The organism is Hallella bergensis DSM 17361, assembly GCF_000160535.1.
In the GTDB taxonomy this organism is placed as follows: Bacteria; Bacteroidota; Bacteroidia; order Bacteroidales; family Bacteroidaceae; genus Prevotella; species Prevotella bergensis.
In genome coordinates this window covers 943,925-987,209 of the sequence record NZ_GG704781.1, presented here as the reverse complement: position 1 = coordinate 987,209, position 43,285 = coordinate 943,925, and the positions used below count along the sequence as shown (strand labels likewise).

Annotated in this window: 29 protein-coding genes and 1 tRNA gene (1 of these 30 only partly in view); 17 read left to right on the top strand and 13 right to left on the bottom strand. The window is 45.2% G+C overall.

From position 1 onward, the window contains the following. Window positions 1-736 precede the first annotated feature (736 nt). The 7 genes from HMPREF0645_RS07910 to HMPREF0645_RS07880 all read left to right on the top strand — a co-directional run bounded on the left by HMPREF0645_RS07910 (window position 737) and on the right by HMPREF0645_RS07880 (window position 18,952). Complete coding sequence (locus HMPREF0645_RS07910) at window positions 737-1,594, top strand: glycine zipper domain-containing protein (protein WP_007174428.1); 858 nt, start codon at window positions 737-739, stop codon at window positions 1,592-1,594. 333 nt (window positions 1,595-1,927) lie between these two features. Continuing rightward, on the top strand, window positions 1,928-5,113 hold the full coding sequence (locus tag HMPREF0645_RS07905; protein ID WP_007174427.1) for a SusC/RagA family TonB-linked outer membrane protein: 3,186 nt from the start codon (window positions 1,928-1,930) through the stop codon (window positions 5,111-5,113). 42 nt (window positions 5,114-5,155) lie between these two features. After that, entirely contained in the window at window positions 5,156-7,330 is a 2,175-nt protein-coding gene (locus HMPREF0645_RS07900; RefSeq protein ID WP_044123472.1) for a RagB/SusD family nutrient uptake outer membrane protein, read from the top strand. A gap of 25 nt (window positions 7,331-7,355) precedes the next feature. Beyond that, window positions 7,356-10,220 carry a SusC/RagA family TonB-linked outer membrane protein gene (locus tag HMPREF0645_RS07895; protein ID WP_007174425.1) on the top strand — a complete coding sequence of 955 codons (2,865 nt, stop codon included), beginning with the start codon at window positions 7,356-7,358 and terminating at the stop codon, window positions 10,218-10,220. Between the two features lie 21 nt (window positions 10,221-10,241). Further along, complete coding sequence (locus HMPREF0645_RS07890; protein WP_007174424.1) at window positions 10,242-12,011, top strand: RagB/SusD family nutrient uptake outer membrane protein; 1,770 nt, start codon at window positions 10,242-10,244, stop codon at window positions 12,009-12,011. Window positions 12,012-12,085: 74 nt separating this feature from the next. Continuing rightward, a complete protein-coding gene (locus HMPREF0645_RS07885) occupies window positions 12,086-14,110 on the top strand; it encodes a hypothetical protein (RefSeq protein ID WP_007174423.1) in 2,025 nt (674 codons plus the stop codon). A 270-nt stretch (window positions 14,111-14,380) separates the two neighbouring features. Beyond that, on the top strand, window positions 14,381-18,952 hold the full coding sequence (locus HMPREF0645_RS07880) for a rhamnogalacturonan lyase family protein (RefSeq protein WP_007174422.1): 4,572 nt from the start codon (window positions 14,381-14,383) through the stop codon (window positions 18,950-18,952). A gap of 151 nt (window positions 18,953-19,103) precedes the next feature. Here HMPREF0645_RS07880 and HMPREF0645_RS07875 read toward each other — a convergent pair whose 3' ends face one another. Both HMPREF0645_RS07875 and HMPREF0645_RS07870 read right to left on the bottom strand, forming a co-directional pair. Then, window positions 19,104-20,159 carry a mannose-1-phosphate guanylyltransferase gene (locus HMPREF0645_RS07875; RefSeq protein WP_007174421.1) on the bottom strand — a complete coding sequence of 352 codons (1,056 nt, stop codon included), beginning with the start codon at window positions 20,157-20,159 and terminating at the stop codon, window positions 19,104-19,106. A 17-nt stretch (window positions 20,160-20,176) separates the two neighbouring features. Further along, complete coding sequence (locus tag HMPREF0645_RS07870) at window positions 20,177-21,316, bottom strand: dTDP-glucose 4,6-dehydratase (RefSeq protein WP_007174420.1); 1,140 nt, start codon at window positions 21,314-21,316, stop codon at window positions 20,177-20,179. Window positions 21,317-21,603: 287 nt separating this feature from the next. Here HMPREF0645_RS07870 and bcp point away from each other — a divergent pair, with 287 nt between their 5' ends. The 4 genes from bcp to HMPREF0645_RS07850 all read left to right on the top strand — a co-directional run bounded on the left by bcp (window position 21,604) and on the right by HMPREF0645_RS07850 (window position 24,030). Beyond that, window positions 21,604-22,056, top strand: a complete 453-nt coding sequence (gene bcp, locus HMPREF0645_RS07865; protein ID WP_007174419.1) for a thioredoxin-dependent thiol peroxidase — start codon at window positions 21,604-21,606, stop codon at window positions 22,054-22,056. Between the two features lie 212 nt (window positions 22,057-22,268). After that, window positions 22,269-22,763: a thioredoxin gene (trxA, locus tag HMPREF0645_RS07860; RefSeq protein WP_007174417.1), complete on the top strand. Its 495-nt coding sequence runs from the start codon at window positions 22,269-22,271 to the stop codon at window positions 22,761-22,763. Between the two features lie 7 nt (window positions 22,764-22,770). Next, window positions 22,771-23,133, top strand: coding sequence for a MarR family winged helix-turn-helix transcriptional regulator (locus HMPREF0645_RS07855; protein WP_007174416.1), 363 nt, complete (start codon window positions 22,771-22,773; stop codon window positions 23,131-23,133). Window positions 23,134-23,244: 111 nt separating this feature from the next. Further along, a complete protein-coding gene (locus HMPREF0645_RS07850; protein ID WP_007174415.1) occupies window positions 23,245-24,030 on the top strand; it encodes a TIGR02757 family protein in 786 nt (261 codons plus the stop codon). A 56-nt stretch (window positions 24,031-24,086) separates the two neighbouring features. On the opposite strand, the gene HMPREF0645_RS07845 is transcribed toward HMPREF0645_RS07850, so the two are convergent. The 4 genes from HMPREF0645_RS07845 to HMPREF0645_RS07830 form a co-directional block, all read right to left on the bottom strand. Beyond that, window positions 24,087-24,731 carry a lactate utilization protein gene (locus tag HMPREF0645_RS07845; protein ID WP_044123471.1) on the bottom strand — a complete coding sequence of 215 codons (645 nt, stop codon included), beginning with the start codon at window positions 24,729-24,731 and terminating at the stop codon, window positions 24,087-24,089. 91 nt (window positions 24,732-24,822) lie between these two features. Next, complete coding sequence (locus tag HMPREF0645_RS07840) at window positions 24,823-25,917, bottom strand: nucleotidyltransferase domain-containing protein (RefSeq protein WP_007174413.1); 1,095 nt, start codon at window positions 25,915-25,917, stop codon at window positions 24,823-24,825. After that, the gene (locus HMPREF0645_RS07835) at window positions 25,914-27,863 is read right to left on the bottom strand and encodes a polysaccharide biosynthesis protein (protein WP_007174412.1); all 1,950 of its coding nucleotides are present in this window, start codon (window positions 27,861-27,863) and stop codon (window positions 25,914-25,916) included. Before HMPREF0645_RS07835 ends, HMPREF0645_RS07840 begins: the two co-directional genes overlap by 4 nt. An 807-nt stretch (window positions 27,864-28,670) precedes the next feature. Continuing rightward, window positions 28,671-29,024, bottom strand: a complete 354-nt coding sequence (locus HMPREF0645_RS07830; protein ID WP_007174411.1) for a transposase — start codon at window positions 29,022-29,024, stop codon at window positions 28,671-28,673. Window positions 29,025-29,250: 226 nt separating this feature from the next. On the opposite strand from HMPREF0645_RS07830, the gene HMPREF0645_RS07825 reads away from it, so the two are divergent. Further along, a complete protein-coding gene (locus tag HMPREF0645_RS07825) occupies window positions 29,251-29,742 on the top strand; it encodes an RNA polymerase sigma-70 factor (protein WP_007174410.1) in 492 nt (163 codons plus the stop codon). A gap of 351 nt (window positions 29,743-30,093) precedes the next feature. On the opposite strand, the gene HMPREF0645_RS07820 is transcribed toward HMPREF0645_RS07825, so the two are convergent. The 6 genes from HMPREF0645_RS07820 to rsmG form a co-directional block, all read right to left on the bottom strand. Further along, window positions 30,094-30,645, bottom strand: coding sequence for a DUF3332 domain-containing protein (locus HMPREF0645_RS07820; protein WP_044123470.1), 552 nt, complete (start codon window positions 30,643-30,645; stop codon window positions 30,094-30,096). Window positions 30,646-30,795: 150 nt separating this feature from the next. After that, window positions 30,796-31,278, bottom strand: a complete 483-nt coding sequence (locus tag HMPREF0645_RS07815; RefSeq protein WP_007174408.1) for a hypothetical protein — start codon at window positions 31,276-31,278, stop codon at window positions 30,796-30,798. A gap of 23 nt (window positions 31,279-31,301) precedes the next feature. Beyond that, a complete protein-coding gene (locus HMPREF0645_RS07810; protein ID WP_044123383.1) occupies window positions 31,302-32,861 on the bottom strand; it encodes an ATP-binding cassette domain-containing protein in 1,560 nt (519 codons plus the stop codon). 13 nt (window positions 32,862-32,874) lie between these two features. Next, a complete protein-coding gene (ruvC, locus tag HMPREF0645_RS07805; RefSeq protein WP_007174406.1) occupies window positions 32,875-33,471 on the bottom strand; it encodes a crossover junction endodeoxyribonuclease RuvC in 597 nt (198 codons plus the stop codon). A gap of 32 nt (window positions 33,472-33,503) precedes the next feature. Further along, window positions 33,504-34,151, bottom strand: a complete 648-nt coding sequence (locus HMPREF0645_RS07800; protein ID WP_044123382.1) for an MBL fold metallo-hydrolase — start codon at window positions 34,149-34,151, stop codon at window positions 33,504-33,506. A 70-nt stretch (window positions 34,152-34,221) separates the two neighbouring features. Next, on the bottom strand, window positions 34,222-34,860 hold the full coding sequence (gene rsmG / locus HMPREF0645_RS07795) for a 16S rRNA (guanine(527)-N(7))-methyltransferase RsmG (protein ID WP_007174404.1): 639 nt from the start codon (window positions 34,858-34,860) through the stop codon (window positions 34,222-34,224). A 57-nt stretch (window positions 34,861-34,917) separates the two neighbouring features. Between rsmG and HMPREF0645_RS07790 the strand changes: the two genes are divergently transcribed. Further along, entirely contained in the window at window positions 34,918-35,547 is a 630-nt protein-coding gene (locus HMPREF0645_RS07790; RefSeq protein ID WP_007174403.1) for an HAD family hydrolase, read from the top strand. Between the two features lie 62 nt (window positions 35,548-35,609). Then, window positions 35,610-36,590, top strand: a complete 981-nt coding sequence (locus HMPREF0645_RS07785) for a glycoside hydrolase family 43 protein (RefSeq protein WP_007174402.1) — start codon at window positions 35,610-35,612, stop codon at window positions 36,588-36,590. Window positions 36,591-36,654: 64 nt separating this feature from the next. On the opposite strand, the gene HMPREF0645_RS07780 is transcribed toward HMPREF0645_RS07785, so the two are convergent. After that, window positions 36,655-36,729 (bottom strand) — tRNA-Val (locus HMPREF0645_RS07780). Between the two features lie 888 nt (window positions 36,730-37,617). Here HMPREF0645_RS07780 and HMPREF0645_RS07770 point away from each other — a divergent pair. The 3 genes from HMPREF0645_RS07770 to HMPREF0645_RS07760 form a co-directional block, all read left to right on the top strand. Continuing rightward, on the top strand, window positions 37,618-38,100 hold the full coding sequence (locus HMPREF0645_RS07770) for a helix-turn-helix domain-containing protein (protein WP_007174400.1): 483 nt from the start codon (window positions 37,618-37,620) through the stop codon (window positions 38,098-38,100). Between the two features lie 397 nt (window positions 38,101-38,497). Beyond that, entirely contained in the window at window positions 38,498-42,472 is a 3,975-nt protein-coding gene (locus HMPREF0645_RS07765) for a hybrid sensor histidine kinase/response regulator transcription factor (protein WP_007174398.1), read from the top strand. Between the two features lie 157 nt (window positions 42,473-42,629). After that, a protein-coding gene (locus tag HMPREF0645_RS07760; protein WP_007174397.1) for a sulfatase family protein crosses the window boundary here: on the top strand, window positions 42,630-43,285 show its beginning. The gene runs 889 nt beyond the window's last position; 656 of the gene's 1,545 nt are visible here — the first part of the coding sequence; the start codon lies at window positions 42,630-42,632; its stop codon lies beyond the right edge, outside the window.

The window sequence follows — 43,285 nt, the reverse complement described above, 5'->3', positions numbered from 1 at the left end:
GCCGCAATTCATTCTAATTGTGGTATAGCGACTTACTTTTTGTGTTGTGGTGTGTCTATTTCTGACCCCTCTTAGTTTCAAAAATTTTGCAAAGTTGAATGGGGTCGCAGCAGAGACGATGTAAAAATATTTTATCTAACTCAGACCTTTCTCATTGTGACCAATTAGAAAGAAATGCGCCATGTTTTAAAACTCGTTTTCTGCCCGTGTGGGCTGAAAATAATCATCGTGTTATGATTGCTGTCTATTTGCAGTGCGATTAGAACCTAACGGGAGTGCGTCGAAGCCTTATCCAGCTGCCGGTTCGGGCTCCACCGCATGGCCATTCGATATTCAATCGCAAGGCATAAAACAAGGGAGTCTGGCGCCACTTTACGGAATGGGCTGACTACCAACAAACTAAAAGTCTATGTGAATTTCCTGAATTTCAGGCAATAACCAAATGTTTTTAAAATACGTGAAATATGGAGAGGAGTTTGTAAAAAAGAATGCTCAAGTTTAGTTGGCTGATTTCGAGTCGAGTAAAAGTTGAGAGATTATAACTTAACCATTTTTTAGAGACAACTATACGACGGACGGTGATGAGCAAACTGGACATTCTTCAGTTGCTTAGTTCGGAGAAAGCTGATCTGATGTATAAGTCGAATTAGGGAAATCCCTACGTTAAAGAGGGGAAATATCAAGGGGATATCATTTATTTCCCATATCTTTGTACGTAGTTCCAAAAATACGGTTTATGAAGAAAGGTTTGTTCATGCTCGTGCTGGCATCTGTAATTTTCAATGGATGTGGAAGTTACGCGGGCAGTGGTGCGTATGGTGGCAGCTCCTTGGGTGCCATTCTGGGGTCTGCGATAGGAGGAATAGCAGATGGTCCTCGCGGTTCTGACATTGGGACGATTGTTGGCATGGCCGGCGGCGCGGTTGTAGGTGGCGCCATAGGAAATGCTCAGGACAAACAGCGACGGCGCGATATCGAGGAATATCAGCACGACAAGGCAGAGCGGAGTGCTGCGCGTGCCAGGCGCAACCGGATGAAGCAAGAGCAAGGTGCGTCTCAGGCCAACACAGATCAGTCCTACGACAGCGGCTTCGACGAAACAAACAGCGGCGATGATCGCCTTTACGATTTCAACTCAACCGACTACACTGGAGATTACAGTGCCCGACAGCCAGAAGCGACTCTTCCCATGCAGTCAAGTGTAGAAAGTCTGGCTGAGGGGTTGACATACACACCGGCTATAGAGATACGCAACGCACGATTTATAGATGATAATCAAAACGGTAAAATAGAACGTGGAGAGTTGTGCAAAATTATTTTTGAAGTGATGAACAGGAGCAGCCAACCTCTCTATGATGTTCAGCCCATCGTTGTTGAGGCTACCAAAAACAAGCACATCCTGATTTCACCGAACATGCACGTCGAAAGCATCATGCCCGGCAGGGGCATCCGTTATACCGCACTTGTGAAGGCAGACAACCGCCTGAAAAACGGAATGGCAAAATTTTGTGTGAGTGTTATTCAGGGTTCGCAAGCGATTTCAAAGGTAATTGAATTTAATATTCCTACCCACAAAAAGAAACAGCGCAACTAAACAGCACCTTATATACATAGCTGCGGGAAGGCTCTTCATGGATAGCCTTCCCGCAGCTTTTGGTTATTATTCAATTGATATAGACAGTTATCCGGAACACAGGCCGATCCAAACTAATTTACTTGATAGTTTAAATGAATCAAAAAAACATGCTTTAAAATCAAAATTTCAGGTATTCTCTTGACAATTATTAATAATTTTGCACCGTAATTAAACCGAAAATTAAAGCTTAGACAAATCCAATTTGAAGTTTTGCTCATTCGTACTTCCTCCTACCGATATGGGAGGAGGAAATTGCAGAGCTATCTGTTTGATAATATAAACCTAAAACAAATGAATAAAAACAAGCTGTTTTCAAGAACTTCCATCTGTGTGGTGTTCTGTTCTGCTTTGACATTCAGTCCGTTTGGCGTAAGACCACTATATGCTGACACACAAGTTGTGCAGCGGAAACAGTCTGTTCACGGCACGGTTGTGGATGACATGGGCGAGCCTATTATCGGAGCAAGTGTTCTTATCGTTGGAGCAAAAGCCACTCAGGGAACGGTCACAGACTTGGACGGAAACTTTACGCTGAATGTTCGCCCCGGTACTAAAATCAAAATTACTTATCTGGGCATGGTAGATGTGGAAACTTCTGCCAAGGAGGGCATGAAGATACAAATGAAATCTGCTGGAGCCGTGGAACTTGGTGGAGTAGAGGTTGTGGCTTACGGTGTGCAAAAGAAGGTCACCGTTACCGGCGCTCTTTCATCCGTCAAGGGTGAGGATTTGGTTCGCACACCGGTTTCTTCGGTCAACAACGTGTTGGCAGGGCAGCTCTCTGGCGTGACCACGGTGCAGTATTCCGGTGAGCCTGGTTCAGATGCGGCAACCGTGTTTGTGCGTGGTAAGGCTACGTGGGGAGATTCTTCCCCACTCATTCAGGTGGATGGTGTTGAACGTTCAATGACAGACATTGACCCTAATGAAATAGAAAGCATCACGGTGTTAAAGGATGCGTCGGCCACAGCCGTATTTGGTGTTCGTGGTGCCAATGGTGTCGTGCTGATTACAACCAAACGAGGCAAAGAGGGTAAGGCAAAGATCTCTTTTTCGACCAATTGGTCAGCATTAACGCCCACAAAAATGGTAGAGCAAGCAACCTCTTATGACTATGGTGTTTTTTATAATCGGATGCGTGCCAATGATGGACAAGCTCCGATGTTTAGTGAGGAAGTGTTGCAAAAATTTAAGGATGGTTCTGACCCTATACGGTTTCCCAACACCCAATGGACCAACTATATCATGAAGGATGTAACCTTGCAGACCCAGCACAATATGAACATTTCGGGAGGTACTGATCGTGTCAGATACTTCATCTCTGCTGGTATGTACACACAAGGTGGACTGTTCAAGGAATTTGAAATGCCATATGATTATGGTTACCAATATCAACGCTTCAACTATCGCGCTAACCTTGATCTCAAGGCAACGAAAACCACGACATTGTCTTTCAATGTGGCAGGTAACGTGAACAATGCTGATAAACCATACACCGGCCAAGGGTCTTCAGGAATGATCAAGAACATCTATTACGCTACTCCGTTCTCAAGTCCGGGTATTGTAGACGGTAAAATGGTGTATACGACGACCGATTACACCGATGGACTTCAGCTTCCGTTTACAGGAGGCACGGGCATGGCCTATTATGGTAATGGGTTTATGCAAACGAATAACAATAAGCTTCAGATGGATCTTGTGCTCGAGCAGAAACTGGACATGCTGACCAAAGGTCTTGTTTTCAAGGCTAAGGGCTCTTATAATTCCGCATACGGTATCTATAAGGAAGGCAAATCTTCGGTTGCAGCCTATTATCCTATGATACAGCCAGATGGCTCGATTCTTTTTCGTAAGGATGGCGAGACTACCGTGCCAACCTACGGCTCTCGCCAAAGCAAAGGAAGGGATTGGTATTTTGAGGGTAGTTTTAACTACAACAGGGTGTTTGGCTCCCATACCGTATCTGGTCTTTTGCTGTATAACCAGAGCAAACAGTATTATTACTCCTCTGCTTACTCTGACACTCCCAGAAGTTATGTGGGAGTTGTTGGGCGAGCTACCTATGACTATAAGAACAGATATATGGCCGAATTCAACATCGGCTATAATGGCTCTGAGAACTTTGCTCCCGGCAAGCGCTTTGGTGTATTCCCTGCTGGTTCAGTAGGCTGGGTGATGAGCGATGAGAACTTCTTCCACCCCGTTAAGAAGCTTGTAAGCTTTTTGAAACTCCGTGCTTCCTGGGGGTTGGTCGGCAATGACAAGACAACGACTGGTCGTCGTTTCATGTATCTTTCTGATCCTTATTACATAGGCTCCGACGCATTGGCAAGCAATGCGTATGTCAGTGGGGACAACTATCATGGTTATGCATTTGGTATCTGGGCACCACAAATTAACCCGACTGCTACGAAAGGTGCCTATGAGCAATCAAAGAATAATCCCGATGTGGGTTGGGAGAAAGCTTTTAAGCAGGATTATGGTGTTGATATTAATTTCTTTAATGACCGTCTACGTACAACCTTTGATTATTATTTCGAGCACCGTACAGATATTCTGCTTATTGACGGAACCGTTCCAAGTCTGATTGGATTCACTGTTCCCTATGCAAACTTAGGTGAAGTGAATAGCCATGGATGGGAAATTTCGTTGAACTGGAATGATAAGATAGGAAACGATTTCCGTTATTGGGCTAAGGTAAATTTATCACACAACTGGAATGAAGTGTTAGAGATGAAGGAAGCCCCTAAAAACAACACCTATCAATATGCCAAGGGGCATCGTATTGGCGCTCGTTCGCAATATCAATTCTGGAAGTTCTATGAAGGTGAGCAGACCAAGGCTGAATATGAACAGAATTTCGGTATGCCATGGCCAGAACAAATGACCAGCGACCTTCAACCTGGAGACTGTGTCTTGGTGGATCTTGATGGAAATGGGAAAATTGATGAGAACGATATGTCGAGAGACTATGGCTATACAGATGATCCACATTATGTAGGCGGACTTACCTTGGGTTTCGAATGGAAGCGCCTCGCATTTAACGCACAATTTACAGGTGCATGGAATGTAAGTCGAATGTTGAGTGATGTTTTCCGGCGTCCGTTCTTCCGCTCGGCTGACAACATCTATGGAGGCTTGTTGCAATATCACGTGGATAACACGTGGTCTCCGGAAAATCATAACGCCGACTATCCCCGGGCTTCGTGGGCAAGCGAGAGCAATAACTATGCGGAGAGCACTCTTTATGAGAAGGATGCCAAATACTTGCGACTGAAAACACTCTCACTGGGCTATGACTTCAATAATCGTGCACTCAAAACCATTGGTATCACAAAATGCGAAGTGATGCTCAGTGGTTATAACCTCCTGACATTTACGCCATATAAGTGGGGAGATCCGGAGACACGTGCCTCCAATGCACCGTCATATCCATTGCAGCGTACCTATACCATAGGTTTGAACTTATCATTCTAAGCAAGCAGATTTGTCATAATGAACATAAAATTCTATAGAAACATGATTTTGAAGAATATATATAAAGCTACTATATCGCTCTTGTTGACAGGTTTTGCTTTTACAGCATGTACAGACAATATCTCGTTTGGCGATGCCGCATTGGATAAGCCCTCGGGAGCGGAAGCCACCAAAGACACGGTATTCAGCAATGCCGAATACACACGCCAGTTTTTGGTAGGTATCTATTCTATGCAGTATTATGGTTTACCTTATGTTAATAGTTCGAGGCTGGCACACTCTTCCAACCCTTACGCTGGTAAGTTTGATGCATTGACTGATTGTTGGCACATGGGCTGGAACGGAGCTGCAGTTTACGGACAGTATTATACCGGTAAGCTCACAGCTAATGTGACGCGTACTTCTGATGCACTTGACGGCCCCCTGTTCTCATTTGATAAAGAGCGGGTGTGGGAAGCTGTACGCGCGGCTAACATTTTTATAGAAAATGTCGACCAAGTTCCCGGTATGGACAATGTTGAAAAGGCTCGTCTTAAGGCTGAGGCTCGGTGTCTGAAAGTTGCTCGTATGTGGGACTGCTTCCAGCATTATGGTGGCATTCCAATCTTGGATCATGCTTTGGAGGTGAGTGAAACCACTGGGAAGTTTTCTCGTAATACGGTTGAGGAATGTGTTGATTATATGGTAGATCAGCTTGATTCAGCTATTGTTGACAAAAATTTTCCTTGGGTAGTGACCGATCCTCAAACGGAAACCGGACGTTGGACGCGTGCAGGTGCACGTGCCCTGAAAGCTAAGATCCTACAAATGGCAGCATCCCCAATTTTCAATCCCAAGGATGGTCAACCTTATTATCAAGGAGCTTCTGATGAAGTAAAACCTTATATAATGTATGTAGATGCCTCTAAGTATCAGGAACGTTGGGATCGTTTCTACAAGGCATGCCAGGAATTTTTCGACGATTTGAATGCCAATGGTTATTACGCCATATCACAGGCAGAAGGCAAAAAGCCTACACCGGAGCAATACCGTTTGGCTTATCGTAAAGGATATTATTTGCAGGATTCCAAAGAGATATTACATTCTGTCCGTGTAGGTAGCTATGACAATTTTATATCCGGTCGCTATTGCTGGCACAGTTGGTATTCTTTTTCTGTTCCGCGTAATCTTTATTGGCCAACAGAGGAATATGTAGAAATGTTTCCTTGGTCTAATGGTGACCCATTTGATTGGGACAAGGCCTATGGCTATGTTTACAATGATGACGGCACACTGAGGATGACGAGTTTGGGTACACCGAATGCAAGTGCCCGTGGACTAAACAGTATGTTCCTGCGTGGAAGGGAAACGTCGCTATCACAGCAACTCATCAATGTAACACTAACACGAGACCCCCGACTTTATGAGGAGGTGATTTGCAATGGAGTGAAGAAAAATCTCGATTGGACTACAGGATCCATGTCGGGAGATATCTGGGAACTCTGGGCTGGTGGTACGGATGCGCTGGCTGGAATTAAGACACAAACAGGTATGTTTGGTACAGGTTATGGCTTTAACAAGTATTATTTGGGTAACGGAACGAATAATTCCGGTGACAACATTCGCTATCAAACTCAGTGGGTTTATCTATCTCTCAATGAGATGCATCTGATGTATGCTGAAGCGTTGCTGATGAAGAGTAATCCAGATATAGAAAAAGCTTGCGAGAATGTTGATGTTGTCCGGTCTCGTGTGGGACTTGGTTCTCTGCGTCAACGTGTATTTAAAAATAAACCGTATACCAATACAGTTTATACAGAACCCGTTAATGCGGGCAGACTTTACGAGTCGAACGCATTGTTGGAGGAGATTCTTCGTGAGCGAGCATGCGAGCTCGGATTGCAGAATATCAGATGGTTTGACATGATACGATATCGCCGCACGGACTGGATGACCAAACAGCTCCATGCACTTGAGATGCACCGTCTGAAGCAAAATTCTACAGGAGAATGGGTGGAGAGCGACACACAGTGGTCGAATGGTGATAAACTTACCGATAAATCATCGCGTCAGCCGCACTATTTTACTTACAAGAAGGTAAAGATCGTTGCTAATGGTCGAGACCTTTGGGGAAGAGATCCAGAGAGTAACGATGTACGGCGCTGGTTACTGTCCCCATTCCCACAGGCAGAAATCAACAAGGGCTATGGCCTCGTACAGAATCCAGGATGGGAGTAATTCTAATAGTCAAAGTATTTGAAATATGAAAAGTAAAAATATTATCATGCTAACACTCATTGCAGGCACGTGCCTGCCTGCAATGGCGCAGTACGATATCATAGACTCTGTGGCTTACAAGGCGCAGAAAATTAATGTGGGAGCTAACCGGACGTTCTCCAGAGAGCAGTCTTCGGCGGCGGTGTCGATTATTACGAACAACGACGTAAACCACCGAGGAGCCAGCAATATAGGCAATAATATTATAGGACAGGGTAACGGATTGATTGCCTTGCAGGGAGCTGGGTTATACAATGTAGCTAATCCCACCTTTTACGTAAGAGGTTTACAGTCGCTTTCCACCAGCACTCCTTTAGTATTGGTTGATGGGGTAGAACGTTCTATCAGTAACGTTATAGCAGAAGATGTAGAGTGTGTGAGTGTCCTGAAAGATGCGGCTGCTACAGCTCTCTATGGATATAAGGGCATCAATGGTGCCATTATGGTTACTACGAAGCACGGCAAGTATAATAGTCACGCTATCAGATTTACTTACGACCATGACTTTAACTATCTCGCTCATAAGCCAAAGTTCGTTGATGCCTATACTTATGGTATGGCAATGAATGAAGCTCAGCGAAACATTGGAGCATCTTCCGTGACCTATAGCGACGCTGTGCTCCAAGCATATAAAAACGGAGACAATCCCTTGTATTTTCCTAATGTGAATTGGGTGGACGAAACGTTCCGTAATATTAGTCATACCAACAAGTTCAACCTTGAGTTTACCGGAGGTAGTAAAAATTTTAGGTATTTCACCAATGTAAATTTATTGACTAACAAGGGCTTTGTCAAGAATTTTGACCAGAATGATGGATATTCTACGCAAGACAAATACACGCGGGCAACTTTACGTAGCAATATGGATATAGATCTGACCGTAAAAACCAAGTTACATACTCACCTGTTTGGTCTTCTTGACGAACAACTGCAACCAGGTAGTCAGGCCGACTTGTGGAATATGGTTTATACAGTTCCTGCCAATGCGTTTCCGGTGAGAATATCACAGGGCGTGTGGGGTGGAAATGGTACATATTCTACCAAAAACCCTGTGGCTCAGAGTGCAGGTGCTGCCTACTACAAGAATCATGAACGTGCTCTCTATGCTGATATGGTACTTGAACAGGATTTGTCGGCCATTACAGACGGATTGGCCTTGCAGGCACAAATAGGATATGATACATGGAGTGAGGTTTATGAAGATCATTCCCGCACTTACCTGTATGGTAGCTATACAGTGCCTGGGTATACGGGTGGCATTGTGGACCCATCGTCCGCTATATTGACGACCGATGGTGCCGACTCTAACATGGGGTCAGCAGCTAATAATAAATCGTGGACGAGACGCTTTATATTCAATTCCTCTCTGAACTATGATAAAACCTTTGGCAAACATGCACTTTATAGCCAGTTGAAATGGGACTATGAGTATAGCGATTTAACAGGAGTAAACACTACGGTATATCGTCAGAACTTTTCTTCGTGGACCCATTACGGATACGACGACCGTTATATGGCCGACTTGACCCTTATGGTTTCGGGAAGTTCTCGTCTCGCACCAAGTACAAAGTGGGCATTCTCCCCAACGCTGGCTGCTTCCTGGAACATCCATAAGGAGAATTTCATGGTAAATGCTGATTGGGTGAATTTCCTGAAGTTGAGGACTTCGTTTGGAATTTTGCAAACTGACATTCTCCCCGGAGACAATATTTGGACATACTATGACCAATTCTATACAATGGCCGGAGTTACTTATCCGTTCTACTCCTACGGTTCCAGTTTTGGCAATACCTACATAGCGCAGGCAAAGACAGTCAATCCTGGTCGGGAGAAGGCTTCTAAGTTCAATGTGGGCATGGACGCAACACTTTTTGGTGGTCTGAATCTGTCTTTTGACTATTATTTCCAACATCGCTACGACAGTTGGGTGTCTACGGCCGGGAATTATACTTCTGTTTTTGGTCTGACTACTCCATACGAGAATCTCGGCGTTGTAGATAGTCATGGTTTTGAGGTTGCAGTAGACTATAGCAAAGTGGCTGGTAACTGGACTTTTAATATTGGTGCAACCATGAATCTCAACAAGAACACGATCAAGGAACAGGCTGAGGAACCACGCTTATATTCCAATCTCGTGCGTACAGGCTTACCCCTAAATCAACTTTTTGGTTACAAGGCTGTAGGCTTCTTCCAGAAATCAGATGATTTGGATAATGATGGCGTAATCTCTACAGCAGAACTTCTACAACTTGGATATCCTGATCATACATTCACTACAGTATATCCCGGAGATGTTCGTTATGAGGACGTCAATGGCGATAAGAAAATTGATGCCAACGATGTAACAGCAATTGGCCATAGCACAACTTGTCCTGAGCTTTATTATACTTTTCACGTTGGTGCTGAATGGAAAGGTTTAGGTTTCACTGCTCAGTTCCAAGGGGTAGGACGCTATTCTGGAGTGATGAATACCAATGGTATGTATCGCTCTGCCGTTGCAACAAACACGCTTTCGCAATATCTGTACGACAACAGTTGGTCGGCAGAACGAAATAACACGGAAAGTGCAATTTTCCCACGTTTAAGTGCTACGGCCAATGCCAATAACGATTTAACAAGTACGCTAAACCTTTTTGACCGTAGCTTCTTCAAGCTTCGTAGTGTCGAAGTATTCTACAATTTGCCGGAGTTGCTGTTTACAAATATGGGATTCATTCATCGAGCTAAAATATATCTCCGTGGTGTAGACCTGTTCACTACAGATCATCTCAAAGAAGGCATGGCCGAATCTTATGGAGCTGTAATGCCATTGACACGTAGCATACAGGTGGGAGCATCACTTACATTTTAAGCATTCTTAATACGACAGGATATGAAAATCAGACAATCAATATTTGGCGCAGCCATGGTCTCCCTTTCGTTGCTCTCTTGTGGCGACAAGATGGACTATCACGAATACACGGCTTTTGACCATTCATACATTGACCGAAACTTTGAATATGTAGGTGGATTTATGACCACTATCTACAATGATTTGGATGCTGACTTTGGCAATTTCAGTGGAGCAATGCTTTCTTCGGCCACGGACGAGTCAGAGTTCAGTACTTCTGGCAATGCCATTGAAGACTTTTACAACGGGGCGTGGAGCCCTGCAAATCCTCGCCCAACGATATGGAAAAATGCGTGGGAAGGCATTACCTATTGCAATGAATTCCTTGATAACTGGACGGGACTCGATTTTCCGGAATTTGCCATGAACAAGGATTATGAAAAAAAACTCTATCAATATAATAACTATAAGTACGAGTGTCGATGGGCACGTGCCTATTTTTATTTTACCTTGGTAAGACAATATGGTGCTGTACCCTTGAAGACACACAATCTTACCGGTGCAGAAGAGGCCGCTTTACCTCGTGTTTCATCAGATTCTATTTTTGCATTTATCGATGCAGAGTGTGAAGATATCCAAGACAGTATCATCAAGGACTACACCGATCTCGGTGATATGGCACTTGCTTCTCCGGAGACAGGTCGAGCCAATAAATATGCCGTGATGGCTCTTCGCGCCCAGGCAGCACTTTATCATGCCAGTCCTTTGTTCAATCCAACAAATGATGTCAAGCGTTGGTATAAGGCAGCCAAAGCTTGTCAGGCATTAATTGACAGTTGTCAAGCTGCTGGCAAGACATTGGCCAAGACTTATAGTAATTTGTGGGCAACTGATTTCTATTCAAATTCGGAAGCGTATGGAGAAATCTTGTTTGCACGTCGAGTGGGAGCTTCACGTACTTTCGAATCCTATAATTTCCCTGTAGGATATAGTAGTGGTCAAGGTGGCAACTGTCCAACCCAAGACCTTGTAGATGCCTATTGTATGACCAATGGAAAATCTATCAATGAACAGGGGAGTGGATATGATGCACAAAATCCTTACGCTAATCGTGATCCCCGTTTCAATATGACGATTGCTCACAACGGTGAAGTTTGGCCTAATGACTTAGTTAACACCACACATACCACACTTGAGACTTATGTAGGAGGATTTCATGGTCGTCCAACAACATCTTATGCTACACCAACAGGTTATTATCTTAAAAAATATTGCAATCCATCACAAATCCTGCGGACAGGTTACCAGACTACAAGTGCTCATGGGTGGCTTACTTTTCGGCTGGGAGCCGCTTACTTGGATTATGCAGAGGCTTTGTTTCAGTATTTCAAGGCTCAAGGAAAGGAAAACGCTGCTGATGAAACAAATGAAGAGTTTAAGCACTCTGCTCGTGAAATGGCCAGCAAGACTCGGCAACGTGCAGGAATACCTTCATTCAACATAGGGATCAGCAACGATGAGTTTTGGGAAAGCTATAAAAATGAACGTCGCGTGGAGTTGGCTTTCGAGGGTCATCGCTTCTATGATGTACGGCGTTGGAAAGAAGACGGTGAAAAGTTCATGAATATTCATCGTATGGAGATAATTCCAGTCTATGCAGAAGATGGAACAACTATATCATCATACACCTACACCACTGTATCCTATACACGTGGTAATGGTAAATGGCTTGATAAATGGAACCTGTTTCCAATTCCACAGACTGAAATCATGAAGTCGGGTGAAGTTCTTTCCCAAAATCCTGGTTGGTAACAAATATTTTTCAATCCGGCAGGCATCCATTGGTTGTCAGTCGGAATATAACTTAAACTTTTAAATCATACATTATGAACAAGTCTACTTTATTGACAGCGGCTTTAGCACTTTGCACATTAGTTGCAAATGCGGACGATAAGGTTATCTATCAGGATAACTTTACAGATGAGGCTACATCTTTGGCAAGCTGGACCAATAGTCGAGGTGACATTGCAACGAATGCAACGTCTGTAGTGAACACGAACGATGGAAACTACATTCAGTTTGGTAATGGAACTGCATCGTTTAACGGCACAAGGTTTTCTACTCTGTGGGGCAATGGGCCTTGGGATGGGGTGACACTACCGGAAGATGGCTATACCTTGAGCTTTTCTTTCAACTTTGCACAGTTTGGAAACAATTCCTCTAAAGATAGCCAACGCAACAATGAATTTGCTATAATAAATTCTACTGCAGCTCAGTCTGCAAAAGAAAGTTTCCCAGCATATTATGGTGATGCACAAACCGTATTTCCTAACTATTTGTTTAAATTGACCCAATGCAAGGGAAGTGGCGGCGTAGCAACGAGTCCTACAGGTACTTGCTACTTCCAGTTGAATAATAATACGGATTCTGTAAATATTGCAGCAGGCACATGGTATAACGTAACGTTGAGTGTTGTCGGACAGCAAGTATCCTACAATATTTCAAGTATTGATGGTACTCCGCTGACCAGTGGAGCTTACACTCTTCCTACCGATGCTGATAACCTTGCTGGTGGTATTATAATGTATCAGGCACGTTATCTTGGTATTACACAATTTATGAATATCAAGATGTATTACGCTACCGATGAAGATGTAGCTAACACTCCGACTGTTCTTTTAAAGCAGGTGCAAGGCAATGATCGAATTTTCAAGGCGACATTCCATGAAGATGAGGTGCTACACTATGTTCTTCCTGGTGGTGAAGAACAAACGTTAGAGTATTATGATGCTGAAGACGAAATAACTGGAGAACCTGGTACTGCAACATTAAGAATCACCCAGTCTGGTACAATGAAGGTTTGGACAACTAAGAATGATGCTGTATCAAAGGTTGTAGAGAAAAATGTGACGACTGGAGTTATCAAGCTGGTGGAACCTGTTGTATCAATTGCTTCTGTTTCTGAAGGATTTTCAAAAACATATAAAATATCTATTGACAATTCACAGGTGTTACTTAATCCCAACATTGCGTTGACATACGTAATTAACTATGAAGACGGTACTTCTGAAAACGGAGAAATAGAAAATGGTGGTAATTTGGAGGTTACTAAAAAGGGCTCACTTCAGGTTACGGCCAATACTATCCCAGTTAATGGAGTCGAATACTATGACCGCAGTTCCATTACCATAGAAAATGATGTAGAATATGAGATAGCTGAGGATGTACAGTATATTAATTGGACAGCAGAACAACTTGACGCTAAGCCGGATTACTTTGTAGCTGGAACTTTAGAAGATAAGAATACTTCTCATTGGATTGGACACTGGATGAACGAGCTAACCAGCGAGGGTGAGCCGCATAAGAATAAAGTGAAGACCATCGTTACTGATCCGGCCACCCCACTGCCTATATATACATTGAAACAGGACGAAACAACATACTCCAACGCTGTACTTCCGTTGATACCTAATGTTAATCGTGCAAATGTAGCAATTTTGCTTGAAGAGGGTTTGTTTGTAAATGGAACAAAATATAATAATCTGGAACTTTCTTTTGATCCGAAATATGTAACCGATGATGCTGCCAAGCCTAATTTCGTGGAGATTACAAAGACAGGTTCTTACGATCGTTATGACAAGCAGTCCACTTGTCATTCTGTAGATATCGTGAAAACCGATGCCACCGGCTATACTTTATATCGCTTTGACACAGCCATAAACCGCGTGCGTATTTTTGCATACAAGGGTTTTAATCCCGGTACTACAGGAATCAATGGTGTTATAGACAATAATTCATCTATTAATGACGCTAATGCCCCTGTTTACTCCATCAGTGGTGTGCGTGTTAACAAGACTAACCTGCCTGCTGGTATATATATCCAGAACGGTAAGAAGTTCATTGTTAAATAAATCTTTGATTAATAATAAATTACTTATGAGAGAGCGTCAAAACAAAATAGAAGTATAAAACTGTAGTTTGTAAATCGTTATCTCTCAAAAAACTGAAAGAGCCATGTCTTTACTTATTATCATAGTTAGATGTGGCTCTTTTAAGTATAATACTTGTTATTAATAGTTATATTACAAAGTTTGGGTTATACATAAGCTTGTCCTGATTTGTTTTATTGCTATATTTGCAAATATAAAATTCTTAATACTGTAACTAAAAGTCTTCCAACGATGTTCAAAAAAATATTTTTGACAGGCTTGCTGTCTGTCGTAGTGATCCTCGGGTTGCAAGCACAACGTTTTATGGATACTTTAGATCGAGGTTTGATAGCTGTTTCGCAACCTTCGGGAGGAGTATACGTCAGTTGGCGTATTTATGGTACGGAATATTATGATGTCGGCTATAACATTTACCGCGATGGAGTAAAGCTTAATGTTGTTCCGTTAGAGATATCCAATTATATAGATGCCGATGGAAATTCAGCAAGCAAATATTCAGTATCTGCTGTTGTCAATGGCGTGGAGCAACCCAGAAGTGCTGCCGTTTCTGTTTGGGATAAAGACTATTTGGTTATTCCTAAAGCCACGCGGACTTCGAACGATGGCACAACAGATATAACTGAACATTTTGAACCTAACGATGCTACTTTTGGCGATGTAGATGGTGATGGTCAGATGGAAGTATTCATTAAGCAGTGGAATACAGTGGACCATAATGCTGGATTTCCAGCCAGTAGCGTCGATTTTGATCGCATAGAAGTATATAAGCTTGACGGAACCTTGCTGTGGTGGATTGACTGTGGGCCAAATCTCACAGATTTTCAACATAATGAAACTAATATCGCAGTTTACGACTGGGATATGGACGGAAAGGCGGAGGCCGTGATGCGTGCTGCTGATGGTACAATTATTCACATGGCGGATGGAACTACATACGAGATTGGCAATAAGAGCAAGAATTATCGCTCTGATGTTGTATCCGGACAGACTGAAAAGTTTATTCATTCTGGAAGCGAATTCTTGGTTTATATGAATGGCCGGACAGGAAAACCATACTATTGTGGAGAATATCCGCTGAAAAGACTGGAGCAAGGAGAAACCGATTTAAAAAAAGCGTGGGGTGATGGTTATGGACATCGCTCTACTAAACATTTCTTTGGTGCTCCATATTTGGATGGAAAGAAACCAAGTCTCTTTCTGGCTCGCGGAATCTATACACGTCATAAGATGATAGCATACGATATCGATCCGACAACTCATGCATTGACTGTTAGATGGAGATGGAACTGCAATGACGTTTCTTCTCCGTGGTATGGAAATGGATACCATAATTATTCGATAGCAGATGTAGACTGGGACGGTCGAGACGAGATTTGTTTTGGCAGTATGGTTATTGACGATAATGGGCAGGGACTCAGCACAACAGGACTTGGTCATGGAGATGCACAACACGTGGGTGACTTCAATCCTTATGTTCATGGTCAGGAAATATATGCATGTAATGAGGATTCACCATCAAATAATTATCGGGACGCTACGACCAGTAAAATTTACTATCGTTTGGCCGGAGGATCAGACGACGGCCGAGCCATGTGTGGTAATTTTACTGACGAGATTCCTGGGGCTATAGGTTTTAGCGGCCATGATTCGCCTATTAGCTGTGTAACCAATGGCCATGTAGATGGGATTTCTAACGATGGGATATCGCTTAATTTTCGCACTTATTGGGATGGAGATCTGTGTGAAGAAAGTTTTAATGGTGTGGCAGTTCGAAACAGCAACGGTGCGATCTACAAATATAGACAGGGAGCTATCAGAACGTTTGCTGATACCTATACTAATAATGACACGAAAGCAACGCCATGTTTCCAGGGAGATATCTTTGGTGACTGGCGAGAGGAAATTGCCATGCGCGATATTGATAATAATTTACGTATATATACGACTACTATTCCGACAAAGTGGCGTATATACACATTGCTTCACGACCACCAATATCGCAATGCCATGGTTTGGCAGATGAATGGTTACAACCAACCTCCACACATAAGTTATTATTTAGGAGAGATGGAAGGTATAACCATTGCCCCACCGCCAGTAACCAAGATGGGAAAGCAACTCGTTTCTCCCGGCGGAACCGTAAGCCTTGCTCACAATGGGAAACAAGTATTACTTGACGAGACTAATAACGCAACTTACCAAGTGGAAAGCGGGGCTTCACCTTCTGTGCTTTTCGACAACGCACCGACATGGGTGAAAGGTCACAACGATAATGATAACATTGAATATATTACCTATGCTCACACGTTGACAGGTGGAGGTTTTGCCGGAGCGATGCGATTGGTAAAGCAGGGCGACGGAATTCTTACACTACCCAATGCAATACACACCCACACTGGTGCAACTGATATCTGGGCTGGCACGTTGAACTTTGATGGCACAATGACTAAGAGTCGAGTATGGCTCAATCGTTTTTCGATACTTAATAGCGACGGCGGCAGGTTTCTTAACAGCATAGAGGCTGATTATGGAGCATCTATTAGACCAGGAGCGCAAAGAAGAATAGGAACATTGGAAACTGATTCTCTCTTATTGAACTTTGGATCAATCGTAGATTTTGATATTGATGGAGAGGGTCACAGCGACTACATTGTAGCTAAAGTCATCAAATTGGAAAGCAAAGATTGGACAGTTGGACCTGAACATCTTGCTCCCCGTTTTCATTTCACACGTTTAAGTACAACTGTAAAGCCAGGTGTTTATGTGTTGGCTAAGGTAGAAAATATACAAGGAAACCTTGATGCAGTTAATTTAACGGGCCTGCAGGGCATTAAGTCTAAGTTGATTTTTGAAAACAACGAGTTGAAACTTGTCGTTGATGATATGCGCGAGCCGAGTTCTGTGGTTTGGGCTCCATCAAGCGACAATCTCTGGGAACTTGACAAGCAGAAAAACTTCAAGGACAATAATACCGGTGATGCCACATCTTTTGTGAGTGGTGATCAAATCATTTTCACGGATAATGCATCCAACACATCAGTGGTCATCGGTGAGCCTATCTATCCGAGATCTATATTATTTAATAACAATGACAAGGAGTATCTGCTGACAGGTGATAGCATCGGAGGCAAGGTTGATATTGAACAAAATGGTATGGGCACCGTTCGTGTAGACAATATAAACAGTTTTGTTGGAACTTTGAATCTCAATGCAGGTGCACTTGTGGTAAGTAAACTTGGATTTGAGCATGGCGAGACCATTGGTGCCTTTGGTTCATACACAAATCAAATCAATTTTAATGGTGGTTCTTTAGTGCCAGCAAACTCTCTCACTACAAGTCATCCCATGAAAATGGAGACAAAAGGGGGTTCTATCCGTACAGATGATGGAGTAACACTGACCATGGCAGGCTCGCTCTCGGGTATGGGCTCGCTTGTTAAAGCTGGGTCAGGTATATTGGTGTTACCTTCTTCGGTTTCTATACCAAACCTTTATGTGAATGATGGTGTGGTACGTGCACAAGAAAGTAATAATAGGCACATATATCCATCTCAGATAGTCCTCAATGGTGGTTCAATCCAAGACCCAGATAATATCTATAGTTATTCCAGTAATTTTGCTAATGTAGTGGTGCCAGAAGGAGGAGAGGGATCTTGGTATATGGATCAGCGATGTGTCTATAATGGCAAACTTTCAGGCAAAGGTACACTTTCTGCCTATGCAACAGGACCGCGTATGGAGATAAAAGGTGACTGGAGTGCGTTCTCTGGTACGCTTAATGCTTATTTCAACAAGACTGGAACGTATAATCCTGAGTTTACTTTTAACAATTCAGGACTTCGCAATGGCAACTTGAATGTCAATAGTGGAGTGACGGTGAGTAATAGTGGCAGGACATTCTATCTGGGTGGACTTACTGGAAACGGCATGCTAACAGGTAGAGGACAATATGTTATTGGCTTCCGGAACGAAGATGTCACCTATGCTGGGACTTTCAGGGACTGTCGTTTTTCGAAGGTTGGCTCTGGCTTGTGGACAATGAGTCGAAATGCCAGTTCCAGTTTTAACGGAGCTATCAGTATCAAAGGTGGAACACTGAATCTGAACGATAAACAGGCAGTTCAACAGTTCTTTGGCACACAGAATGTAATCGTGGCTGACAGTGGACGTTTGTCAGGGTTGGGCTATGTTTATCGCGTGTACGCTCAGACTGGTGGAACAGTGGCTCCGGGAAATGCAACATTGTCTAATCCTTATGGGATGTTAAAGGCTGACTATGCTTATATACAGAATGGTAGTACACTCGAGTTTCATGTCAACACGGCTAAAGGACTAAATTCAGCTCGATCATATCTAATAGTCAATAGGATATTGGAAGTCAATGGAACAGTTAAAGTAACGCTTCGCGATGGATTTAAGCCTGTGGCAGGTGATAGTGTCGTAGTGTGGACATGCGAGACATTCCGTGGTACACCGACTTTCGATCTGCCTGACCTGTCATCTTTTACCTCTTCTGAATCCCCCTACGGTCTGAGGTGGGATACAAGTTCTATGGATAAGCAGGGTGTGTTGCATATCATTGCGCGTGATAAGGATGATGAGACAGCTGTCTCTGCGATAGATGCCGAAACAGTCGTTTCTGTCATGATATATACTATTGATGGACGAGTTGCAGGCAAGTCGAGTGGCCGTAAGGCAACTTTGGGTAATATGATAGGACGTCTTTCTCTAAGCCGAGGCATCTATATTCTGGATATGCGTGCAGGTAGTAAACGGGAAATTAGACGTGTGACTATCAGATAATTTAATCGGGTAGGAGGTAAATGCCTTTTACGAGTAACATTTACCTCCTACCCAATTAGAGCTTTTCATAAACCATTCATAAATTGACAGCAATTAACTGCAACTGCGGGTTATCCGGAACACCGGCCAACAATCCGATTGTTTTTTCCTTTTAATCTTGGGAGTATTCCTTGATCATTTGCTCGTGGTCGAGCGAGCAAATCAATAATCTGCCATTGCGCAGGGCCACGATATATCCGTCCAAGCCCTGAACAACCACTTGTTTGGCATCCTGGGCGTGGACTATGCAGTTCTTGCTGTCATAGAGCCGGATGTTGGGACCTACATGAGCGTTGCCGTCAGTATCCCTGTTGAGTAAGGTTTGCAACGAGCCCCAACTGCCCAAATCGCTCCAGCCAAACTCGGCGGGCAGGGTGTAGATGCTGTCCGATTTCTCCATCACCGCATAGTCTATACTTATCTTCTCACACGTTGGGAAAATTGCATCTAATGTAGCAGCCTCCCGCTCTGTATAGAAGTCTTGGCTCATCTTCTCCATCTTCTCAGCCAAATCCGGAGTGAACTTGCAAATGGCATTGGTTATGGTGTTGACGTTCCAGACAAAGATTCCTGCGTTCCAAAAATAGTTGCCTGCTGCCAAGTATCGCTCGGCTGTTTCCAGGTTGGGTTTTTCTTTGAACGAGTCCACACGATGAATTTCGCTGTTCTCCAACCGGTCTGCTGAGGCAATGTATCCATATCCCGTCTCCGGTCGGGAAGGCTTAATTCCTATTGTCACGATGTTGTCTCCCGTGGCTGTAAAGGCCAAGGCCTCGCGAATGACGCGCTGGTATTCGGCGGTGTTGATCACAAGTGCATCCGACGGTGTGACAACGATGTTGGCGCCAGGGAAATGCTTCTTGATCTTCCAGCAAGCGTATGCGATGCAGGGGGCCGTGTTGCGGGGCTCGGGCTCGGCCAAGATGTTCTGTTCGGATATGTCTGGAAGCTGTTCCCTGACGATATCCACATAACTGCGGCTTGTCACCACCCAGAAATTGTCCATGGGCGCAATGGGGGTAAATCGATCGACCGTGAGTTGAAGGAGCGACTTCCCCACACCCATCACATCAATAAACTGCTTGGGGTATTGCGGTGTGCTCATCGGCCAGAAACGGCTGCCAATGCCACCCGCCATGATTACAATATGATTGTTATTGTCTGCCATTTGATCGTCTTGTTTGCCTATCGGTTCTTGTACATGTCGTCATAATACTTCAGATAGTCACCGCTCGTAACGTTGTCCATCCAATCCTGATTGTCGAGATACCATTTCACCGTTCGTTCAACCCCCTCCTCAAACTGCAGACTTGGCTCCCAACCCAACTCACGTTGCAGCTTGCGGCTGTCGATAGCATAACGGGCATCATGCCCCAGACGGTCGGTCACGTAGGTGATCAAGTCGTCGTCAGCACCTTCAGGACGGCCAAGCAAGCGGTCGACGGTCTTGATGAGAACCTTGATGATATCAATATTCTTCCACTCGTTGAATCCACCTATATTATAGGTGTCGGCAATGTTACCTTTGTGAAAGATAAGGTCGATGGCACGGGCATGATCCTCCACATACAGCCAGTCACGCACATTCTCTCCCTTACCATATACGGGTAGCGGTTTGCGATGCCGTATATTGTTAATAAACAAAGGAATTAGTTTCTCGGGGAACTGATAGGGACCGTAGTTGTTTGAACAATTGGTCACTATCGTTGGCATGCCATACGTATCGTGGAAGGCTCGCACGAAATGGTCGCTGCTGGCTTTGGAAGCCGAATAAGGGCTGTGGGGCATGTATCTTTTATCTTCCGTAAAGAACTCGGTGCCGTAGGCATGATGATGATCCGACGAGGCCTTGGTGGTGAAAGGAGATTTCATTCCCTCTGGGTTGGAGAGTTCCAACGAACCGTAAACTTCGTCGGTGGATATGTGATAGAACCGCTTGCCTTCGTATTTCTCAGGCAAACTCTCCCAATAAAGTCTTGCAGCTTGTAACAAACTCAACGTTCCCATCACATTGGTTCGTGCAAATGTAAACGGATCCTTGATGCTACGGTCTACATGACTCTCGGCAGCAAGGTGTATGATTCCATCTACCTGGTAATCGCTTATCAGCTTACACATCTTGTCAAAATCGCAGATGTCAGCCTTTACAAAAACATAATTTGGCTCGGACTCCACATCTTTTAACGTGGCAAGGTTGCCCGCATAGGTTAGCTTGTCGACGTTGATAATACGATAGTCAGAATACTTGTTGACAAATAAACGCACCACGTGGCTCCCGATAAAACCAGCACCACCGGTGATCATAATGTTGTGTTTGTAATCCATAAGATGAATAGTTTTCTGCAAAGATAAAGAATTTTACAATATAAAAGGAGCAAAAGAGATGAAAAATGTATTTATTATTTGGGGGTGGAAACCAAAAGCAAAGCTCAAGAAGTACAGTAACATAGCATCGTGAAATTTTTACAAACATTCGTTTGGTTTGCTCTTATTTTTCTTGTAAATTTGTAACACAACTTCTATGGCAGTGAATATAGATTGCAGCTGGCCATATTAACATTTACACGTGGAATGTTCTGACATTCACAGGAAACACATTAAAAGTATTCATCATGGAAATAGGAGAAAGATTACCCGAGATTCTTGGCAAAGACCAGGACGGTAACGAAATTAAACTGAGCGATTTTAAAGGCAAGAAACTTGTACTCTATGTTTATCCCAAGGACATGACCTCGGGATGTACAAATCAAGCGTGCAACCTTCGCGACAACTATAACACATTTCTCGAAAAAGGTTATGCAGTTGTGGGCGTGAGCATTCAGGATGAAAAGTCGCATAAAAAATTCATAGAGAAGCACCAACTGCCCTTCCCACTCATTGCCGACACTGACCTCAAACTTGTTACGGCACTGGGCGTATATGGTGAAAAGAAAATGTATGGGCGCACGTATATGGGCACATTCCGCACCACCTTTGTTACCGATGAAAATGGGGTTATCGAGCAAATATTCAGGCCTAAGCAAATCAAGGTCAAGGAACATGCTGCCCAAATCCTTGGCGAATAAGGCCCAGGGCACATCTCTTGAACCAAAAAACATGTTTTTCTATTGGAAAGTCGAACTGAAATACAGATGTTTTTGCTTGGAAATGTTAAACCATAATGCCTTTGGTTAAGAAGGGTTATATAATATTATATTTTCCATTGGATATTTGTTTTATTGTTTCACATACCTTATCTTTGTATTAATTTCCAAAGGAAACAAAACGATTACACACAATGAGAACATTCAAAACCGTTTTTACTTTGGTTGCGGGAGCAATGATTGTGCTCTCGGGGTGTGCCGGACAGCAAGGTAAGAAAGACAAAGACAGCAATCGAGTAGAAACATCAACGGAAAAGGAGAATAAAAAGATGAAAACAACTGAGTTGACTAAAGAGACTTTCAAGCAAAAGGTGATGGATTATGAAGCCAATCCCACGGAGTGGAAATATGCAGGTACCAAGCCCGCCATCATTGACTTCTATGCCACATGGTGCGGACCATGCAAGCAGACTGCCCCTATTTTGGAAGAGTTGGCAAATGATTACGATGGAAAAATCGACGTATATAAAGTAGACGTAGACCAACAGCAGGAGCTCGCTTCTCTTTTTGGCGTACAATCTATTCCCACTCTGATCTTCGTCCCCATGCAGGGCGAGCCGCAAAAGGTTGTGGGTGCAATGGGCAAGCAACAGTTCGAGGAAATTATCAAGCAGGTGTTGCTGAAATAATAGACTGATGGACAATTCCTGCCTATGCAGAATAAGAGACATCTATCGGGCTGTCGTTAGCTTTGAAAACGAACTTCAACAAGCTGTTGGCCTCAACATAAACGAAGCCGCGTTGCTTTGTGTGCTGTCTGATGGCAAGACACGCTTTGCGGGAGAAATCGCTGAGGCTTTGGGAGTCACGCGCTCCAATGCCTCAAAAATAATAGCGTCGCTCGAAAAGCAAATGTACATTCACAGACAACCCTGTGAGGAGGACAGCCGATGCCAGAAGTTCCGTATCACTAAAAAGGGACGGGACAAGCTCAGTCAGATACATTGTGACGACATTAAGATGCCCGCTGGACTTGAGCGTTTAACCTCAAGAAGGTGAATGTCTGGAAACATGGAATGACCTGTTTTTGAGGATATCAGAGGCAGGTCATTTATATTCCGGACAGGTGCCCCACCGTTATTCAATCATTGTTTTTTCACGTGCAAGTACATGATGGAGATTGCAACGCACAAACTACTCATTGATTATGCCGACCGCTTTGAAACGGAGGCATTTATAGAAGGCGACCCCTCATGGTTCATGCATCAGGTAGAGGGGAGACTCAATCAGGAAACAATGGCCTTTATTGCCAGTTGCCTGAGTTATGGATCACGCCGACAATTCTTGCCCAAGATACATTCACTACTTACCAACAGCAGGAACAACCCCTACGAGTGGGTAAGGAGTGGAGCTTTCAAAGAGGACATTCCGGATAACAATCGATGCTTTTACCGATTATACAACAACCACACAATGTATGTGTTCTTGCTGTCATTGCAGCATCTGTTCATCACTTACGGCTCGCTTGGAGAGTTTGCAGCCTGTCATGCCCGCGTGGGTTGCACAGCCAACGGAGATGCCCTCAATGTACTTATGGCCATGTCCGACTATTTCAAAAACAAGGGAATCACAGGAATTGTATCTCGTCCCATCACCTCGCTATGCAAGCGACAGTGCATGTTCCTGCGTTGGATGGTTCGCGACCATTCACCCGTGGATTTGGGACTGTGGGCAGATGCCATCGACAAAGCGTCGTTATATGTTCCCATGGACACACACGTCTTGCAGACAGCCCGCCAGCTGAATCTCGTGACAACAAGGACAGCCTCGTGGCGTACTGCCGTTGCCCTTACGCAGCAAATGGCGCAAGTGTTTCCCGGAGATCCGGCACGGGGAGACTTTGCCCTATATGGTGCTCATGCTTTGGCAGGTCATCCAAACTTTGCCGAATCGTAATCGTTTCCCACTTCTAAGAATATTAGCTCTACCAAAGCGCCCAAGGCTCACTCGTCTCAATAACCCAGCTCTTGGTCTACTAAAATGACAATATGCCGGCCGGCCGGATGGGACATCCGTTGAATAGAAATGTAATTACAGATGCTGTCGGGCGAGAGGCAGTTGTGGCACACACCATCTTTCTGGCACAGTGTTTCAAAGTCAAAGCGCGACATATTGACAGGTGCAGCAGTAGACCGGGCACGCTTCAATGCCGCATCTGTGTCTTGGCATACTTTGTTGAGACCGATAATCAAAATCACATGCTTCGGCCCCCAGGTAATGGCTGCCACCCGATTTCCGTTGCCATCTATATTTACGATAACACCATCCTCGCTGATAGCATTTACACTCGAAAGGTAAAAGTCGCATTCAAAAGCCTTGCGGTAGACACGCAATTTATCTTCCGTAGTGGTCACATCATCACGGTCGTATACCTCATAATTGCCAGCCTTGAGCATATCGGTTACGCCAAGCGATCGAATAGTGTCCGACCCTCCCCATGTTACCGTCGAGTTTTCAGGAATCAACGCTTTAAGTTTATCCAGCACCTCTCCTGCATCGTGACAAAAATAAGCGTCGTAATGACGGCGTTTTAATCTTTTCACCAACAACTCAGCAAGCCTTTCATTGCGTATATTTTTTACCTTCTTGTTTTCCATATTAACATATAATTTGTACATTTGTTCCACCCAATCGTCTGCTTTTCATACTTTGCTGTTGTGGGTAAGGATTGATAGTCAAGAGTTGTTATCATCGCTTCATTAATCCAAAGGCACGCTTGGGAAGCACCCTTAGGAAGTAAGATGCATTTTCTCTGGGTGATAGCATGAACAGCATACCGTAATGTCTAAGCTTTGTACCGAATGCCTCCAGATTATATTTCCAACCTGATCGAACCGCATTCTTACGGCCAAACTTGCCGAAGTTTCCGCGTTTGAACACAATATCCATCACAAACGATTCATAGCAACTATCCTTCGTTGTTTCCATAGATAGCATTTTTTTGGTATCAAGACCAAGCTTTTTATGCAATAACGACTCAACCATATGGAATGGCTTGAGGAATCCCAGCTGTCTAAGAAGATTCGTCACCCTGTCTTTTTGTGCTTGATCCATCTTCATATGGTTCATTAATATTGCGACATCACAAAACTGTCGCAGACCAACTCCAAGCTCTATCAAATGGTGATATAAGTGCAAGAAGGTATAGACCAAGTTTAACTCATCCTCCAACACCGGTACTTGTACATTTCCTACAAGTCTATACGACAGCTCACTCTCTGCTATCAACCTGTCAAACACACGCTGATTACGTCTTGATGCAAATTTCATCAGACAGAAGTGCATCTCGAAACAAACATCATGATATGTAAAGCTAACATGCTGTTCCGCATCTTCATCATCTCCTTCGATTCTTACTCTCCATTCCGACTCTATAACTTCGCGCGCCTTGTCAAAGTAGTCCGGGTATACATAGAAATCTATGTCGCCGCATCTTCTGTAATTCGGATGAGGATAAAGGGCTGCCAACGTTTGCCCCTTAACAACAAGAAACTTAATTTGATGAGACGAGAGAAGATTGCATAAATCCTGCAGCCCCTTATTAACCAGATCATTTTCTGATATTACGTGAGATTTCGTTACCAAGGCTTCGGCTGCATTGAAATTACTGAGATGAATACGATTTGCGATGAGCGAATTAACCAGAAGCCCATCAACCGTTTGCTTTCTGGCCATCATGACACACTGTCGAAAGAGATTATCGTCCATTTTAATCTCACGTGGCAGTGGTTCTTGCCAGAGTTCAGACTTAATCAGTGAGAGAAAAATTTGGGTCGTGCTCATTTTGCCACACCGTTTGCCCCGTCTTCAATAACCGAATACACTGTATTATTGGGATGATATTCCGGCACCATTGCTTTCATCGCCCTAACTACTTCCATATCCTCAAAAGTATTGGCCACGGCGACGAGCTGCTCGATCTGCTGCACAACCGTGTTGTGGTCATATTCCCTGACTTTTGCCACGCGAATCTTCTTGTGGAAACTCGGCAGGGTATTTTCCTTGTTCGACAGCACCTCTTCGTAGAGTTTCTCTCCGGCACGCAACCCAGTATATTTGATTTTCACGCCCTGCATTCCGCTCAGCTTAATCATGCGTGTGGCCAAGTCGGCTATTTTCACAGGCTTACCCATGTCAAAGACAAACACTTGGCCTCCTTCTCCATGCGTGCCCGCCTCAAGCACAAGCTTGCAGGCTTCCGAGATAAGCATGAAGAACCGAATGATATCTGGATGGGTCACCGTTACGGGACCACCGGCTTTAATCTGCTTTTCAAACAAAGGAATAACAGACCCATTGGATCCCAATACGTTTCCAAAGCGAGTTGTTACAAACTGAGTGATGGCAGCACGTCCTTGAACGTCTGTTTTCTCTCCCGCACGAATGGCATTGTCCAAGCTCTGGCAGTAGATTTCGCATATGCGTTTGGAACACCCCATTACATTAGTAGGGTTCACGGCTTTGTCGGTCGAGATCATTACGAACTTCCTTACGCCATATTTCACACTGAGATCTGCAATAATCTTTGTGCCGTTCACATTATTATATATAGCCTCGCTGGGGTTGTCCTCCATCATCGGCACATGCTTGTATGCTGCCGCATGGAACAAGTAGTGCGGCCTATATTTGGCAAAGAGATCCTCCATGCGATTCTGCTGCGTGATGCTGACCACGATTGTCTCGCATTTGATGTCGGGAAAATTTTTGGCCACCATCATTCTGATTTCGTGCTGTGGTGTCTCAGCTTGGTCAATGAGAATCATGTTATCCGGATGATATGCAGCCACCTGTCGCACCATTTCCGAGCCGATGCTTCCTGCCGACCCAGTTATCATCACCCGTTTGCCGGTCAACATATTGCCGATAGCGTTCATATCGACCTCAATCTCGTCACGCGGCAGTAAATCCTCGATCTTGATTTCTTTCAGTTGGTTGGCTGACAGTTCTTCGTTTTCGCTCCACTCCTGCGACTCCATCATGTAGATGTGAATACCCGCGCTGATGAGCATATCCTGCAGTTTCTGGTCTTCTCTGAATCGTTCTGTCTGCAAGGGAGAAACCAACACCGCCTGAATGTTCATATCCTTCAGCATCTCCGACAAGTCATCATTGGGTTCATAGATTCTCACACCCATCAGCATCCTTCCTTTATAACTGCGATCATGCATTATAAAGCCCTTGAGCTGGAATTTGGCCGGCTTGGTGTTGCGTATCATCTTGGCCAGTGCCACTCCGCCCTCGTGAACGCCGTAAACCATAGCACGTTCGCCGTTTTCCATGCTGAATCCAATGTCATAAAGGGTTTTAACAAAGACGCGCATGGCCCACATCAGGATCGTGGCAATAAAATACATCAGGAAGATTTGCCTGCCCTGCAATCTCACAAAGTCAAGATCCAAATAATAAATGGCATAGTGAGCCACCTCAGCTATAAAACAGCTCAGAGCCATGGCGTAGGCCACACGCTGCAAGTCTACAAAGGATGAATATCTGATAATTCCACTATATGTGCGAAAAATGCGAAACCCAATGAGGTTGAAGCACATATAGACCAAAATTGTTTTAGACAACAAGACAATATTTCCTAAAGTTACTGCACTGCGGTAATATAACCAGAATACGAGTATCCCCGAGAAATAACAAATCAAACTGTCGAGTATCAACACGCACCAATACGGCAGTGCACCTTTGGTGAAATACCAATTTGCCAATTTGCCAAATATGTTCATGATTTCCTGATTAAGATGCTAACATAGTGTCTCCCCTCACACCAATTATTTTATATGTGAACTACTCTCCTGACGACATGTCTGCCATGGGCACCAATAGCAACACCATGAGTTGCTGTGGAACCGACACTCTTTGCAAAGGTGCAAATTTATTTGTCAACTAAATGATTTTCAAGTTTTTTTTGTTCTATAAAATTTCAGTAAAAATCAGATGGTACGCTCTCCGAATTGAGAATCGAAGAGAAATAGGACATAAAAAAAGCTATTTGATTAAGGTCGGAACTGTCATTGACAGGTAAGATGAACATGCACTCATTCTCTACTAAAACCGCTAATTATGTTGACAAACATCGCCTTATAATTAGCGTTTTCAAAAATATCAGTCCTTTGACTCGAAATTCTTAAATTTTAGCATAAAAACTAAATTGCTGATTTCCAGAGCTTTATCAAAAGTCCCTTGATGAAGTTGGCTTATACCCTCACGATTGCATATCAAACGGCAAGACGATGAAGCCGCAACAGCACTGCGGGAAGGCTTCCGTCGCACTGCCATAAGACCCTATCCGCATCACCAAAGGATAGGAACCGCAATGCACTTGATATTTTTCACAGCTCCGAACTGATTTTGCAAGTAAAAACATGGCGCAATCTGCTCTCATTGACCAGAAAATCATGACTGAAAATCGGTAATTATATTTTACACCCTGAACAATCATCCAAGGATGGTTACACACTAATAATATCCGGCATGGCTCACATCCGTCATCTCGCAGAGGAGTTTGACGGACTATTGGTGCGACAGTCTCTTCACGATTTCGAACGTCGTGTCTTTAAACGAACGAACTCCTTCCTCCCATCTTTGCCGATCCGGACAGTATAGTTTCTTTTTAATCTCTCGATTTCTATCCGCAAACGAAGAATCTCTTTTTGGTACATCTTTAAGATAGAATCCTCCTCCGGCGGGAGAAGCGGGGCGAGCTTTTTATTGTCCTTGGTAAGGCCTTCTATCCCAAATTGGGAATAAAGCCGCCGCCACTTCCTGAAGGAACTGGTTGATACATTGTTCGCCTCACAGAATGACTTGAGGCTTACATCCGGATTGTTGAAATACTGGCGAATGAGAAACTCTTTCTCCAATGGGTTTAAATGCTTCTTCATCATTTTACGCGTTTAGACCAGGGTGAGTGTGTGGGCAAATATAGGCCTTTTATTTTTCAAATAGAATATCTCAACGCTTTTTTTGCGTTTCCGTGCAAACTTTTTGAGTAGCAGCGCACAAAAGATGGAGCAGTAAATTAGCTGGAAAATATATTAAGATTCCTATAGGTTTATTTATAGGATAATATTCAAATAATTTACTTAATTTTGCAGCCGGAAGGTTGACGGAATGAATATCGATATTATCTTTAAAACATATTATCGCCCGCTCTGCATTTACGCTATGCACTATCTCTCTGGAAATATGGAGGAGGCTGAGGATGTTGTACAGGAATGCTTTGTCAAAATTTGGCAGCAAAAGGCCGACAGCAGCAAGGCCTACCTATATGCCACCGTTCGGAATATGTGTATAGACTGTCTTCGGCGGAAACAAATAGACACCGTGGAGATACGTCCACAGGATTTGGAGGGCTATATTACCGATTCTGACGCCCAGGAGCGATCGTTTCGGGAAGCTGAACTTTGGACTGCAATCGACAGTCTGCCTGAAAGATGCCGCCAGATTTTCCTGATGAGTAAGCGCGACGGTATGAAATATCACGAAATTGCTGAAGAGCTGAATCTATCAGAGAAAACTGTGGAGCACCAAATCAGTAAGGCTCTGAAACAACTCAAGAGACACAGAACTGATTTGGGTTACATCATTTTGTGCCTCGGATAGCTCCGCTTGATTTATCAACAACTCTCCCAAGCTGAATAACATGGTTTCGGTAACAAGCATAGGAGAACATCAATCACAATTAGAGATCATTGATACCATTCTTTCATTGTAGGAAGATAACAAAGCTTAACCCTATTACCGAGTAGATACATAGTTGTGACGATTCATATTGTCATACTTGATTTAAATTAAGGTGGTAGCTTTGGCTTGGGATATCATATTCTGAGTCGGCTAGCTTTCCTGGGTAGACGGCAAAAGCATTATGACATAGCCCATGTACGGTCTATGTCAATACAGGCAGCTGTTGTTCACAGAATCTGCCTGTAATAAGATGTTCAATTGGGTGTGCCCTTATTTCATAGCGAAGAAAACGCCATCGTTTACAGCCATGCGTACCTCGTACACCCCTGCCTCGTCGTTGGTTACGTTCATCTTCTTGCCATTGGGCAACGTTGCCTGGATAGTACCGTCTTGGTTAAACCGGAAAATCTCGGTTTTCCTGCCTTCCTGAATCTGGGACCACGAGTTGTTTTTCTTGTCATAAACAAAGGTAATAGTCTCACCGGTAGGCAGCAGAATGTCGTACCCATCAGCTTTAGTCGTGACAGCGTAATACTTTCCATCCTGACCCATGATCTGCTTGGTTTCTCCCACTTTCATGGCCATGGGGTTATTGCCGGTCCAGAACTCAATGGAGTTAAGCACCAGAGCATCGGCCATGGAGCAGAATGCATAGGCTGGGGAGATAACTAAGAAAATAATCTCGTTGAGGAACTTGTTGTCCGTGGCGTTCTTGTTCCATGATGCCAATTTGTTGAACATGGCGAAAGAACCCACACACGAGCTTGCGAAGAGTGCGCATGCCATGAGACATACAGCTACTGATAGATGTTTGATTTTCATGTTTTTTGTTTTAATGTCAATATTCATGTGTAAATTTACACAAAAAAAATTGTTATTAGCTCAATTTCCTTAAAATTAACATATCAGATTCGTACAGAATGTCTCCGATTGAAGGTTGGCAGTCTGTTTATCGTCTCAGTACTCCTTTGCCTAGTCCCAGCTCTTGCCTCTAATCTCTGCCAACGCTTTTGTCCAGTTGGTGTCGAGCGAGAACGGGGTAGCGAACTTGGTGCTGTTGTACCATCCCAACACCAGATCTTTGTCCATGTCGTTGAAGAGGCTGTTGTTGATGCTTGCATTCTTGAAGCGAGTAATCACAATGTCCTTCTTCGGTTTGCTTTTCGCTTCGCCCAAACGCTTGAAGTAAAGATTGATAAATTCGGTCATGGCGAGAGTCTGTTCGCCCAGCTGATACTCGGTGAAGGTGGCATCGTCGTTGGATTTGACAAGCATATATTCGATGGCATCCCATTTGAAAGAAGCCACACGGCGCTCGTCCATGCTTTTGGTTTCATCATATTTCACGGTATAGAAACCTTTCTGCATGTTCTTCACTTCGTTGTAAATTTGTTGTGCATGAATGTTTACCGTTAGGGCAAACAAAAGTGCAAAGGCTGTCAGTGTTTTTTTCATATTTTTTAATTTATCCGTATGGTTTAAATGCTGTTGTTGTCCATTGTTGGTGTCTGGTGTTTAACCAGCCTGAGCCGGTGGTCGATGCACCGCGGGAATTCTTCCTCGTAATGGGTGACCATGATGAGCGTCTTGTTTTTCCTGCGGCAGAATATGTCGATAATGTCCTTCACCTTTTGTCGGTTTCTGTTGTCCAGCCCGTGCAGGGGCTCGTCGAGAATGAGCAGTTCCGGATCTTTCACAAATGCTCTGGCTAATAATACAAGACGTTGTTCTCCGCTGGATAGTTTCATGAAAGTTTGGTTTTCCAGTTCTTTTATGCCAAAAACTTCCATCCAGAAACGGCAGATGCCGTATTCCTCTTTTCTGGGTCTGACGTACAGTCCCACGCTGTCCTTGAGTCCGCTGGCCACGATTTGTATGGCTGGCAGGTCGCGCTTGTATGCCCGGTGCATTTCCGGTGAAACATATCCGATGTGCTTCTTGATGTCCCAGATACTCTCTCCCGACCCTCTGCGGTGATCAAACAGGGTGATGTCGCAGGCGTAGCTTTGTGGATTGTCGGCACAGACAAGGCTGAGCAGTGTCGATTTGCCAGCACCGTTATGCCCCTCAAGAGCCCAACGCTCACCGTTAAGTACCGTCCACGACAGTTCTTTCAGAATGGTGCGTTCACCATATTTAATGCTCACCTTGTTCATTTTCACCACCTCCTGCGTGTGGTATTCGTTCTCCTTGTAGGGCAAGTCGACGATGGCCTGCGCGATTTTTTCGTCTAACATGTGAGTTGTAGCCGGTTTCCGCTGTGCCAAATATTGTTCCCGCGTCAGCTTGGGGCGCACCCTACGGTCTTCCACTTCCACCACATGAGTGACAAACTGCGGTATGTCATCCGTCTTGGACAGCACAAGTATGATTTGCAAGGCGGTGTTATGCGACAGAGTTTCGAGCAAGTTGCGCAGCAAATCGCGCGTGGGGGCGTCAAGCCCTATGAATGGATTATCCATGATGAGCACCCTCGGGGCAGAGAGGAGCGTCTCGGTTATCTTGAACTTGCGCAGTTCGCCGCTCGAGAGCAATGTGGTATGCTTGTCGAGCAACAGCTCTATCCCGAACGTCTCATACAGCCTGCGCTGCAAACTCCGGCGTTCCGGCGTGTCTTCGCCGAGGCGATGGTAAGCCTCTTCGAGCTTTTCGCCGACGGTTGGCGTGTCGCTGTCTGTTTCGGTTCGGTTCCATCGCTGCTGCAAGAAGTACGTGCGGTCGCTGTCGCCCCCGTAGGCATCGAGAAAGGTGATGTACTTGATATTATCAGCTGCCAGGGGTTTGGTGCTTGGGCTGAAATTGTATTCAGGGTCACGCCTGAGCAGGGGATACCGCCCGGTCATGATGTTGACAAGTCTTGTCTTGCCACCTGCGTTAGGGCCGACGATGGCCAGATGCTCACCGTTGCAGCTCTCGAAGTTCACTGGCTCGGCCATGCGCCATTGCGGCATACGGCACACTCCGTCAACAATCCTGATGACGGGCCATGCCTCCTGCGGCCGATTTTGCGAAACACTGTCATGACATGATTTGCCCATATCCCATCTCCTCTTATCTTTTTACCTTTTTGTTTTTTATTTTCCCCGGGTTCCTTTTCACAAAATCAGCCCAACTCCCGTAGTGCGGGGCATCGGTGACCGGACGTGCCGATTGCAGAAAATGGCAGTAGGCTGCTCCCAAAGCATCGGTGGCATCCATAAAGCGGGGCATCTCGTCCTTGCTGATGTGCAACAGTTTCTGCAGCATGCTCGCCACTTGTTCTTTCGAAGCCTGTCCCTGGCCAGTGATGGCCATCTTGATTTTCAGCGGTGCATATTCGTGTATGAAAATGTCGCGGTGTATGGCTGCCGATATCGCCACTCCCTGTGCGCGTCCCAACTTGATGAGCGACTGCACGTTCTTGCTGTAGAAGGGTGCCTCGATAGCCATCTCATCGGGGTGGTATTCGTCAATGATTCCAATCACGCGCTCGAATATCTTGCCCAGCTTAAGATAGGTATCGTCCATTTTCCGCATGTCCACCACCCCTAAGGCCATCATCTCCGGCTTGTTGTCCAGCACGCGCAGAACCCCATAGCCCATGATGTTGGTGCCGGGGTCAATGCCAAGAATGATGCGTTCGGCGGGTTGTCTGCGTGTTTCTGCCATGATGTGTATGCCTGAATGCTACCCCGTTTTGCTTATCTGTCCATATAAGGATTACCAGCCACCTCGGCCCCGATGGTTGTCGACTCCCCATGTCCGGGATAAACACGAGTATCGTCGGGCAGTTGCGCAATCATGCGCAGGCTCTGGATAAGACTAAACATCGAGCCGCCGGGCAAGTCGCTCCGGCCAATGCTACCACGGAAAAGGGTATCGCCCGAGAAGGCGATCTGCTCTTCTTTGCAATAGAAAAACACGCCACCGGGAGTGTGTCCGGGAGTTTCGAGAATGGTGAACCGATGGTTGCCAAACGAAATGGTGTCCTCTCCACGGAAATATCGGCCTACCGGGGGAAAGCTGTCGTCTTCCATCTGCACACCACATATGGTTGCAGCCTGCATGGGGAGGGATTTAATCAGCTCCTCGTCGTCAGCGTGCACCTCCACTTTCACCCCCCAGGTGTCGTTCACAAACATGTTGCCGAAGTTGTGGTCAAAGTGCCCGTGCGTCGCAATCAGGTGCACAGGCTTCAGCTCGTTTTGTTCGATGTATTCCCGGATGGCTTTCTTTTCGCTGTCGTAGAAAGCACCACAATCGATGATGACAGCCTCGCGGGTCTCGTCGCTCACGACGTAGCAGTTCTCCTGAATCATGTTGCAAACAAAGCGTTGTATGTGTAGCATGTTTTCTGAGTTTTAGGTGTGTGAATGAAAAACCAAGGAGGTTTCCCGAACGGGGGGTGTCCCTGGTGTGTTATTTGTTGGGCGTAATGGGCAGATAGATCACCTGCTTGCCCTGAAACCATTCGTCGCTGAAGAAAGAACTGATGTCCGTGCGCTCCACGATCTTGGCATACGGTCTGAGTTCATCTTCCAAAGTACCCCCCTTCAACACGATAAGGCCGTTGGGCAGGGCGTTGTGCTGCGATTTAGAGATATTCTTGCGGACAATCTTCACCAGGTCGGGCATGGGCATCACGGCGCGCGACACCACAAAGTCGAACTTGTCTTTCTCCTCTTCGCCCCGACGGTGGAAAGCCTCTGTGTTGTCCAAACCTATGGCATGGGCCACCTCGGTGGCCACGCGAACCTTCTTCCCAATGCTGTCGATGAGCCGAAAACGGCATTCAGGAAACATGATGGCCAGCGGAATGCCGGGAAAACCTCCACCCGTGCCTATGTCGAGGATGGTGGTGCCGGGTCTGAAACTGACGACCTTGGCTATGGCCAATGAATGGAGCACATGGTGGAGATACAGATTGTCGATGTCCTTTCGGGAAATGACGTTAATCTTTGCATTCCACTCGTGGTAGAGAGCATCGAGTGCCCCAAACTGCTCCTTCTGTCGGGGAGTGAGGTCCGGAAAATAGTTGAAGATGTCCAATTTGTCCATTGTTGTCGGCAAAGTTACGGTTTTTTAGTGTAACTTTGTAACCAAACACATATAATAATGATTAAAGCAGCTTTATTTGATCTTGACGGAGTAGTTCTTGACACGGAGACACAATACACAAAATTCTGGGGAAAACAATTCCGGCGCTACTATCCTGATTCGCCAGGACTGGAGCATAAGATTAAGGGCATGACACTAACCCAGATTTTGGATGCCCATTATGCTGGTAAAAAAGATATTCAAGAAGTCATCATACACGAGCTCAACGAATATGAACAACAGATGAGTTACGAGTATATACCGGGGTTCGAGGCCTTTGTCAAGCAGCTTCGACAGCATCATATCAAGACCGCCGTGGTGACAAGCAGCAATCTTGCGAAGATGGAGAAAGTGTACCGAAGGCAGTCTGGGATGAAACTTTATTTCGATCGGATACTGACGAGCGAGGACTTCAGCAAGAGCAAACCCCATCCCGACAGCTATCTCAAGGGGGCAGCTGCGCTGGGTGTGCGGCCGGAAGAGTGTTTAGGGTTTGAGGACAGCATCAACGGACTGAAAGCCGCGCGTGCCGCAGGATTGTTCTCTGTGGGGTTGACAACCACAAATAGCCGTGAGGTTGTGGCGGAGTTATGCGATATGGTGATTGATGATTTCACCCAAATCAGCCCTGCCGACTTGCTCGTGTAGATCGTCCAACGATGATACGAATAAACAAACACGCAACGTTTACAACTCAATCCAAACGAAATATGAAGCATCTATTTATTATTCTTGTTATCCTTTTCACGCTTCCTATCTCCGGACAGCAACTCCGAGGCGTGCGTACGGTGCCACTTGGCGACATCCAGCTGAGCGACCCGTGCATTCTGGCTGATTCCGCCACACATCAATACTATATGACCGGCACCGGTGGCCGGTTGTGGAAGAGCAAAGATCTGAAAATGTGGACTGGTCCGTACAATGTGGTCGACGTCGACTCGGCCTCGTGGATGGGGCCAAACCCAATGATATGGGCTGCCGAGTTGCATTCCTACAAGGGCAAATACTATTATTTCGCAACGTTCACCAACCAGGCCGTGAAAATCGATACGGTGCGTGGGAATGTGATAGAACGCCGTGCCTCTCAGGTTCTTGTGAGCGACTATCCCGACGGCCCGTACCGGCTTTTCGGCAATGCCACCTATCTACCGGCCAACCGACCTACTCTTGATGGAACGTTCTGGGTGGACCTCGATGGCAAACCCTATATGGTTTACTGCGGTGAATGGTTGGCCAATTGGAATGGAACAATGGAGAAAATTGAACTCAAGTCTGACCTAAGCGGCACCATTGGCGAGGGTAAGGTGATGTTTCGTGCACTTGATTCCCCCTGGAGTCGGGAGCGTGTAAACGACAAAATCATTCCCAACAAGGTGACCGACGGCCCCTACCTCTTCAGAACCGGCACGGGAAGGCTGGGCATGATATGGACCTCGTGGGTCTATAATGTTTATACGCAGGGCGTGGCCTACTCCGAAAGCGGAACGCTCGATGGTCCTTGGGTACACGAGTCGAAACCCATTACTCCGCCCAACTTCGGGCATGGCATGTTGTTCCGTGATTTTGACGGGCGCATGCTGATGAGCGTGCATAGTCACAAGTCGGTCGGTGGACGCTACATCCGAATTCCTCATCTGTTCAGGGTGGATTGGAGCGACGACAAACTTGTGGTGGATCAAAATCCGCTCTGATCCAAGGAGCAAAAAAAAATCCAAGTGAACGATAGACTTGTTCACTTGGATTTTTTTTGGACAGTAGGGATAATCGGGCTCGAACCGATGACCTCTGCAATGTGACTGCAGCGCTCTAAACCAACTGGGCTATACCCCTATATATTGCCGTATTGGAATTACGACGATGCAAAGATATGGCTTTTTCAGTGAATAGACAAAAAATAGCTTGCTTTTTTTGAGGGACACAGGAAGTTTTCTACTAAACCAACAATCGTGCATGACCACCGCGACAGTTTATTTTGAATTTCGAATTTTGATTTCTGAATTGCGACATAAAACAAAGTAGGGGCTGTTACAATGTCCTCCGACAGGTGTCATGGAGATTGGTGAGTGTCAATAAAACTTCACTGCAATCGTGTCTTGTTTTTATGACGAAATAGAAATAAATTCGCCTTGATTTGTAAACTATTACTCATTGATAGGATTCCGAGGTGTCAAAGCAGGATCCGTTGCTGCTTTCTGACGATGCGTTTAGGCCTCGATCGACGGATGAAAACACTGTAATCGTATGGCGCTTAGGCTTTATATGTGGTGCGTCTAAGCCCTAACCGCACGGAAATTAAAAAACTATTTTACACGAATTTTTAGTTTGAGATGACAAGTCTGTGTGAATAAGATGATTGTAGAAAACCTGGTTTTTTGGTCATTTTCAGAATTTATGCACATCCGTTTTCAAATATCGAAAATATAGACATGGTGTTGTTCGTATTTTTCAACATTTTATATCAGAATTTGATAGTCTGTGAAGCTCGCTTGTTTCTCAAATTGGAAACGTTTGTATGCCGTGGAGTTTTTGCGTTTTCATTTGGTGATTGTTTTATATTTTACGCCTGTGATATGTTTGAATTTATTACTTATCTGACAGGTAGTGGACTTGGGTGACAGACAAAAATCCTTAGTAAAAAAACATTAAAAATGTTGGTTAATAAATTTAACTTTATTATCTTTGTGGTAAGTAATAATAATTGATTCAAAATTCTTGGTTATGGCAAAGTACAACATTACTCCGGTGAAGGAAAAGGAGGCTTCTTACAGGACTCTTGTCAGCCCCCAGATGATGGATGAACTCGAGGCAAAAATCAACGACATTATCATCATCCAAAAGAAATACCGAGACAAGCACTATTCTGCCAAGCGACTGGCGGAAGATTTGGGCACCAATACGCGATATATTTCGGCTGTGGTCAATGTCAGGTTTCACATGAACTATACCTCCTTGGTAAACTATCATCGAATTCGCGAGGCCATGTCGATTCTTGTTGACAGGCGCTATAGGGACCTGACGATGGAGGAAATTTCTGACATGGTAGGCTTTTCAAACAGGCAGTCGTTTTATGCTTCTTTCTACAGAATCAATGGCATGACTCCCCGGGATTACAAGATACAGCAGCTTGAGCGTCATCCCGTGCTCATGGAGGAACCCAAGAAGCGTGGCCGCAAGCCCGGGTCGAAGAATAAAAAGAAGTAAGTCTTTTGTACAGTAGCCACCTTATAAATCGTAACTTTAACCACCCGGTCTTTCCCATTTTGTGCAAGACGTTCCTGCACGATGCTCCTGATCGCAAACCCTTTTGGGATGTCGTTATGACGGTTGCTGTTTGGAGCAAGATATATCATGTGTTTCTTTTACAAATGCATGAAATAAATCTACACTTGGCTGCAGAACCTGATGCGTGGGTGGCGTGACATGTCGAGTCATATAATTTAGCAGGGAATTGAGTGCTAAAATCATCTGTATTTGATATTATTTTCATATTTATTTGTATATTTGGAGTCGAATAGAACAAATGTAGATGCGATATAGGTTATTTTTATTGTTTTTACTGTTGAGTTGGCGTCCACTTCTTGCCATCCAGTTCAGACATATGGACAGTAAGGACGGGCTGTCCCAGTTGTCTGTCATGTCCATCCACCAAGACAAGCTGGGACGCATGTGGTTCGGAACTGAAGAGGGTATCAATATCTTTGACGGAAACAGTATTATTTCGTACAAGACGATCGGCAGTGGAGCCGACAATATCATAACCGATGTACACGCTATAACCGACGACACAGATGGTAATGTGTATTTCATATCCAACCAATCGATTGTGCGTTACGACCTGGCGCAGCAGACCTTCAACTTCCTGATCAAAGACGGAGTCTATGCCCTGCGTGGTGCAGGAAATACATTGTATGTGGGCAGAAACAATTTGGTGTTGAGTATGAACACTGACGGCTCTTCGCAGAAAACCATGTGCAGGTTGCCAACTGGAAGAAATGTCACATTTGTTAAAATTGATTCCAAGGGTCGCATGTGGGTCGGTTCATCCCGTGGACTCTATTGCCGTAGCCAGCGGGGAGCACTGCAGGAGATTATAGCCGGGTGTGAGGTCTATGAGGTATTTGAGGATTCGAGACACAATATATGGGTCTCGACGCGCAACAATGGTTGCTTTCTGATTAAACCCGAAGGAGGAATCACCAATTTCCTTGCTCAGGATCGAGATGCCTGGCAGGCATTTTACAATTTTTCGGAGGCGGAAGCCATGACCAGCACAAACATTGCAGGCAACATGGTGCGTGGTATCAATGAGGACAAGCAGGGTAATCTTTGGCTGGGAACCTTTATGGGCCTTAACAAATACGATTACCGCACAGGTCTCTTCACGGTTTATGCTCACACCAACAACCCCTACAGCCTGAGTCATTCTTCGGTTTTCCCGATATACAGGGACAAGAACGGAACGATGTGGGTGGGAACCTATTTCGGCGGGGTGAACCATTTCAACCCCGATACCGATCTGTTTACCTTCTATTCTGCCGATGTGAACCGCAGCGACTGTCTGAGCTATCCGTTTGTGGGACACATGACCGAGGACAGCAAGGGAAATCTGTGGATATGCACCGAGGGTGGGGGACTGAATCGGCTCGACAGGAATACCGGCAAGATTACCCACTATATGCGCGGAAGAGGTGCCAACAAGATTGTACACAATAACCTGAAAACCATCGTCTACGACCCGCGCAGAAACAAGCTTTACATTGGTACGCACACGGGTGGTCTGACTTTTTTTGATATCGACAGTGAGCAGTTTCATAATGTTTGGACGCTACATCCGGAATATCGGGCCCGCTTTGGTGATCAGATTTTTGACATGCACCTCATGGGCAACACCCTTATCTTTACCACGCCTCAAGGTATTTGGAAAGTCAATGTGGAGACCGACAAGGTAGAACCTCTGTTTCCGTCGGGCAAAAGATACGGCAACTCGTCCTTTCACGTAGACCATCGGGGCTATATCTGGATTGTGGCCGATACGGGTGTGTACAGGATAAAACTCACCGATGAGCGTGACTTGCGTTTCTATAAGAATGGAACCAAGGGGCTTAGTCCATTTTATGTGACAGACATTAATCAAGACAGCCAAAACAACATCTATTTGGTGACTCGTGGAGGGGGCATGGCCAGATATGAGGCCGACCGCGACTCGTTCACCGTGATGAATGTGGAAAACAGCGGACTTGTCAGCAATTTCTGCTACGAGATATGCCCGGGGAAGGACTTCCTGCTCATCAATTCGGACAGGGGCATAAGCCTTTTCAACCCGACAAGCAAGACCATACGCAACATAGAATTGTCTCCCGATTTCCCGCTGACAGGTTTCCACCGTGGATGCGGCATGACGGTTTGTCGTGACGGCAAGGTGTTTGTAGGTGGAACAAATGGCCTTGTATCTTTCTACACAGACAACATTAAAGATATAAAGGCAGATTACAACTTGTATGTTTCGCGGCTTTTTGTCAACAACAAGGAGGTCTTTCCCGGTGACGACACTGGCGTGCTGAGCACGGCAGCCTATCACACTGAGCGCATAGACTTGGCGCACAACCAGAATGACCTTTCCATTACCTTTGCCTCCAGCGAATATGTAGGGAACTACCGCAGTCCTGTCTACGAATATATGTTGGAGGGGTATGACGACCGATGGGTGCAAACCACCGGGCATCGCATTTCCTATACGCAAATAGTGCCCGGAACCTACACCCTCATTATCCGTGAGAAAGTCCGGGATAACGAAGCTTCGCAACACGAGGTTCGCATGAAAGTAGTGGTTCATCCGCCCTTTTACAAAACGTGGTTTGCCTATTTCGTTTACCTGATGATTTTCCTCGGGATCCTATATTACATCTACCGCTTCAAGCGCTCACAGATTTTGCTGCGCACTTCCTTGGAGATGGAGAAAAAAGACAAGAAGAATATCGAGGAACTGAACAAGGCCAAGTTGAGATTCTTTACAAGTATCTCGCACGAATTCAGGACACCGCTGACGCTGCTCATCACCAAACTTGATGCCATCATCGAGGAAATTACGCCGGGATCTGTGCTCTACAAGCAGTTCAAGGGACTGAGACGGCATGCCAACCACCTAATGGAGCTGATCAACGAACTGCTTGATTTCAGAAAGATGGAGCAGGGCTATACCCAGCTCGAAGTGGCCGAACACGACATGGTGGCGTTTGCCGGCGCGATTGGTGAAGGATTCTCAAAGTATGCAGAAAGCTGTAATCAGAAATTTGTGTTCACATCTTCCGAACCGTCCGTCATGTGTTGGTTTGATGCCAGACAGATGGAGAAAGTGTTTTATAATCTCTTGTCCAACGCGTTCAAGTATGTTGAAAAAGATAAGGGCATCGTGGAGTTGCAGGTAACAAGCGATGAACAGCATGTACTGATTAAGGTGATGGACAACGGTATCGGCATTCATCAGGACGAATTGGAAAATATTTTTGACCGTTTCTATCAGGCCGGCGGAGCGAAGAGTGGCGTTAGTTCCATAACAGGCACTGGCATTGGCTTGGCATTGGTCAAGGAAATAGTGGAACGACATCATGGCTCTATCCGTGTAGAAAGTTCTCCCGGCTATGGTTCTGTGTTTATCGTGACGTTGCCGAAGAACAAGGAGGCCTTTGCCGAGGACGAGCTGGCCGACAGCCAGGAGAACTTGGAGATACCGCGCACGATGATTGCAGAGCCTTCAGAAGGGATAGAGGCAGATATTGATACCGATATTGACGAGGTCATCGACTCTCCCGAGGATGCACAATACACGATTCTGTTGGTCGAAGACAATGAAGACTTGTTGATGTCGCTTCGCAAACTTTTTGCCAAGACATGTCGCGTGTTGCTTGCCCGTGACGGACGCGAGGGGTTGGATTTGGTGAGGAAAGAACTGCCCGATTTGGTGGTGAGTGATGTGATGATGCCACGAATGAGCGGAACGGAGATGTGCAAACACATTAAGGATGACCTTGCCGTGTCTCATATTCCAGTGGTTTTACTCACGGCAATGGGGTCGGTGGAAAATACCATCGCAGGCTTAAAATGCGGTGCGGATGATTATATTCCCAAGCCGTTCGATTCTAAACTACTCGTCATTCGCTGCAACAATCTCATCAGGTCGCGTAATTTATTGCGCAAGAAAATCAGGGAAGAAGACCGGATGGAAACCGAATTGCTGGCAACAACTCCGCTCGATCGCAACTTCCTCAAGCGTTGCAACGAATATATCGAGAAGAATTTGGCTAACTCGGAGTTCTCTATAGACAGCATGGCCAAGGAGTTGGCTATGGGTCGTAGCAGTTTCTTCAACAAATTCAAGGGACTCACCGGAATGACGCCCAATGACTATGTACAGGGATATCGGCTGAAGCTTTCGGCAACATGGTTAAGGCAGAATTCCGACCTGCAGATATCCGACATTGCCTACAGACTCGGATTTAGTTCTCCGCGTTATTTCTCCCACTGCTTCAAGGCGAAGTATGGAGTAACGCCAAAAGCGTATAGAAAGGGGAGTTAACTCCCCTTTTCCTTGTTAAATCTTTTCGATAGGATTATATTGTACATTCTTTGTACAAAGATGGCATATGCCTGACGTTTTTCTTTCCTACTTTTGCAATAGTGAACCCTCCATTTCAGGAGGAGTGTTTAGTTACTAATTCTAATGTATGTCATCAATGAAGAGACCTTTTCAAATTCTTGCCGCTGGGTTGACAATGGTGCCACAGATGGGCCTTGCACAATCTGCGGATCAGCGTTCGAACTCCGCGCCGAACGTAGTTTATGTGTTTCCCGACCAGTTTCGTAATTTTGCCATGGGATTCTGGAGCCGTCCGGAATACCAGGGGATGCTGCGTACCGCAGGCGATCCCGTGCATACACCTAATATTGACCGCTTTGCCGAAGAATCGGTGGTGCTTACTTCGGCCATGAGTAACTGCCCACTGAGTAGCCCTCATCGTGGCTCGCTGATGACGGGTATGTATCCCAACAAGAGCGGTGTGCCCCTCAACTGTAACTCGAGTCGCCCGCTGAGCAGTCTGCGCGACGATGCCGAGTGTCTGAGCGACGTGATGAGCAAGGCGGGTTACGACTGCGCCTACATTGGCAAGTTGCATGCTCACACTCCGCTGCGCAACGACCCTGACCGTCCCGGACAATATGTGGAAGATCGTGTGCCGGCATGGGATGCCTATACCCCAGCTGAACAGCGGCACGGTTTCAACTATTGGTATTCTTACGGAACGTTCGACGTGCATAAAGATCCGCACTATTGGGATACTGACGGCAAGAAACATGAACCCAAGGAATGGTCGCCCATACACGAGGCTGA

Coding starts and splice junctions, on each gene's coding strand:
- HMPREF0645_RS07910 (WP_007174428.1), top strand. CDS start 737: ATGAAGAAAGGTTTGTTCATGCTCGTGCTGGCATCTGTAATTTTCAAT.
- HMPREF0645_RS07905 (WP_007174427.1), top strand. CDS start 1,928: ATGAATAAAAACAAGCTGTTTTCAAGAACTTCCATCTGTGTGGTGTTC.
- HMPREF0645_RS07900 (WP_044123472.1), top strand. CDS start 5,156: ATGATTTTGAAGAATATATATAAAGCTACTATATCGCTCTTGTTGACA.
- HMPREF0645_RS07895 (WP_007174425.1), top strand. CDS start 7,356: ATGAAAAGTAAAAATATTATCATGCTAACACTCATTGCAGGCACGTGC.
- HMPREF0645_RS07890 (WP_007174424.1), top strand. CDS start 10,242: ATGAAAATCAGACAATCAATATTTGGCGCAGCCATGGTCTCCCTTTCG.
- HMPREF0645_RS07885 (WP_007174423.1), top strand. CDS start 12,086: ATGAACAAGTCTACTTTATTGACAGCGGCTTTAGCACTTTGCACATTA.
- HMPREF0645_RS07880 (WP_007174422.1), top strand. CDS start 14,381: ATGTTCAAAAAAATATTTTTGACAGGCTTGCTGTCTGTCGTAGTGATC.
- HMPREF0645_RS07875 (WP_007174421.1), bottom strand. CDS start 20,159: ATGGCAGACAATAACAATCATATTGTAATCATGGCGGGTGGCATTGGC.
- HMPREF0645_RS07870 (WP_007174420.1), bottom strand. CDS start 21,316: ATGGATTACAAACACAACATTATGATCACCGGTGGTGCTGGTTTTATC.
- bcp (WP_007174419.1), top strand. CDS start 21,604: ATGGAAATAGGAGAAAGATTACCCGAGATTCTTGGCAAAGACCAGGAC.
- trxA (WP_007174417.1), top strand. CDS start 22,269: ATGAGAACATTCAAAACCGTTTTTACTTTGGTTGCGGGAGCAATGATT.
- HMPREF0645_RS07855 (WP_007174416.1), top strand. CDS start 22,771: ATGGACAATTCCTGCCTATGCAGAATAAGAGACATCTATCGGGCTGTC.
- HMPREF0645_RS07850 (WP_007174415.1), top strand. CDS start 23,245: ATGATGGAGATTGCAACGCACAAACTACTCATTGATTATGCCGACCGC.
- HMPREF0645_RS07845 (WP_044123471.1), bottom strand. CDS start 24,731: ATGGAAAACAAGAAGGTAAAAAATATACGCAATGAAAGGCTTGCTGAG.
- HMPREF0645_RS07840 (WP_007174413.1), bottom strand. CDS start 25,917: ATGAGCACGACCCAAATTTTTCTCTCACTGATTAAGTCTGAACTCTGG.
- HMPREF0645_RS07835 (WP_007174412.1), bottom strand. CDS start 27,863: ATGAACATATTTGGCAAATTGGCAAATTGGTATTTCACCAAAGGTGCA.
- HMPREF0645_RS07830 (WP_007174411.1), bottom strand. CDS start 29,024: ATGATGAAGAAGCATTTAAACCCATTGGAGAAAGAGTTTCTCATTCGC.
- HMPREF0645_RS07825 (WP_007174410.1), top strand. CDS start 29,251: ATGAATATCGATATTATCTTTAAAACATATTATCGCCCGCTCTGCATT.
- HMPREF0645_RS07820 (WP_044123470.1), bottom strand. CDS start 30,645: ATGAAAATCAAACATCTATCAGTAGCTGTATGTCTCATGGCATGCGCA.
- HMPREF0645_RS07815 (WP_007174408.1), bottom strand. CDS start 31,278: ATGAAAAAAACACTGACAGCCTTTGCACTTTTGTTTGCCCTAACGGTA.
- HMPREF0645_RS07810 (WP_044123383.1), bottom strand. CDS start 32,861: ATGGGCAAATCATGTCATGACAGTGTTTCGCAAAATCGGCCGCAGGAG.
- ruvC (WP_007174406.1), bottom strand. CDS start 33,471: ATGGCAGAAACACGCAGACAACCCGCCGAACGCATCATTCTTGGCATT.
- HMPREF0645_RS07800 (WP_044123382.1), bottom strand. CDS start 34,151: ATGCTACACATACAACGCTTTGTTTGCAACATGATTCAGGAGAACTGC.
- rsmG (WP_007174404.1), bottom strand. CDS start 34,860: ATGGACAAATTGGACATCTTCAACTATTTTCCGGACCTCACTCCCCGA.
- HMPREF0645_RS07790 (WP_007174403.1), top strand. CDS start 34,918: ATGATTAAAGCAGCTTTATTTGATCTTGACGGAGTAGTTCTTGACACG.
- HMPREF0645_RS07785 (WP_007174402.1), top strand. CDS start 35,610: ATGAAGCATCTATTTATTATTCTTGTTATCCTTTTCACGCTTCCTATC.
- HMPREF0645_RS07770 (WP_007174400.1), top strand. CDS start 37,618: ATGGCAAAGTACAACATTACTCCGGTGAAGGAAAAGGAGGCTTCTTAC.
- HMPREF0645_RS07765 (WP_007174398.1), top strand. CDS start 38,498: ATGGACAGTAAGGACGGGCTGTCCCAGTTGTCTGTCATGTCCATCCAC.